The organism is Methylobacterium sp. J-092 (assembly GCF_022829325.1).
Classification (GTDB): Bacteria; Pseudomonadota; Alphaproteobacteria; order Rhizobiales; family Beijerinckiaceae; genus Methylobacterium.
The window spans coordinates 1-54,476 of sequence record NZ_JAKSXU010000144.1 but is presented as its reverse complement, the minus strand read 5'-3'; the positions used below and the strand labels follow the sequence as shown (position 1 = coordinate 54,476).

The 54,476-nt window shown below is 72.1% G+C and carries 56 protein-coding genes and 2 pseudogenes (1 of these 58 running past the window's edge); 19 read left to right on the top strand and 39 right to left on the bottom strand.

Features of this window, described 5'->3' with window-relative positions:
* Positions 1–392, top strand: the final stretch of a protein-coding gene (locus MKK60_RS18210; RefSeq protein WP_147728393.1) for a two-component system sensor histidine kinase NtrB. The gene continues 712 nt to the left of window position 1, outside the view; the window shows 392 of its 1,104 coding nt (coding positions 713–1,104); the start codon falls outside the window, past its left edge; the stop codon is at positions 390–392.
* Between the two features lie 5 nt (positions 393–397).
* Positions 398–1,861, top strand: a complete 1,464-nt coding sequence (gene ntrC, locus MKK60_RS18205) for a nitrogen regulation protein NR(I) (protein WP_147728390.1) — start codon at positions 398–400, stop codon at positions 1,859–1,861.
* A gap of 26 nt (positions 1,862–1,887) precedes the next feature.
* Here the strand turns inward: ntrC and MKK60_RS18200 are convergent, their stop codons facing one another.
* Positions 1,888–2,682 (bottom strand): flagellar hook basal-body protein, encoded by a 795-nt coding sequence (locus MKK60_RS18200; protein WP_243987988.1) that lies wholly within the window; start codon positions 2,680–2,682, stop codon positions 1,888–1,890.
* 266 nt (positions 2,683–2,948) lie between these two features.
* Between MKK60_RS18200 and MKK60_RS18195 the strand changes: the two are divergent.
* The 4 genes and pseudogenes from MKK60_RS18195 to MKK60_RS18180 all read left to right on the top strand — a co-directional run.
* Positions 2,949–3,410 (top strand): annotated as a pseudogene (locus MKK60_RS18195) (alpha-hydroxy acid oxidase); the annotation flags it as partial.
* 210 nt (positions 3,411–3,620) lie between these two features.
* Complete coding sequence (locus MKK60_RS18190; protein ID WP_409567420.1) at positions 3,621–5,378, top strand: ArnT family glycosyltransferase; 1,758 nt, start codon at positions 3,621–3,623, stop codon at positions 5,376–5,378.
* On the top strand, positions 5,375–6,106 hold the full coding sequence (locus MKK60_RS18185) for a glycosyltransferase family 2 protein (protein ID WP_243987986.1): 732 nt from the start codon (positions 5,375–5,377) through the stop codon (positions 6,104–6,106). Before MKK60_RS18190 ends, MKK60_RS18185 begins: the two co-directional genes overlap by 4 nt.
* Positions 6,107–6,111: 5 nt before the next feature.
* Complete coding sequence (locus tag MKK60_RS18180) at positions 6,112–6,447, top strand: lipid-A-disaccharide synthase N-terminal domain-containing protein (protein WP_147727719.1); 336 nt, start codon at positions 6,112–6,114, stop codon at positions 6,445–6,447.
* An 85-nt stretch (positions 6,448–6,532) separates the two neighbouring features.
* Here the strand turns inward: MKK60_RS18180 and MKK60_RS28495 are convergent, their stop codons facing one another.
* The gene (locus MKK60_RS28495) at positions 6,533–6,667 is read right to left on the bottom strand and encodes a hypothetical protein (RefSeq protein ID WP_279604143.1); all 135 of its coding nucleotides are present in this window, start codon (positions 6,665–6,667) and stop codon (positions 6,533–6,535) included.
* A gap of 222 nt (positions 6,668–6,889) precedes the next feature.
* Between MKK60_RS28495 and MKK60_RS18175 the strand changes: the two genes are divergently transcribed.
* Positions 6,890–7,504 carry a pyridoxamine 5'-phosphate oxidase family protein gene (locus MKK60_RS18175; RefSeq protein ID WP_147727720.1) on the top strand — a complete coding sequence of 205 codons (615 nt, stop codon included), beginning with the start codon at positions 6,890–6,892 and terminating at the stop codon, positions 7,502–7,504.
* 7 nt (positions 7,505–7,511) lie between these two features.
* Here the strand turns inward: MKK60_RS18175 and metC are convergent, their stop codons facing one another.
* Together metC and MKK60_RS18165 are read right to left on the bottom strand one after the other, a co-directional pair.
* Positions 7,512–8,699, bottom strand: coding sequence for a cystathionine beta-lyase (gene metC / locus MKK60_RS18170; RefSeq protein WP_147727721.1), 1,188 nt, complete (start codon positions 8,697–8,699; stop codon positions 7,512–7,514).
* A gap of 86 nt (positions 8,700–8,785) precedes the next feature.
* Positions 8,786–8,959 (bottom strand): Rmf/CrpP family protein, encoded by a 174-nt coding sequence (locus tag MKK60_RS18165; RefSeq protein ID WP_243987984.1) that lies wholly within the window; start codon positions 8,957–8,959, stop codon positions 8,786–8,788.
* Positions 8,960–9,044: 85 nt separating this feature from the next.
* Here MKK60_RS18165 and MKK60_RS18160 point away from each other — a divergent pair, with 85 nt between their 5' ends.
* From MKK60_RS18160 to MKK60_RS18140, 5 genes are all read left to right on the top strand, one after another.
* On the top strand, positions 9,045–9,317 hold the full coding sequence (locus MKK60_RS18160; protein WP_147843756.1) for a hypothetical protein: 273 nt from the start codon (positions 9,045–9,047) through the stop codon (positions 9,315–9,317).
* A 121-nt stretch (positions 9,318–9,438) separates the two neighbouring features.
* Entirely contained in the window at positions 9,439–10,344 is a 906-nt protein-coding gene (gene rarD, locus MKK60_RS18155; protein WP_243988121.1) for an EamA family transporter RarD, read from the top strand.
* A 50-nt stretch (positions 10,345–10,394) separates the two neighbouring features.
* Positions 10,395–12,761 (top strand): PAS domain-containing hybrid sensor histidine kinase/response regulator, encoded by a 2,367-nt coding sequence (locus MKK60_RS18150; protein WP_243987982.1) that lies wholly within the window; start codon positions 10,395–10,397, stop codon positions 12,759–12,761.
* Between the two features lie 93 nt (positions 12,762–12,854).
* A complete protein-coding gene (locus MKK60_RS18145) occupies positions 12,855–13,061 on the top strand; it encodes a hypothetical protein (RefSeq protein WP_147727724.1) in 207 nt (68 codons plus the stop codon).
* 13 nt (positions 13,062–13,074) lie between these two features.
* On the top strand, positions 13,075–13,353 hold the full coding sequence (locus MKK60_RS18140; RefSeq protein WP_243934846.1) for a hypothetical protein: 279 nt from the start codon (positions 13,075–13,077) through the stop codon (positions 13,351–13,353).
* Between the two features lie 10 nt (positions 13,354–13,363).
* Here MKK60_RS18140 and MKK60_RS18135 read toward each other — a convergent pair whose 3' ends face one another.
* Positions 13,364–14,365 carry a P1 family peptidase gene (locus MKK60_RS18135; protein WP_243988120.1) on the bottom strand — a complete coding sequence of 334 codons (1,002 nt, stop codon included), beginning with the start codon at positions 14,363–14,365 and terminating at the stop codon, positions 13,364–13,366.
* Between the two features lie 75 nt (positions 14,366–14,440).
* Between MKK60_RS18135 and MKK60_RS18130 the strand changes: the two genes are divergently transcribed.
* Together MKK60_RS18130 and MKK60_RS18125 are read left to right on the top strand one after the other, a co-directional pair.
* Positions 14,441–14,902: a GNAT family N-acetyltransferase gene (locus MKK60_RS18130; protein ID WP_147729652.1), complete on the top strand. Its 462-nt coding sequence runs from the start codon at positions 14,441–14,443 to the stop codon at positions 14,900–14,902.
* Positions 14,903–15,021: 119 nt separating this feature from the next.
* Entirely contained in the window at positions 15,022–16,581 is a 1,560-nt protein-coding gene (locus MKK60_RS18125) for an ATP-binding protein (RefSeq protein WP_243987974.1), read from the top strand.
* Positions 16,582–16,612: 31 nt separating this feature from the next.
* Here MKK60_RS18125 and cysC read toward each other — a convergent pair whose 3' ends face one another.
* From cysC to MKK60_RS18100, 6 genes are all read right to left on the bottom strand, one after another.
* Positions 16,613–17,221: an adenylyl-sulfate kinase gene (cysC, locus tag MKK60_RS18120; protein WP_243987971.1), complete on the bottom strand. Its 609-nt coding sequence runs from the start codon at positions 17,219–17,221 to the stop codon at positions 16,613–16,615.
* 98 nt (positions 17,222–17,319) lie between these two features.
* Positions 17,320–17,745, bottom strand: coding sequence for an acyl-CoA thioesterase (locus MKK60_RS18115; protein WP_243934840.1), 426 nt, complete (start codon positions 17,743–17,745; stop codon positions 17,320–17,322).
* An 85-nt stretch (positions 17,746–17,830) separates the two neighbouring features.
* Positions 17,831–17,959, bottom strand: coding sequence for a hypothetical protein (locus tag MKK60_RS28490; protein ID WP_279604141.1), 129 nt, complete (start codon positions 17,957–17,959; stop codon positions 17,831–17,833).
* A 161-nt stretch (positions 17,960–18,120) separates the two neighbouring features.
* Positions 18,121–18,402: a hypothetical protein gene (locus tag MKK60_RS18110; protein ID WP_147729335.1), complete on the bottom strand. Its 282-nt coding sequence runs from the start codon at positions 18,400–18,402 to the stop codon at positions 18,121–18,123.
* A gap of 116 nt (positions 18,403–18,518) precedes the next feature.
* Positions 18,519–18,704, bottom strand: a complete 186-nt coding sequence (locus MKK60_RS18105) for a YegP family protein (protein ID WP_243987969.1) — start codon at positions 18,702–18,704, stop codon at positions 18,519–18,521.
* 155 nt (positions 18,705–18,859) lie between these two features.
* Positions 18,860–20,392, bottom strand: coding sequence for a DEAD/DEAH box helicase (locus MKK60_RS18100; RefSeq protein WP_243934838.1), 1,533 nt, complete (start codon positions 20,390–20,392; stop codon positions 18,860–18,862).
* A gap of 448 nt (positions 20,393–20,840) precedes the next feature.
* Here MKK60_RS18100 and MKK60_RS18095 point away from each other — a divergent pair, with 448 nt between their 5' ends.
* The 3 genes from MKK60_RS18095 (at position 20,841) to MKK60_RS18085 (ending at position 24,763) form a co-directional block, all read left to right on the top strand.
* Positions 20,841–22,274 (top strand): lipopolysaccharide biosynthesis protein, encoded by a 1,434-nt coding sequence (locus MKK60_RS18095; RefSeq protein ID WP_243987967.1) that lies wholly within the window; start codon positions 20,841–20,843, stop codon positions 22,272–22,274.
* 20 nt (positions 22,275–22,294) lie between these two features.
* Complete coding sequence (locus MKK60_RS18090) at positions 22,295–23,413, top strand: GNAT family N-acetyltransferase (RefSeq protein WP_243987965.1); 1,119 nt, start codon at positions 22,295–22,297, stop codon at positions 23,411–23,413.
* Positions 23,414–23,578: 165 nt separating this feature from the next.
* Complete coding sequence (locus tag MKK60_RS18085; protein WP_243987957.1) at positions 23,579–24,763, top strand: acyl-CoA dehydrogenase family protein; 1,185 nt, start codon at positions 23,579–23,581, stop codon at positions 24,761–24,763.
* A 380-nt stretch (positions 24,764–25,143) separates the two neighbouring features.
* On the opposite strand, the gene MKK60_RS18080 is transcribed toward MKK60_RS18085, so the two are convergent.
* The 25 genes from MKK60_RS18080 to MKK60_RS17960 form a co-directional block, all read right to left on the bottom strand.
* Entirely contained in the window at positions 25,144–25,776 is a 633-nt protein-coding gene (locus MKK60_RS18080; protein WP_147728798.1) for a DUF2939 domain-containing protein, read from the bottom strand.
* A 28-nt stretch (positions 25,777–25,804) separates the two neighbouring features.
* Positions 25,805–26,356 (bottom strand): RNA pyrophosphohydrolase, encoded by a 552-nt coding sequence (locus MKK60_RS18075; protein WP_243937550.1) that lies wholly within the window; start codon positions 26,354–26,356, stop codon positions 25,805–25,807.
* Positions 26,357–26,442: 86 nt separating this feature from the next.
* The gene (locus MKK60_RS18070; protein WP_243987954.1) at positions 26,443–27,690 is read right to left on the bottom strand and encodes a divergent polysaccharide deacetylase family protein; all 1,248 of its coding nucleotides are present in this window, start codon (positions 27,688–27,690) and stop codon (positions 26,443–26,445) included.
* Positions 27,691–27,989: 299 nt separating this feature from the next.
* Positions 27,990–29,312 (bottom strand): S41 family peptidase, encoded by a 1,323-nt coding sequence (locus MKK60_RS18065; protein WP_147729525.1) that lies wholly within the window; start codon positions 29,310–29,312, stop codon positions 27,990–27,992.
* On the bottom strand, positions 29,312–30,658 hold the full coding sequence (locus MKK60_RS18060; protein WP_243987952.1) for a murein hydrolase activator EnvC family protein: 1,347 nt from the start codon (positions 30,656–30,658) through the stop codon (positions 29,312–29,314). Before MKK60_RS18060 ends, MKK60_RS18065 begins: the two co-directional genes overlap by 1 nt.
* A 67-nt stretch (positions 30,659–30,725) precedes the next feature.
* Entirely contained in the window at positions 30,726–31,223 is a 498-nt protein-coding gene (gene rlmH / locus MKK60_RS18055) for a 23S rRNA (pseudouridine(1915)-N(3))-methyltransferase RlmH (RefSeq protein ID WP_243987949.1), read from the bottom strand.
* Between the two features lie 11 nt (positions 31,224–31,234).
* A complete protein-coding gene (gene rsfS / locus MKK60_RS18050; RefSeq protein WP_313898961.1) occupies positions 31,235–31,555 on the bottom strand; it encodes a ribosome silencing factor in 321 nt (106 codons plus the stop codon).
* A 158-nt stretch (positions 31,556–31,713) separates the two neighbouring features.
* Positions 31,714–32,331 (bottom strand): nicotinate-nucleotide adenylyltransferase, encoded by a 618-nt coding sequence (locus tag MKK60_RS18045; protein WP_279604140.1) that lies wholly within the window; start codon positions 32,329–32,331, stop codon positions 31,714–31,716.
* A 33-nt stretch (positions 32,332–32,364) separates the two neighbouring features.
* The gene (locus MKK60_RS18040; RefSeq protein ID WP_147726613.1) at positions 32,365–33,663 is read right to left on the bottom strand and encodes a glutamate-5-semialdehyde dehydrogenase; all 1,299 of its coding nucleotides are present in this window, start codon (positions 33,661–33,663) and stop codon (positions 32,365–32,367) included.
* Positions 33,664–33,813: 150 nt separating this feature from the next.
* Entirely contained in the window at positions 33,814–34,929 is a 1,116-nt protein-coding gene (gene proB / locus MKK60_RS18035) for a glutamate 5-kinase (RefSeq protein ID WP_243987947.1), read from the bottom strand.
* Positions 34,926–35,330: a type II toxin-antitoxin system VapC family toxin gene (locus tag MKK60_RS18030; protein ID WP_243987940.1), complete on the bottom strand. Its 405-nt coding sequence runs from the start codon at positions 35,328–35,330 to the stop codon at positions 34,926–34,928. The genes proB and MKK60_RS18030 overlap by 4 nt, the downstream gene beginning before the upstream one ends.
* Positions 35,327–35,599, bottom strand: coding sequence for a type II toxin-antitoxin system VapB family antitoxin (locus MKK60_RS18025; RefSeq protein ID WP_147842123.1), 273 nt, complete (start codon positions 35,597–35,599; stop codon positions 35,327–35,329). Before MKK60_RS18025 ends, MKK60_RS18030 begins: the two co-directional genes overlap by 4 nt.
* Positions 35,600–35,659: 60 nt before the next feature.
* Positions 35,660–36,688, bottom strand: a complete 1,029-nt coding sequence (gene obgE, locus MKK60_RS18020; protein ID WP_243988118.1) for a GTPase ObgE — start codon at positions 36,686–36,688, stop codon at positions 35,660–35,662.
* Between the two features lie 207 nt (positions 36,689–36,895).
* Complete coding sequence (locus MKK60_RS18015) at positions 36,896–37,495, bottom strand: GNAT family N-acetyltransferase (RefSeq protein ID WP_243987938.1); 600 nt, start codon at positions 37,493–37,495, stop codon at positions 36,896–36,898.
* 198 nt (positions 37,496–37,693) lie between these two features.
* The gene (gene rpmA, locus MKK60_RS18010) at positions 37,694–37,960 is read right to left on the bottom strand and encodes a 50S ribosomal protein L27 (RefSeq protein ID WP_147726605.1); all 267 of its coding nucleotides are present in this window, start codon (positions 37,958–37,960) and stop codon (positions 37,694–37,696) included.
* 62 nt (positions 37,961–38,022) lie between these two features.
* The gene (gene rplU / locus MKK60_RS18005) at positions 38,023–38,349 is read right to left on the bottom strand and encodes a 50S ribosomal protein L21 (protein ID WP_147726603.1); all 327 of its coding nucleotides are present in this window, start codon (positions 38,347–38,349) and stop codon (positions 38,023–38,025) included.
* Positions 38,350–38,623: 274 nt separating this feature from the next.
* Positions 38,624–39,586, bottom strand: a complete 963-nt coding sequence (locus tag MKK60_RS18000; RefSeq protein WP_147842125.1) for a type II secretion system F family protein — start codon at positions 39,584–39,586, stop codon at positions 38,624–38,626.
* A gap of 109 nt (positions 39,587–39,695) precedes the next feature.
* Entirely contained in the window at positions 39,696–40,673 is a 978-nt protein-coding gene (locus MKK60_RS17995) for a type II secretion system F family protein (RefSeq protein WP_243934821.1), read from the bottom strand.
* The gene (locus MKK60_RS17990) at positions 40,670–42,112 is read right to left on the bottom strand and encodes a CpaF family protein (protein ID WP_147726600.1); all 1,443 of its coding nucleotides are present in this window, start codon (positions 42,110–42,112) and stop codon (positions 40,670–40,672) included. The genes MKK60_RS17995 and MKK60_RS17990 overlap by 4 nt, the downstream gene beginning before the upstream one ends.
* 126 nt (positions 42,113–42,238) lie before the next feature.
* Positions 42,239–43,483, bottom strand: coding sequence for a CpaE family protein (locus tag MKK60_RS17985; RefSeq protein ID WP_147726599.1), 1,245 nt, complete (start codon positions 43,481–43,483; stop codon positions 42,239–42,241).
* Between the two features lie 105 nt (positions 43,484–43,588).
* Positions 43,589–44,335 (bottom strand): CpaD family pilus assembly protein, encoded by a 747-nt coding sequence (locus MKK60_RS17980; RefSeq protein ID WP_405042795.1) that lies wholly within the window; start codon positions 44,333–44,335, stop codon positions 43,589–43,591.
* Between the two features lie 77 nt (positions 44,336–44,412).
* Complete coding sequence (locus tag MKK60_RS17975; RefSeq protein WP_409567419.1) at positions 44,413–45,951, bottom strand: type II and III secretion system protein family protein; 1,539 nt, start codon at positions 45,949–45,951, stop codon at positions 44,413–44,415.
* Positions 45,952–45,989: 38 nt separating this feature from the next.
* On the bottom strand, positions 45,990–46,781 hold the full coding sequence (cpaB, locus tag MKK60_RS17970; RefSeq protein ID WP_147727594.1) for a Flp pilus assembly protein CpaB: 792 nt from the start codon (positions 46,779–46,781) through the stop codon (positions 45,990–45,992).
* A gap of 230 nt (positions 46,782–47,011) precedes the next feature.
* Positions 47,012–47,533: a prepilin peptidase gene (locus tag MKK60_RS17965; protein WP_405042796.1), complete on the bottom strand. Its 522-nt coding sequence runs from the start codon at positions 47,531–47,533 to the stop codon at positions 47,012–47,014.
* Between the two features lie 373 nt (positions 47,534–47,906).
* The gene (locus MKK60_RS17960; RefSeq protein WP_147727592.1) at positions 47,907–48,074 is read right to left on the bottom strand and encodes a Flp family type IVb pilin; all 168 of its coding nucleotides are present in this window, start codon (positions 48,072–48,074) and stop codon (positions 47,907–47,909) included.
* Positions 48,075–48,396: 322 nt separating this feature from the next.
* Here MKK60_RS17960 and MKK60_RS17955 point away from each other — a divergent pair, with 322 nt between their 5' ends.
* The gene (locus MKK60_RS17955; protein ID WP_147727591.1) at positions 48,397–48,912 is read left to right on the top strand and encodes a pilus assembly protein N-terminal domain-containing protein; all 516 of its coding nucleotides are present in this window, start codon (positions 48,397–48,399) and stop codon (positions 48,910–48,912) included.
* 27 nt (positions 48,913–48,939) lie between these two features.
* Here MKK60_RS17955 and MKK60_RS17950 read toward each other — a convergent pair whose 3' ends face one another.
* The 3 genes from MKK60_RS17950 to MKK60_RS17940 form a co-directional block, all read right to left on the bottom strand.
* Positions 48,940–50,064: an aminotransferase class V-fold PLP-dependent enzyme gene (locus tag MKK60_RS17950; protein ID WP_243987934.1), complete on the bottom strand. Its 1,125-nt coding sequence runs from the start codon at positions 50,062–50,064 to the stop codon at positions 48,940–48,942.
* A gap of 26 nt (positions 50,065–50,090) precedes the next feature.
* Positions 50,091–51,188: an S-methyl-5-thioribose-1-phosphate isomerase gene (mtnA, locus tag MKK60_RS17945; RefSeq protein WP_243987933.1), complete on the bottom strand. Its 1,098-nt coding sequence runs from the start codon at positions 51,186–51,188 to the stop codon at positions 50,091–50,093.
* 67 nt (positions 51,189–51,255) lie between these two features.
* A complete protein-coding gene (locus tag MKK60_RS17940; RefSeq protein WP_243987931.1) occupies positions 51,256–52,359 on the bottom strand; it encodes a helix-turn-helix transcriptional regulator in 1,104 nt (367 codons plus the stop codon).
* 176 nt (positions 52,360–52,535) lie between these two features.
* On the opposite strand from MKK60_RS17940, the pseudogene MKK60_RS17935 reads away from it, so the two are divergent.
* Positions 52,536–54,191 (top strand): annotated as a pseudogene (locus MKK60_RS17935) (DNA translocase FtsK 4TM domain-containing protein); the annotation flags it as partial.
* Positions 54,192–54,476: the final 285 nt, after the last annotated feature.

The window sequence follows — 54,476 nt, the reverse complement described above, 5'->3', positions numbered from 1 at the left end:
TCGTGCAGGTGATCCTGAACCTGGTGAAGAACGCGGCGGAAGCGATCGGCGCCGACGCGGTCGACGGCGAGATCACCCTGTCGACCGCGTTCCGCACCGGCCTGCGGCTTCAGGTCCCGGGCTCGCGCGAGCGCGTCAGCCTGCCGATCGAGGTGGCGGTGCGCGACAACGGCCCGGGCATCTCGGCCGAGCTGCTGCCGGATCTGTTCGACCCGTTCGTGACGACGAAGGCGCAAGGCTCCGGCCTCGGTCTTGCATTGGTCGCGAAGATCGTCGGCGATCATGGCGGCATCGTCGAGTGCGATCCCGCGCCCCGCCGCACCGCCTTCCGAATCCTCCTGCCCATGTCGAGCGCCCGCGACGGGCGCGAAGCGGTCGCGGAGCCCGAGTAAGAGTCATGCCCAACGGCCACATCATCGTCGCGGACGACGACGCCGCCATCCGCACCGTCCTGAACCAGGCGCTGTCGCGGGCCGGCTACGAGGTCCGCTCCACCGGCAACTGCGCGACCCTGTGGCGGTGGGTGGCGCAAGGGGAGGGCGACCTCGTCATCACCGACGTGGTGATGCCCGACGAGAACGTGTTCGACCTGCTGCCGCGCATCAAGCGGGTGCGGCCGGAGCTGCCGGTCATCGTCATGAGCGCGCAGAACACCTTCATGACCGCGATCCGCGCCTCCGAGCGCGGCGCCTACGAGTACCTGCCCAAGCCCTTCGACCTGAAGGAGCTGATCGCCATCGTCGGCCGGGCGCTGTCGCGCCCGCGCGGCACGGCCGCCGCCGCCGCGCCGCCCGACAACGAGGACATCCCGCTGGTCGGGCGCTCGCCGGCGATGCAGGAGATCTACCGGGCGCTCGCCCGGCTGATGCCGACCGACCTGACCGTGATGATCACCGGCGAGTCCGGCACCGGCAAGGAGCTGGTGGCCCGCGCGCTCCACGATTACGGCCGCCGGCGCACCGGCCCGTTCGTGCCCGTCAACATGGCCGCGATCCCGCGCGACCTGATCGAATCGGAGCTGTTCGGCCACGAGAAGGGCGCCTTCACCGGGGCGCTGCAGCGCTCGGCCGGCCGCTTCGAGCAGGCGGAGGGCGGCACGCTGTTCCTCGACGAGATCGGCGACATGCCGATGGAGGCGCAGACCCGGCTGCTGCGCGTGCTGCAGCAGGGCGAGTACACCACCGTCGGCGGCCGGGTGCCGATCAAGACCAACGTCCGCATCATCGCGGCGACCAACAAGGATCTGCGGATCTCGATCCAGCAGGGCATCTTCCGCGAAGACCTGTTCTTCCGCCTGAACGTCGTGCCGCTGCGACTGCCGGCCCTGCGCGAGCGGTCCGAGGACGTGCCCGACCTCGTCCGCCACTTCTTCATCCAGGTCGAGCGCGAGGGCCTCACGCGGAAGATGCTCGACGGCGAGGCGATGGAGCGCTTGAAGCGCTACCGCTGGCCCGGCAACGTCCGCGAGCTGGAAAACCTCGTCCGGCGGCTCGCCGCCCTCTACCCGCAGGAGACCATCACCGGCCCGGTGATCGAGGCGGAGCTCGACACGCTGCCGCTCAGCCCCCCGGCCTCGGCCGGGAACGGCACCGCGCGCAAGGCCGGCGCCGACAACGAGACCTTGTCCGGCGCGGTCGAGCGCCACCTCTCGGACTACTTCTCCGGATACCGCGACACGCTGCCCCCGCCCGGCCTGTATCACCGGATCCTGCGCGAGATCGAAGGCCCGCTGATCGGCGCGGCGCTCGCCGCCACCCGCGGCAACCAGATCCGCGCGGCGGAGCTTCTGGGCGTCAACCGCAACACCCTGCGCAAGAAGGTGCGCGACCTCGACCTGCAGGTGTTCCGAACGGCGCGCTAGGCGGACGGGTAGCGGCGCGCGCCGCGTCAGACGTACATCGCGATGGCCGATTGCAGCATCTCGTTGACGGTGCTGATCACCTTCGTGTTGGAGGAATAGGCCTGCTGCGTCTCGATCATCTTGGAGAACTGGTCCGAGATGCTCGCATTCGATTGCTCGACCGAGCCGCCGGTCACGGTCGCGCCGTTCAGGCCGAAGCTCGGCGCACCGGTGCTCGCGGTCGCGACGAAGGCGCCGCCGTCGAGCGAGGCGAGCGTGTCCCGCGCACCGAACTGGGCCAGGGCCAGGGTGCCGAGCGCCTGGGTGCTGCCGTCCGACAGGGTGCCGGTGAGGGCGCCGGCGGGCGAGACCGACAGGCTGGAGAGCGCGCTCGTGGCGGTGGCCGGCACCTGGACCGGCGCGCCCGTCGAGGCCCCGGCGAACAGGTAGTACCCGGCCCCGTTGACGAGGTACCCGCTGGCATCGGGCGCGAAGTCGCCGCGCCGGGTGTAGGCCAGCGCAGAGCCGAAGCTCGGCGCCGACGCGGTCCCGAGATTCTGCCGGACCACGAAGTAGCCGTCGCCGCCGATCGCGAGGTTCGTCGCGATGCCGGTCGACGCCACCGTGCCCTGGAGCCCCAGGTTCGACCGCGTGCTGATCGCGACGCCGCCGGCGGGCTGCGTCCCGGCCTCGGTCTGCGCCAGCATGTCGGCGAAGCTCGTATCCGTGCTCTTGAAGCCGGCCGTGGTGCTGTTGGCGATGTTCCCCGAGATGTTGTTCAGCGCGAAGGATTGGGCCGAGGTCCCGGTGATGGCGTTCGAGAGCGCATCCATCAGGCTCATCGCGGATCTCCATCAAGAACGGCCCGGTGCAACCGGGCCCGACCAGAACGTCGGCCGACCATTCCCCGACCACCCTGATTTGAGGATTTCATCGTTAATACGCGGTGTGTAACGATTTATGTCTTGAGCTGGCATGATCTCGCCCTGGAAGCGAAGCTCGACATCTTGGAAACATTTGGAAACGACTGAACTAGCGGCGCTCGGACACCCGCACCTGCACCGACTGCCATACGCCCGGCTTCAAGAACGAGGTCAGCCGCAAGCCGATGTTCGACGGGATCGACGTCGACCGGGTGACCAACCTCTACGGCACCGGCATGACCTGGGACTACGTGCGGCGCCTGCGCGGCCTCGTGAAGGGCAAGCTCGTGCTCCAGGGCATCGTCACGAGGGAGGACGCGAAGAGCGCGCTCGACCACGGCGTCGATGCGCTGATCATGTCGAACCACGGCGGCCGGGCCGAGGCGAGCCTGCAAGCCACGATCGGCGTGCTGCCGGAGATCGAGACGGCGGTGAACGGCCGCGTGCCCGTGCTGATCGACGGCGGCTTCCGCCGCGGCACCGACGTGCTCAAGGCCCTGGCGCTCGGCGCCACCGCCGTGTGCATCGGCCGCCCCTCCGTCTGGGGGCTGGCCGCCTTCGGCGAGCCCGGGGTCGCCGCCGTGCTCGCCATCATGCAGCGCGAGTTCGAGACGATCATGCGCCAGATCGGCGCCACCACGACCGCCGGGATCGGCGCCGCGGCGTCGACCGGGCCTGACACGCGCCGCGCGGCCGGCCCCGTCCCTCGGGCGGCGGGGCCGGCATTTGACAATCCCGGCCGCATCATCGACACCGCCGGCCGTCTGGGCATCGACCGAACGACGAGGCCGGTTGCCGGTTCCGGAGCCGCGCATGACCGCCTTCTCGGCCCCCTCCTTCCGTTCCGCACCGCGCTCATGATCCCCAGCCAAGCCGCGCGGCGACCCGTCCCGGCCACGCGGCCCGTCCCGGCCACCGGGCCCGGCTTCGCGTTCGGCGACTTCCTCCTGAACACCGTGTCGGCGAGCCACGCGCGGGCCTGCGCCTGGCTGGTGGCGCTCTGCCTCGTCTGCTTCCTGCCCGGCCAGATCTCGCTCCAGCCGATGGACCGGGACGAGCCGCGATTCGCCCAGGCCTCGAAGCAGATGCTCGAGACCGGCGACGGCGTCGACATCCGCTTCCAGGGCGAGGCCCGGCACAAGAAGCCGGTGGGCATCTACTGGGCCCAGGCCGCGGCGGTGGCGGCCGGCGAGGCGCTCGGGGTGCCCCAGGCGCGAACCGAGATCGCGCTCTACCGCATCCCCTCGCTCGTCGGCGCGACCGCCGCCGTGCTGCTGGCCTACTGGGCGGCGCTCGCCTTCCTGCCGCGGCGCGGCGCCTTCCTCGCGGCCGCCCTGTTCGGCGCCTGCCTGATGCTCGCGGCGGAGGCGCATCTCGCCAAGACCGACGCGCTGCTGACCGCGTGCGCGATCGCGTCGCTCGGCGCGCTCGCCCGCGCCTGGCTCGGGCGATCCGGCCCCGGCCCCTCGACCGCGGGGCGGCTTGCGTTTTGGCTCGGCCTGGCGATCGGCATCCTGGTGAAGGGGCCGATGGTGCCGCTCTTCGTCGGCCTGCCGATGCTGGCCCTGTCGTGGAAGGCGCGCTCCGGCCGCTGGATCCTGGCGCTGCGGCCGTGGTCCGGCCTCGCGATCGTCGTCGCGGTCGTCGCCCCGTGGTTCCTGGCGATCGCCTGGCGCAGCGGCAGCGCCTTCTTCACCGAGGCGGTCGGCCACGACATGCTGGCCAAGGTCGGCAGCGCCAAGGAGAAGCACTGGGCGCCGCCCGGCACCTACGCGCTGGTGTTCTTCGCGACCTTCTGGCCCGGTGCCGCCTTCGCGGCTCTGGCGATCCCGTTCGCGTGGCGCCGTCGCCGGGACGATGCGGTCGCGTTCCTGGTCGCGTCGATCGTGCCGGCGTGGCTGATGTTCGAGGCCGTGCCGACCAAACTGCCGCACTACGTCCTGCCGCTGATGCCGATGGTGGCGATCCTCACCGTGCTGGCGCTCCGGGCCGGCGCCCTCGATCCGACGCGGCGCGGCGCGCGGGCGATGGCGCTGCTGGTGCCGGCGATCCCGATCGGGCTGACGATCGGCCTCGCCGTGGTCGCGTGGCGCCTGGACCGGGTGCTGCCCGTGCTGTCGCTGCCGCTGCTCGGGGCCGCCTGCGCGCTCGCGCTGGCCGCCTGGATGGCCTATGCGCGGAACGGCGCCGAGCGGGCGATGGTGTTCGCGATCCTCTCCGCCTGCGTGCTCTCGCCCGCGGTGCTCGGGCTGGCGCAGACCGAGATCCCGGCGCTGAAGGTCTCGAACCGGCTCGCCGCGATCCGCGACGCGCTGCCGTGCCGGCCGCAGGTCGCGAGCCTCGGCTACCGCGAGCCGAGCCTGGTGTTCCTGATCGGCACCGACCTCGCCACCCCGAACACCGGCGCCGACGCGCTGGCCTTCCTCCATGCGGGCGGCTGCCGCCTCGTCTTCGTCGAGCAGCGCTCGGCCGCCGACTTCGCCGATGCCTGGCCCGTCGGCGGCGTCGGCCCGAAGGCGGTGGGGCAGGTGTCGGGCTTCAACATCAACGCCGGCCGCCGGGTCGACCTCACCGCCTACGCGGTGACGCCCACGGCTCAGACGGTGACCCCATGAACGCGACGTCTCCCCGTCTCAGCATCGTGGTGCCGGTGAAGAACGAGGCCGGCAACATCGCGGGGCTCGTCGCCGAGATCGAAGCCGCCTGCGGGGCGCTGGTGCCCTTCGAGGTGATCTACGTCGACGACGGCTCCACCGATGCGACGCCGGCCGCGCTCGACGCCGCGCGTCAGGGCCGGCCCTGGCTGCGGGTGCTGCGCCACGCCCGCAGCGGCGGGCAGTCGGCGGCGGTGCGCAGCGGGGTCGCGGCGGCCGCCGGCCCGATCGTCGCGACGCTCGACGGCGACGGCCAGAACGACCCGGCCTTCATCCCCGTCCTGGTGGCGGCGCTGGAGCAGGCGGGCGAGGGGACGGGCCTCGCCCAGGGGCAGCGCAAGGGCCGCAAGGACGGGCGCTTCAAGATGATCCAGTCCCGCATCGCCAACGGCGTGCGCGGGCGGATCCTCAACGATTCCACCCGCGACACCGGCTGCGGCCTCAAGGTCTTCCGCCGCGCGGTCTACCTGCGCCTGCCGTACTTCGACGCCCTCCATCGCTTCATGCCGGCGCTCGTGGTGCGCGAGGGCTTCGCGATCGTGCACCGCGACGTGGTCGACCGCCCGCGCTTCACCGGCGTCTCGAACTACGGGCTGTTCGACCGCCTCTGGGTCGGCCTGCTCGACTTGGCCGGCGTGTGGTGGCTGATCCGCCGCAAGCGTCCGACGCCCGCCGTCACCGAGGTCTGATTCCGATGCTGATCCAGTTGGCGCGAGACCTGCCGGACTACTTCTACGACGTGTTCGTGACGCGGTTCGACTTCTGGCTGGTCTTCGGCATCGTCGCGCAGCTGGTCTTCGGCTCGCGCTTCATCCTGCAATGGATTGCCAGCGAGCGGGCGGGACGGAGCGTGATCCCGCTGTCGTTCTGGTTCCTGTCGATCGCCGGCGGAATCATGACCCTGGTCTACGGCTTCGTGCGCCGCGAGCCGGTGATCATCATCGGCCAGGGCCTCTCGACCGGGATCTACCTGCGCAACCTCGCCCTGATCTTCCGCAACCGGCGCGGAACCGAAACCAAGGCGGGCTGAACCGGCATTCCCGCGCCCGAGCCGACCGGCCCGAGGCCGGTGCCGGACCGAGCCCTGGCGCGTCGCAGCCGGGTCCGCTCGGGGATCAGCGCAGCAGCGAAGACGGCCGCGGCAGCTTCCAAAGGTCGTCGTGGGACTCGGAGAACCGGGCGAGATGCCGATCGGCGTAGAGGCAGAGGAAACCGAGGGCGCAGGGCAGCCCGAACAGCAGAACCATCATCCACGGCATAGCGTCGACGTCTCATCTGAGAGCGGAAGCCGCGCGGCTCTCGTCGACGCGGTGCACAATGGGTAATGCATGTTAGGAACGCGTCAAGGCATCCTAGGACACGACGCCTAGTTTTGGCACCACAGCGTTAAGCGCGCGACACCGCGATGCCGCGCTTGATCCCCCGTCGCGCCCGTGCTCGTCTCGCCCCACCCACGCGCCGTTCGGAGCCCGATGCCACAGGACGATGCCCGCCACCCGCTCCCGCCGTTCCACGACGACCTCGACGCGGCCTTCGCCGAAGCGTGGCGGCTGCTGGCGGACGGGGTCGCGCAGGGACGGAGCGCGTTCCACGCCCCGAGCTTCGCGACGCTGGACCAGGCGGGCCGCCCGCGCAGCCGCACGGTGGTGCTGCGGGAGGCCGATGCCGCGACCGGCACCCTGCGCTTCCACTGCGACCGCCGCTCGGACAAGGCGGCCGAGGTCGCGGCCAACCCGGCCTGTGCGCTCCACGCCTACGACCGCGCGGCGAAGATCCAGATCCGGATCGAGGGCAGCGCGGGTCTCCACGTCGACGATGCCGTGGCGGACGCGGCCTGGGACGGCTCGCGGGCGATGAGCCGGGTCTGCTACGGCATCGCGCCCGCGCCCGGCACCGCGCTCGATGCCGGCGGCGGCTACGCGGTGCCCGACGAGGCGGCGGCGCTGACCGTCGGCCGCCCGAACTTCGCCGCCGTCCTCGTCCGCGCCGACGCCCTCGACTTCCTCTACCTCGACCGCCGCGGCCATCGCCGCGCCGGCTGGCGCCGCGACGGGGAAGGGTGGCGGGGCGAATGGCGGGTGCCGTGAGGGCGCCTCAGGCCGCCGCCCGCAACCGCGCGAACCCGGCGTCGAGATCGGCCTTCAGGTCCGCGACGTCCTCGAGCCCGATGTGGAAGCGCAGGGCGGGACCGCCGGGGGCCCACTGCGTCGCCGTGCGGTAGGGCCTGCAGTCGAAGGGAATGACGAGGCTTTCGAAGCCGCCCCAGGAGAAGCCCATCCCGAACAGCTCCAGGCCGTCGAGCATCGCGGCGAGGGCGGTCTCCGAGACGGGCTCGAGGACCACGCCGAACAGGCCCGATGCGCCGGAGAAGTCGCGCTTCCAGATCGCGTGGCCGGGATCCTCGGGCAGGCCGGGATGGAGGACGCGCAGCACCTCCGGCCGCTCCTGCAGCCAGCGCGCCATCTCGAGGCCGGCGCGGCCGTGCTCGCGCAGCCGCAGGTTCATGGTGCGCAGGCCGCGGAGCGCCAGGAACAGGTCCTCGGGGCCGGCGCAGGGGGCGATCTGGTCGAAGGTCCGCCGCACCGCCGGGAAATGCGCGGCGTTGGCCGAGGTCAGGCCGAGGAGCAGGTCGGATCCGCCGCTGAGGTACTTGGTCCCGGCCTCGACGGCGATGTCGACGCCGCGCGCGTGCGGCGGGAACAGCAGCGGCGTCGCCCAGGTGTTGTCCATGATCACGGTGCCGCCGCGGGCGTGGACCGCGTCGGCGATCGCCGGCACGTCCTGCATCTCGAAGCTCTGCGAGCCCGGCGCCTCGACCAGCACGGCCTTGGTGTTGTCGCGCATCAGCCCGGCGATGCCGGCGCCGACCAGCGGGTCGTAATAGGTCGTCTCGACGCCGAAGCGGGCGAGCAGCCCGTCGCAGAAGATCCGGGTCGGGCGATAGGCGGAATCGGTGACGAGCAGGTGGTCGCCGGCCGAGACCGAGGCCATCAGCGCGACGGTGAGCGCGCACAGGCCCGAGGGCGTCGCCACCGTGCCGGCAGCGCCCGCCACCTCGCTCCAGGCATCGGTCAGCGCGTCCATCGTCGGCGTGCCGCTGGTGCCGTAATTGTAGCGGCCGCGCCGGTGCACGATGTCGTCGTAGGTCGGGTACAGCACGGTGGAGCCGCGATAGATCGGCGTGTTGACAAACCCGTGCTGCGCCGACGGATCGCGCCCCGCATGGACGAGGCGCGTCGCGACCCCGAACGATTCGGCGGTCTTGGACGAAGGCTTGGACATGGGCGCTTTGGCTCTCGGGCTGCGATCGGACGACGAAGCCCGGCAACCCGGCGGAGGTCAAGCGTGCGCCCGGGCCGCCCTTTCGGTCAGCCGGCGTCCGTGACGGTGGCCTCCTCGTAGGCCTGCAGCCAGGCGGTGCGCTCCTCCGAGCCCTCCGTGTAGGGGCAATCGTCGATCGGCTTGCCGTAGAGGCGGGCGTTGCGGCCCTGGATGAACGGGCTGTCGCTGGCGGTGGCCTGGGCGTTCGCTTCGGGTTTCATGGGATCTCCCTGTGAGGTGTCCCTTCGTTAACGGCCTTGGGCCATCCTCGGCTCCGTCGTCGTTCGCGTTGCCGGAACCCGTCGCTTGCGTATCCTGCGTCTCCTCTCCGCCGGCGTCTCGGCCGGCGCCTCGATCCTCGTGATCGGGTTCGTCTGCGCCGACCGGCTGGCCCACACGGTGCCGAGCCCGGTCGCCCGCATCGTCCTGCCCGAACCTTCGGCGACCGGATCGATCCCGGCGCCGGAGAAGTCGGTCGCGGCCGTGAAGCCGGCGCCGGCGAAGATCCCGAACGGGTTCGACACCGAGCGCCTAAACGCGCTGATGCGCGGCGACCCGATCCTGCCGACGAAGCGCTGACGGCGCGGGCGGGGCGGATGCCTGCTCTGCGCCGCCGGACCTGACCGAAGCGGCCGGCGCGGGCTAGATCGCCAGGACTTCTCCGCGCCGGATGCCGGCGGACGCGATCGGGACGGACACCGTGGGCCTCGTCTACGCGCTCGGCGCCTATCTGAGCTGGGGCCTCGTCGTCCCGGTGCATTTCCGGCTGCTCTCGGGCTTCTCCCCGAGCCACATCCTGGCGGTGCGCATCCTGTGGTCGTGCCTGTTCGCGGTCGCGCTGGTGCTGCTGTGGCGCAACCGGGTGCGCACCCCGTTCCCGTTGCGGCCCCGGCACGCGCTGCTCTTCGTCTCGGCCGGGCTGATCGGCGTGAACTGGCTGCTGTACCTGCAGGCGGTGAACAGCGGCCACCTGCTCGATGCGAGCCTCGGCTACTACATCAACCCGCTGGTCAGCGTGGCGCTCGGCGCCGTGGTCCTGCGCGAGCGCCTGCGCCCGCTGCAGCGGGTCGCCGTCGGCATCGCCGCGGCCGGGGTCGCCATCGCCGTGGTGCTGGCCGGCACGTTGCCGCTGGTGGCGCTCGAGCTCGCGATGAGCTTCGCCCTCTACGGCCTGGTGCGGAAGGTGGTCGGGGTCGACCCGGCGGTCGGGTTCCTCGCCGAGACGCTGATCCTGACGCCGGCGGCCTTCGTCTGGGTGCTGCTGTCGCCCGAGCCGGCCCTGCCGCCCGATCCGCGGAACTTCGCCCTGCTGGCGCTGACGGGGGTGACGACGGCCCTGCCGCTGATCTGGTTCGCGGCGGCCGCAGACCGCCTGCGCCTCGCGACGCTCGGCCTGATGCAGTACATCGCCCCGACCTGCCTGCTGGCCTTGAGCGTCCTCGCCTACGGCGAGCACGTGGCGCCGCACGCGATCCCGATGTTCGGGCTGATCTGGCTGGCGCTGGCGCTCTACGCCTTCGACCTTCTCCGCGCCGGCCGGGCGGCGCGAGCGCATGGCGTGCCGGGCGAAACCGCCGCGCCGAACCCGGGCGCGATGCGTGTATAAGGCCGCTTCGTGCCCGGCATCCGCCGCGGGAAGCCAGTCCGAGTGTTGCGATGAGTGATCCCAGCGAGCCTGCCACGGTCACGCAGGCCGACTACGAGAACCTCGCCGAGGCGCTGCCGCAGCTCGCCTGGATCGCCACCGCGACCGGCGACATCATCTGGTACAACCGCCGCTGGTACGACTACACCGGCACGACCCTCGCGACGATGCGCGGCTGGGGCTGGCGCGACGTCCACCATCCCGACCACGTCGAGGCGGTGACGGAGCGCTTCAAGGCGGCGATCGCCGGCGGCGATGCCTGGGAGGACACCTTCCCGCTGCGGGGCAAGGACGGCACCTTCCGTTGGTTCCTGTCGCAGGCGATGCCGCATCGGGACGCGGCGGGCCGGATCCTGCGCTGGTACGGCACCAACACCGACATCACCCACAAGCAGGAAGCCGAGGACCGGCTGCTGCAATCCGAGGAGCGGTTCCGGGCGCTCGTCGACGCCTCCACGGCCGTGATCTGGAACACCGACGCCGCCGGCGCCCTGCTGCCGCCGCAGCCGCGCTGGAGCGCCTATACCGGCCAGTCCGAGGAGGCCTTCCAGGGCTGGGGCTGGATCGACGCGGTCCATCCCGACGACCGGGCGCATGCCGCCGAGGTCTGGGCCGGCTGCATCGAGGCGCGCACGCCCTACGCCGTCGACTACCGCCTGCGCCGGCACGACGGGCAGTGGCGCGACATGGAGGTGCGCGGCGTGCCGGTGCTCGCCGCCGACGGCTCCTTGCGCGAATGGGTCGGCTCCAACACCGACATCACCGACCGGAAGGAGGCCGAGGCCGAGGTCGAGCGGGCGCGGCAGGCCGCGGAGGCCGCCAACCTCGCCAAGAGCCAGTTCATCGCCAACATGAGCCACGAGCTGCGCACGCCGCTCTCGGCGGTGATCGGCTACTCGGAGATGCTCGGGGAGGAGCTCGAGGATATCGGGCAGGCCGCCCTGCTGCCCGACCTGCGCAAGATCGAGGCGGCGGCCCGCCACCTGCTCTCGCTCATCAACGACGTGCTCGACATTTCCAAGATCGAGGCCGGGCGCATGACCGCCTCGGCCGAGCACTTCACCGTCGCCGACCTGATCTCGGACGTCTCCGACGCCACCGGCTCGCTCGTCGAGAAGAAGGGCAACCGCTTCGTCCTCGACCTCGCCGACGACCTCGGCGCGATGCACCAGGACCAGACCAAAATCCGCCAGTGCCTGCTCAACCTGATCGGCAACGCGGCCAAGTTCACCGAGAACGGCACGATCACCCTGAAGGTCGAGCGCCAGCGCGAGGCCGGCGCCGACTGGTTCGGCTTCTCGGTGGCCGATACCGGGATCGGGCTCACCGAGGAGCAGATCGGCCGGCTGTTCGAGCGCTTCGCCCAGGCCGACGAATCGACCACGCGGCAGTTCGGCGGCACCGGCCTCGGCCTCGCCATCACCCGCGCCTTCTGCCGCACCATGGGCGGCGACATCGGCGTGACCAGCGTGCCCGGGCAGGGCTCGACCTTCACCCTGCGGCTGCCGGCGATCCTGGCGGTCGAGGACGAGGGGCAGGTCGCGGCCGAGCTCGCCGTGCCCGCGCCGGTGCACGCGCACGAGGAGCACGACGCGGTGCTGCTCGTCGACGACGACCCGGCCGCGCGCGAGCTGCTGCAGCGCTTCCTCGAACGCGAGGGCTTCCGCGTCCGCACCGCCAACGACGGCCGGGCCGGGCTGACGCTGGCGCGGGCCTTGAAGCCGCGCGCGATCCTGCTCGACGTCGAGATGCCGCGCATGGACGGCTGGGCGGTGCTGCACGCCGTGCGCAACGACCCGGAGCTCGCCGGCATCCCGGTGATCATGACCTCGGTGGTGGCCGAGCAGGGCCTCGGCCAGGCGCTCGGCGCCACCGACTACTTCGTCAAGCCGATCGACTGGGACCGGCTCAAGGGCCTGATGGACCGCTACCGGCCGGAGGGCGTCGAGGCCCGCGTCCTCGTCGTCGACGACGACGCCGATGCCCGCGAGCGCCTGCGCCGGACGCTCGCGCGCGACGGCTGGAGCGTCGACGAGGCCGAGAACGGCCGGGCGGCGCTGGAGCATTTCAAGGCGCAGCGCCCGAACCTGATCCTGCTCGACCTGATGATGCCGGAGATGGACGGGTTCGGGTTCCTGCGCGCGCTGCGGGCGCGGCCCGACGGCGACGTGCCGGTGGTGGTGCTGACCGCCAAGGAGATCACCGACGCCGAGCGCAGGAGCCTCCAGGCCCAGGCGGACCGGGTGATCGAGAAGGGGTCCTTGAGCCTCGCCGAGATCGGCCGGCAGTTGCGCGTGCTCTACGCGCGCGAGGTCTCCGCGCCGGTGCCGAAGAGCATGCAGGGGCTCCTCGACGCGCTCGCCGCGCGGGAGCGCTAGCGCGCGGATCGGCGCACCGGCGGAACCTTCCGCCGGCCCGTCCCTTTGCAATCCCGCCACGCGCCCGTCGCGGCGGGGCCTTGGAGCGCGCCCATGAATCCCATCGTCGTCGTCGCCCTGATCTGCGCCTCGTCGGTCCAGGTCCAGGATTGCAGCCGGGACAACGCCCTCGACGTGGTGACGGGCCCGGCCCACACCCTGCAGGAATGCCTGATCCAGGGCCCGGTCCTGGCCGCCAATGCCGGCCTCGGCAACGGCAAGGACAGCTACGTGAAGACCCGCTGCGAGCCGCGCCGCTGAGGATCCCGCCCCGATGAGCGACGACGTCGATCCCGAGCGTGCGGTGATGATCCGGCTGCGGGCCCGCCTCGCGGTGGTCGAGCGTGCGGCCTGGTTCGGGATGGTCCACGCGATGCGGACCCGCCCGGCCGAGGTCGAAGCCTACATCGCCGCCGAGCGCGACAAGTGCGCGACCGGGTTCGCCGGTCCGAAATGGGCGCGCGACCTCACCGATGCCGAGCGCGCGATGCTCGGAGCGGAGGTGGATGCCGGCCTCGCGCAGTTGCTGCAGGACGCCCGCGACGAGGCCTAAGCCCGCCGCCCTACGCGCCCGATCCGAACCGGTCGCGCCAAGCCGGCGGAAGGCCGTGCGTTCCGGGCAAGGACGCCGCCGCGTACACCCCGATCGCGACGGCACGGGCCAGCACCTGGGCCGCCATGTCGCCGAGGCGCGCCAGGTCGCCGATCGGGTCCGCCGGCGCCACCGCCCCCGTCGCGACGGAGAACACCACGTCGCCGTCGAGGGGCGTGTGCACCGGCTGGATCGCCCGCGCGAGGCCGACCTGCGCCGCCACCGCGAGGCGCCGGCACTGCGCCTTGGTCAGCGCCGCGTCGGTGGCGACCACCGCCAGCGTCGTCGCGGCGCCGGGCAGGCCGCGGACGGGAAAGGCGAGGGCGTCGTCCGGCATCGCGCCGGGCCAGCCGAGGCCGCCGAACTCCGCCGCCCGCTCGAACGGCGCCGCCCAGAAATGCGGGCCGTCGCCGACCGTCACCCGGCCGAAGGCGTTGACCGCCGCGAGCGCGCCGACCCGGAAGCCGGTGCCCGGAACGTCGGCCGAGGCCGAGCCGATCCCGCCCTTGAGGTTGGCCGTGCGCGCGCCGGTGCCGGCCCCGACCGAGCCGAGCGCCACGTCCTCCGAGGCCATTTGGGCCGCCAGGAACCCGAGCTCGCGATAGGGCGGATAGCGCCCCCACGCCTTGTCGCCGCCGTTGAGCAGGTCGAACAGGATCGCGCCGGGCACGATCGGCACCCGCATCCCGCCGACGGGAAAGCCGCGCCCGTTCTCGGCGAGCCACGCCACGACCCCCGCGGCGGCGTCCAGCCCGAAGGCCGAGCCGCCCGACAGCACCAGCGCGTCGATGCCCTCGACGGTGCGCTCGGGGTCGAGCAAATCGGTCTCGCGGGTGCCCGGCCCGCCGCCGCGGACGTCCACCGCCGCCGTGACCGGCCGGTCGAACACCAGCGCGGTGACGCCGCTGGCGACCCGTGCGTCCGCGGCGTGGCCGACCCGGATGCCGGCGATGTCGGTGATGGCGTTCCGCATGGATGGCAGCATGCCACGATCGCGCGCGGGCCGCACGGCTTGAGCGGCGATGCGGGCGGGTGCAGGATCGCGACGATGCCCCAGGACGTCGTCATCCGCCCCGTCGCCCGCGCCGACCACGCGCAGTGGCTCCCGCTCTGGGAGGGCTACAACCTGTTCTACGAGCGCGTCGGCCCGGCGGCGATCCCGCCCGCGGTGACGCAGGCGAACTGGGAGCGGTTCTTCGACGCCTACGAGCCGATGCACGCGCTGGTGGCCGAACGCGACGGCCGGCTGATCGGCCTGACGCACTACCTCTACCACCGCACCACCACGGCCACCGCGCCGTTCTGCTACCTGCAGGATCTGTTCACGACGGCCGACGCCCGCGGGCGGGGCGTCGGCCGCGCGCTGATCGAGGCCGTCTACGTTGCGGCGCGCCGCGCCGGATCGCCCCGGGTCTACTGGCAGACGCACGAGACCAACGCGACGGCGATGCGGCTCTACGATCAGGTCGGCGACCGCTCGGGCTTCGTGGTCTACCGCAAGCCGCTCTGAGCCCGTCGTCCACCGCGACCCCGCGCCTGTGGACGCGCGGCGCGCCGGACGCATCGCGAAGGGTGCTCGCGTGTTAACGGGAGGCTCGGGATTTCCCGCGGCGTGCAACCGGAGCGACGATGGCGTTCGGCATCGAGATGGGGCTCGTGCTCGACGGGCAGGGCATCGGCCAGCCGGCCCGCCTCGACCTGGAGGAGCTGCTCGCGACGCGCCTGCTCGTCCAGGGCAATTCCGGCTCGGGCAAGTCGCACCTGCTGCGCCGCCTGCTGGAGCAGAGCGCCGGCCACGTGCAGCAGGTGGTGATCGACCCCGAGGGCGACTTCGTCACTCTCGCCGAGGCGCACGGCCACCTCGTGGTGGACGGAAGCCACGGGGAGGGCGACCTGCAGGCGATCGCCGCGCGGGTGCGCGGGCACCGCGTCTCGGTGGTGCTCGACCTCGAGAGCCTCGACATGGAGGCGCAGATGCGCGCCGCCGCCGCCTTCCTCGGCGGGCTGTTCGAGGCCGAGCGGGCGCATTGGTATCCCTGCCTCGTCGTGGTCGACGAGGCGCAGATCTTCGCGCCGGCCGCCGCCGGCGACGTCTCCGACGAGGCCCGCAAGATCGCGCTCGGTGCGATGACCAACCTGATGTGCCGCGGGCGCAAGCGGGGCTTGGCCGGCATCATCGCGACGCAGCGGCTGGCCAAGCTCGCCAAGAACGTCGCGGCCGAGGCCACCAACTTCCTGATGGGGCGCACCTTCCTCGATATCGACATGGCGCGGGCCGCCGACCTGCTCGGCCTCGACCGGCGCGGCGCGGAGCGCTTCCGCGACCTGGCGCGGGGCGAGTTCGTGGCGCTCGGGCCGGCGCTGAGCCGCCGTCCGCTCGCCCTCCGCATCGGTCCGGTCACCACCTCGTCGCGCGCGGCCTCGCCGACCTTGATCCCGCTGCCGCAGGCGGCGGACGCGGACCTGCGCGCCCAGATCCTGGCGCCGGCCGAAGCCGGCTTCGCCTACCCGACGCGGGCGTCGCGGGCGCCGGCGACGCCGCGCGTCAGCCCCGCCGACCTGATGCGGGAGCTCGCCGCCCACCGTCCGGAGCCGGCCGCCGCCCCGCCCGTGCTCGACGAGGCCGAGAACCGGGCCGGCTGCGAGGCGATCCTGCGCGGGCTGGTCGCCGAGCCCGAGGCCGGGCGCCAATCCGTCGCCGTGGTCTACCAGGACTTCCTGGTCCGCTGCCGGATGCGCGGCCTCGACGGCGAGCGCGTCGGGCTCCAGGCCTTCCGCCGGTCCCTGAGCGTGGCACGGGCCGGGATCGATGCGGCGCCCGCCGCGACCGACGGGGACGAACGCTGGACGCAGGCGCAGGGGGCCGCCGCCGGGATGCCGGAGGAGGTCCAGGGCCTGTTCCTGCTGCTGGCGCGGGCGGCGCTCGCGGGCGAGCCCTGTCCCGGCGATGCGGCGCTGGCCCGGGCCATCGGCAGCCGCTCGCCCGGCCGCGCCCGGCGCCTGCTCGGCTACATGGAAAGCCGCAACGCCATCGTCTGCCGCGTGGACTTCTCGAAGAACCGCATCATCGCCCTGCCGGCGCTCGGCTGCGAGACCGCACCGGGCGACCCGAAGGCGGACGTCGCCGAGCCGGCGGCGGCGGACGCCCCCGATCCCGGGGCTAGCTGGGGGCTGTTCGCGGCGGAGTGAGGGTTTTGCCGCGAACGCGAGACGCTTGGGGTCAGCCTGCGCTGAGCCGCATCAGCTCCGCGATCAGGGTCCTCGACGACTCCGCGACGCTCAGCCCGTCGGTGACCAAGGTCATGTCGGGGTCGAGCGGCGCCTCGTAGGGCGCCGAGATCCCCGTGAAGTTCGGGATCGTGCCGGCCCGCGCCCTGTCGTACAGACCCTTCGGGTCGCGCGCCTCGCACACCGCCAGTGAGGTGTCGATGAAGACCTCCAGGAACGGGATGTCGCCCGCGATCTGCCGCGCCGTCGCGCGCTCGGCGCGGAACGGCGAGATCAGCGACACGATCACCACCAGTCCCGCCTCCGCCATCAGGCGCGCGGTCTCGGCCGCCCGCCGGATGTTCTCGGCGCGATCGGTCGCGGTGAACCCGAGGTCCCGGTTGAGGCCGTGGCGCAGGTTGTCGCCGTCGAGCACCATGGCGTGCCGCCCCGCCTCGGTGAGCGAGCGGTCGACGGCGTTGGCGATGCTCGACTTGCCCGCCCCCGACAGCCCGGTGAACCAGGCGATGGCCGGGCGCTGGCTCAGGCTGCGCCAGCGCGTCTCGCGGGGCTGAAGGGTCTGCCAGGTCAGGTTGTCGGCGCGGTGCGACGGGTCGGGCAACGGCACAATCCTCGGGCCAGCTCTCGCATCCCCCCGCCCCCTCGGGGATCCGCTCGCGCGATGCCTAGCCGGAACCGCGTCGGAACGGAACCCGTCGATCACGCTCGCGTGAACGACGGCTCCGCGACCGGGGCGGCCTTGGGGATCGCCCTCGGCCGACCCTCGTCGTCGATCGCGACGAAGGTGAAGGTCGCCGACGTCACCTTCTCGCGCACCTGCGTCCGGAAGCGCCGCGCCCAGGCCTCGACCTCGATCTTCATCGAGGTGCGCCCGACATGCCCGATCCGGGTGTAGACGCAGAGCACGTCGCCGATGCGCACCGGGCGGATGAAGGTCATGGCGTCCAGGGCCACGGTGACCACGCGGCCCTCGGCCCGGTCGACCCCGGCGATGCCGCCGGCCTGGTCCATCTGCGACAGCACCCAGCCGCCGAAGATGTCGCCGTTGGCGTTGGTGTCGGCCGGCATCGCGATGGTGCGCACTGTCAGATCGCCCTGCGGTTCCTCGGCGCTGTCCCGGTCCATGCGGTCCTGTTCCTTGGCGCGAAGCGCACCGACGCGCTCGGGGCGCGGCGCCGATTATGCGCGAACGCCGCGATGTCGAAAGGGGTCAGGGCATCAGGCCGGCGAGTTTCAGGCAGGCCGCCAGGAAGACGGCGGCGGCGCAGACCAGGCATTCGAGCGGGATCGATTGCCAGAGGTCGCGCGCGACCACCTCGCGCGTCGCGATATCGTCCATGGGGCGTTCCTCCCGGGCGGACCGATCTGATGCCGGCCGTCCCGAACGCGAGACCCTACACCGGATCGCGCGCGAACGCAGCCCGCTTGCCCAAGTCATAAAAAAACCCGACGGCCCCAAGGGCCGCCGGGTTCAGACTTCGACGCAGGCTCGCCGTGCGATCAGTAGAAGAACCGACGACGCGGGCCGTAGAAGCGGCGGCCGTAATACGGACGACGGTAGAACGGACGCGGGCCGTAGAAGCGGCGGCCGTAATACGGGCGGCGGTAGAACGGACGCGGCCCGAACCGGCGGCGGTAGAAGTACTGGGCCTTCTCGGCGACCGCGGGGGCGGCTTCCGTCTGAAGGGCAAGGCCGGGGCCGACCGGAGCGGCGGACGCGCCCTGCGGGGCGGCGGCCGCGAAGCCCAGGACGAGCAGGGCGGCCAGCAGGAATTTCCTCATCGCGGATCTCAACTCTTTCGTGGATGGGAGACGTACGAGCGGGGCTTGAGCCCGAGCCGTCGAAACGCACGAACCGCGAAAAGCGTTTCGTCGCGAAAGCCGACTTTCGGTTGTGATCAGGCGATCTGCGTCGTCATGTCGACGACCTTCGCGGTCTCGCTCTGACGGACCAGCGCGATGCCGTGCTCGCAATCCTCGCGGCGAACGTAGCCCTCGCCCGAATCGGCGACGACGTTGCCGTTCTGCGCCCGCAGGCGCCAGCGCCAATGGCCCAGCGCATCGCGGTAGATCTCGAATCGCATCGGGGCTGCTCCTGTCTCGATGCCGTCGAGATGGGGCGCGGGACGACCGCCGGCAATGCTCCCGCGCAGGCGGCAGGACACCGGATACGAAAAAGCAGAAGGCCGCCCCGGGTATCCGGGGCGGCCTTCTCGATCAGGTCAGGAAGCGAGCTGGCTCAGGAGCGCGGGCTGCGGTCGAGCCAGCCGATGGCACGGCCCTCGCCGCCGCCGTTGCCGCCGCCGCCGCTGCGCGGACGGTTGTTGGCGGGCTGGCGCGGACGATCGCCGGCGGCGCGCTCGGGGCGCGGGCCGTTGCTCGGGCGCTCGCCCTGCGGGCGGGCGTTGCGGGTGTCGGGCTGGCGGGCGCCGTCGGGACGACCCGGGCCGCGGCCGGCCTCGGCGGTGCGGTTGCCGCCGCCGAACGGGCGGCCCTGGCCGGGACGACCGCCGGGCGCCTGGCCCGGCCGGCCACCGGGACGCTGGCCCGGACGGCCGCCGCCGGGGCGCTGGCCGCGGGTGTCGGGACGGCGCTCCTCGGCCTGGGCGATCTCGGCCGCCTCCTGGCGCGAAGGCGGGGTGAAGCCCTCGGGGAAGGGGGCGACGGGGATGCGCTGGCGGGTGATGCGCTCGATGTCGCGCAGGTACGCCTTCTCCTCGTCGTTGCAGAACGAGATCGCGAGCCCGTCCGCGCCGGCGCGCGCGGTGCGGCCGATGCGATGGACGTAGCTCTCGGGCACGTTCGGCAGGTCGAAGTTGACGACGTGGCTCACCGCCTCGACGTCGATGCCGCGCGCGGCGATGTCGGTCGCCACCAGCACGCGGCACTGCCCGTCCTTGAAGGCGGCCAGCGCGCGCTCGCGCTGCGGCTGGGACTTGTTGCCGTGGATGGCGGAGGCCGCGGTGCCGACCTTCTCGAGGCCGCGCACGACGCGGTCGGCGCCGTGCTTGGTCCGGGTGAAGACCAGCACGCGCTCGATCTTCGGATCGCGCAGGATGTGGGCGAGCAGCGCCTGCTTGGCGCCGGTATGGGCGAAGATCACCTGCTGCTCGACGCGCTCGGCGGTGGTGGCCACCGGCGTGACGGCGACCTGGACCGGATCGCGCAGGTACTGGTCGGCGAGGCCAGCGATGTTCTTCGGCATGGTCGCCGAGAAGAACAGGCTCTGGCGCTTGGCCGGCAGCATCTTCACGATGCGCTTGAGCGCATGGATGAAGCCGAGGTCGAGCATCTGGTCGGCCTCGTCGAGGACGAGGATCTCGACGCCTTCCAGCGTCAGCGAGCGGCGGTCGACGAGGTCGATCAGCCGGCCCGGGGTGGCGACGAGGATGTCGACGCCCGGCGCCAGCGCCCGCTCCTGGCGGCCGATGGTGACGCCGCCGAACACGACGGTGTTGGTCAGCGGCAGGTGCCGGCCGTAATCGGAGAAGCTCTCGGCGATCTGGTTGGCGAGCTCGCGGGTCGGCGAGAGCACCAGCACCCGGCAGCCGCGACGCGGCGCATGGCGCTTCTCGAGGCTCAGGCGGTGCAGGATCGGCAGGGCGAAGGCGGCGGTCTTGCCGGTGCCGGTCTGGGCGATGCCGCAGAGGTCGCGGCCTTCCATCGCCGGGCGGATCGCCTGCGACTGGATCGGGGTGGGAGTGTGGTAGCCGGCCTCTTCGAGCGCCTTCAGCACGGGCTGGGCGAGGCCGAAATCGGTGAACTGGGTCAAGGTGTTACTTCTCAGGCAGCCGGATCGCGAGCGCGGGCCCGGCTCGTATCGAGCGGCGCCGCCAAGTACGGAGAGAGGTGCGATCCGTAGAGCAGGAGGCTGCCCGCGTGATGGGGCGGCCCGGGTGCATGCACGTTATGAAGAGAGGGGCCGGACATTCGGAGAGGCGCGATCCGCGCCGTCCCTCGTATCCGTCACGCAGCCCTCTCAAGCGGACCCGTCTGTCGGCCGCTGACGCTGCCCTCGGGCTATGCGCCTTCGCGGTTGCGAAGTCAACGGCCGGTCAACCGTCGCCGCATTGCGGGATGGACGCGGCGCCACGGCCGGTGCAGCGTCCGCCGATGCCGTCCCGTTCCCCCGCCCACCCGCTCGCCCGAGCCATCCCGCACCGGAGCGGATCGGTCCCGTTCCGGAGGCACCGGGCCGTCCGGCCGCCCGGCGGTCGCGGATGATCGCCCACCACACCGCGATCTACGTCGGCTCCCGCGGCTTCGCCGCAGCGATCAACCTCGGTTCGGTCGCGGTGTTCACGCGTCTCGCGCCGCCGGAGAGCTACGGCACCTACCTCTACATCCTGTCCTGGTCGCTGGTGCTCTACGGAGCCACCTGCCAATGGCCGAAATTCGCGTTCTTCGCCCTGTACGACGAGGCGAGCGAGGGCGCGCAGGTCGGCACGGTCCTGCGCATCCTGCTGTGCACGCTGGCGCTGGCGGCGATCGGAAGCGCGCTCGCGGTGGCGCTCCACGTCGTGTCGCCGCGGATCGCGGCGGCGATCGTCGCGCTCGCCTTCGGCACGACCCTGTTCGAGGGCGCCACCGAGATCGCGCGCACACGGCTGCAGGCCGTCGCGGTGGCGATGTCGGTCGTCCTGCGCGGAATCCTGATCCTCGGCCTCGGCAGCGCGGTGCTGATGGTGTCGGGCGACGCCGTCCATCTCGCGCTGGCCGTGGCGACCGCCTACGCGCTGTCGTCGATCCCGGCCGCCGCGACGGTGGTCCCGCTGATGCCGGGCCGCGGCAGCCGGGCGGAGGCGCTGCGCCTCATCGCCTACGGCTGGCCGCTGGTGCTGTCCTTCGGCATCGCGGCTCTGGCCCAGGTGGTCGACCGGCTGATCATCGTGAAGACCGTCGGGCCGGAGCATCTCGGCGCCTACGGCGCGATCGCCGACTTCCTGAAGCAGAGCTTCGTCGTGTTCGGCGAGGCGCTGGCCCTCTCGCTGATCTCGATCGCCAAGCGCGAGGCGCGCGCCGGGGGGATGCCGGCGGCGACCGCGGTGCTGTGCGACGCCGCCCGCGCGATGGCGCTGGTCGCGGCCTTCGGCGCCGCGTTCTACCTCAACTTCGACGGGGTCGTCGTCTCGGTCCTGCTCGGGCCGGACTATCGCGACCAGGCGCGGGCGCTGGCCCCGGTGCTGATCCTGGCCAGCGTGCTGATGATGTTCCGCGCCTACTATTTCGGGCAGATCATCTACTTCACGCAGTCGAGCCGCCTCGAGGCCGTGGCCTCGACGGCGACCCTGGTGACGGTGAGCGTGCTCTCGCTGGCGCTGATCCCGCATCTCGGCGTCGCCGGCGCGGCGATCGCCTTCGCGGCGGGTCAGGCCGCGGCCTGCCTCGTGTTCATCCTCGGGGCGAACCGGCACGGGTCCGGCCTGCCGGCGATGCCGCTTCCGCTGGCCGACATCGCCGGCATCGCGGCGATCGCCGTGGCGACCGGCCTCGTCCCGGCGGCCCTCGCCTGGCTCCCGGGCGGGGAGGGCGCCCCGGCGCAGATCCTGCGCTTCGCCGTGCTGGCCCTCGGCTTCCTCGCCGCCGCGTGGCGCTACGACGTGGTCGGCATCGCCGGCGTGGTGCGGCGGCGCCTGCATCGGGTCGCCGGATGAGGGCGGGTGCGACGGCCAGGATGCCGGGCGGGCTGTACGCCGCCCTGCGCCCGCTCGATCCGGCAGCGCCCGGCGTCGCGGCCTGGCGCGCGCTCGGCGCGAAGGCCTGCGTCGCCAACCCGTTCTACGAGGCCGACTACGCGCTGCCGGCGGCCGGGGCCTTCGGCGACGGCGTTCGGCTCCTGATCGTCGCCGACCGCCCGCCGGACGAGCCCGGCGCGCGATGGCTCGCCCTGTGGCCGTTCCGGATCTCGCGCATCCGCTGGGGCCTGCCGCTGCCGGTCCTGATCGGCTGGACGCACGGCTTCTGCCCCTTGGGCGTGCCGCTGCTCGACGCCGCCGAGCCCGACCGCGCCCTCGCCGGGCTGCTCGATGCGCCCAGGGCGCTCGGGCTGCCGCCGCGGCTGCTGCTGCTCAACGCGCCGGCGGATGGCCGCTTCGCGGATCTGCTGGCGGCGCGGACGGGGCGGCGCGATGCCGCCTACTGGGCGCATGCCCGCGGCTCCCTCGACCTCGCCGGCCTGACGCCGGAGGCGCGCACGGGCTATCTCGGCCACGTCAGCGGCAGGAGCCGGCGCAAGCTGCGGCTCGCGCGCGAGCGCCTGGAGGCCGGCGGTGCGGTGGTGCTCGAGACGATCGCCGATCCGGCCGCGCTGATCGACGCGCTCGACGACTACGTCGCCCTCGAGACCGCCGGCTGGAAGGGCCGGGCCGGGACCGCCCTCGGCCAGCGCCCGGCCGAGGCCGCGTTCCTGCGCGGGATGGTCGCCGGGTTCGGCGCCCAGGGCCGGATCCGGATCCTGCGCCTGCGCCGCGATCGCCGCACGCTCGCCGCCGCGATCCTTCCGCGAAGCGGTCACGAGGATTTCGTCCTGAAGATCTCCTACGACGAGGCGGAGGCCGCCGCCGCGCCGGGCGTCCAGCTCGTCCATCGCCTCACCGAGGCCGCGCTGCGGGACGGCGCGATCGCGCGGATCGATTCCTGCGCCGCCCCGGACTACCGCCTCGCCGAGATGTTCTGGACCGGGCGCCGGGCGATCGCGCACCGGTTGGTCGAGGCCTCGCCCGATCCGCTCTTCCCGCTCGCGGCCGCGCTGGAGCGTGCCCGCGAGCGCTATGCCAAGTGGCGGGCCCGTTAGAGCGTTGCGGCGGCGGCGCATTGCCTCCAGGGTCACGCGGTCCAGTTTGCCACGGCAAGAGACTCGAAGCTCGACCGGGAGGATCCGATTTCCAACGCCCCTGCCGCCCGCGCCGCCGATCCGTCCGAGAAGCCGGATCGCCACGCCCCGAAGCCGCCCGAGCTGATGTCGCCCTGGCGCACGGATGCGCGCGTCGCGCTCCAGGCCGAGGCCCGCGCCTTCGCCCGCGACGTGGTGATGCCGCTCGCCGACGCGCTCGACCCGCAGAAGGCCGAGATGCCGCGCTCGCTCATCGCCGCGATGGCCGAGAAGGGCTGGTTCGGCCTGACGATCCCGGCCGAGCATGGCGGCATGGGGCTCGGGGTGTTCGAGTACTGCCTCGTCTCGGAGGAACTCGCGCGGGCGTGGCTCTCGGTCGGCAGCATCCTGGCGCGGGGGCAGGGGCTCGGCACGCAGGTGCTCGACGACGCCCGCCGCGCCGACCTGCTGGCGCGGTCGGCGCGGGGCGAATGGATCGGCGGCATCGCCCTCTCCGAGCCGGGAGCCGGCTCGGACCTCGCCGGCGTGCAGACGCGGGCGGTGCGCGAGGGCGACCATTGGGTGCTGACCGGGACCAAGCGCTGGGCGGGCTTCGCGCGCGCGGCCGACTTCATCGAGGTTCTGGCCCGGACCCGCGATCCGGAGCCCGGCGAATCGCGCTCGGCCGGGCTCGAGCCGTTCCTGGTGGTCAAGCCGCCGGGCGAGTTCCCCGAGGGCATGACCGGGCACGTCATCGACAAGATCGGCTATCACGGCTTCCTGACGTTCCAGCTCGAGCTCGACGGGGTGCGCGTCCCCGAGAGCGACCGCCTCACCGGCCTCTACGGCGACGGCGGCGCGGACGCGGATTCCGGCGGCTTCGCCTCGGTGCAGCGCGGCCTCAACATCGCCCGCGTCCACACCGCGGCCCGCGCCGTCGGCGTCGCGCGCGCGGCGGTGGAGGACTCCCAGGCCTACCTTCAGGAGCGCGTGCAGTTCGGCCACCCGATCGGCGACTTCCAGGCGCTGCGCTTCGCGCTCGCCGACATGGCGGCCGAGGTGGCGCAGGCGCGCGCCTTCTGGTGCCAGGTCGCCCATCTCCTCGACCAGGGCGAGGCGGCCGAGAGCGAGTCCGCCATGGTGAAGCTGCTGGCCACCGAGATGGCGGTGCGCGTCACCAACCAGGCAATGCAGCTCCACGGCGGCAACGGCTACACCACCGAGCGGCGGGTCGAGCGCTACTGGCGCGACGCGCGGCTGACGACGATCTTCGAGGGCACCAGCGAGATCCAGCGCCGCATCATCAGCGACCGGATGCTGCCGAAAGCCTGACGCCCGCACGGCGACCGCCCGTCCCCGCACGCGTGTGCGAGGCGCGACGGTCGGCGAGGCGGCCTGCCGGACGCGCGCTTGCGGCGGGCGGACGCCCTTTTGTGCGCGGGGTCGACAACATCGAACTCGCCGACGCCGACGGCTCCGTCGGCGTCCGGGCCTCCAGGGGTGCGTTCCGGGGCCCTGTCGAGGATCGGCCACGAGACGTTTCGCAACGATGCGGTGGTGCAGGGCCCCCAGCGCGGTGCCGGCCATCGCGGACCGCGATCGATCGGGCGCGCCTGTCATGAATGCCGGCTCGGGACATTCTCGCCCCTGCAATCGTTTGCGGGACGACGCTCGCGCGTGACCTGAAACCCGCCGCGCGCTGCCGCTCACCCTCAGGGTTGGGCTGCCGGTGCCCGCTCGCCGGCGCGGGCCCGGGCCAGGGTCCGGCCGAGGCGCTGGGCCATCTGGTCGCGCAGGGCCTCGGCGACCTCGATGTCGACGAGCCGCCAGGTCCAGCCGCGCAGGCGCAGGCGCACCCGCAGCTGCTGCGCCCGCGGCGCGTCCGGCGGGATCGCGATCACGGCGGTGCGGAAGCCGCGCATCTCCGAGGCGATCCAGAACGGAAACACCCGCCCGATGCGATCCAGCCTGAGCCCGGACGGCTTCACCCCGTCGGGACGCGGGATGTCGAGGCTCTGCGGCCAGCCGTCGTCGAGCAGGTCGAGCACGGTCTCGGGCGTCACCATCGATTCCGCGAGCGCCAGCGCCACGCCGACCGCCGCCTCGTTGAGGCGCTGGCGATCCTTGGCATCGAGGGTCGGATCGTTGTCCGACGCCGAGCGCAGGGCGGCGGTGGTCTGCCGGACCAGCGACAGCCGCAGCGTGCGAAAGTTGGCATGCTGCTGGACGAACGCGACGTCGTGCGCCCTCACCGCCCGCGCGAAGTCGTAGAGCGTCCAGAGCGGCGTCAGGGTGAAGGCGAACCAGCCGAGCACCGCGACGAGGGGAAACACCCACCAGCGCATCGCCCAGCCTATCGCCCGGCCGCCGCGCTCACGCGCCGACCGACCACGCGTGCAGCGGCGCGAAGGCCGCGACGACGCCCTCGTAGACCGGCCGCTTGAACGGCACGATCAGCCCCGGCAGCTCCGCGAACGGCACCCAGCGCCACGCGTCGAACTCGGCCTTGTGGGCACCGCCGCCGGGACGCTCGACGTCGATCGCGTCGTCGTCCCCGAGGAACCCGAAGGCGAACCAGCGCTGCGTCTGACCGCGGTAGCGGCCGCGCCAGGCCTGCTTTCGCACATCGGGCGGCAAATCGTAGGACAGCCAATCCGGCGCCTCGGCGAGCAGCCGGACCGAGGCCGCGCCGACGTTGGTCTCCTCGTGAAGCTCGCGCAGGGCTGCGGCCTGCGGCGCCTCGCCGTCGTCGATCCCGCCCTGCGGCATCTGCCAGGCGAGGTCGCCCGCGACGTGCTCGGGGCCGGCCTCCGGCTTGCGGCGACCGACGAAGACGAGCCCGGCGCGGTTGATCAGGGTGACCCCGACGCAGGGGCGATAGGGCAGGCTCTCGCCCGGATCGCGGGATTCGGTGTCGCTCTTCATCGGCCGCGACCATAGGGAGGGCCAACCGGCGCGGCAACGTCGGGAAACACGATATCGGCAGCGCCCGATCGCGGCAGCCGCCGGGCTCAGTCCGCCTTCGTCACCCGCACCGCCTTCGCGCCGCGGAGCGCCACGCTCGCCGGCACGAGGCGGATGCCGCGGCCCTCGAGCTCGCGGCTCCAGCGCGCGATCCGCTCGATCGTCATCGGCTGGGCGCTGCCCGAAGCGAGGGCGAATCCGTTGGCGCGGGCCTGCGCTTCGAGCCGGGCGAGCTCGCGATCGATCGCCTCCGGGCGCGGCACCGCGTCGAGGACGATCTCGGCGCGGGCCGCCGGCACCTTGGTCTTGCCGAGCAGGTCCGCGGGCACGCCGCGCGCGTTGGTGCCGTCGTCGAGGAAGCCGAGCCCGCGGGTGGCGATGTCGCGCAGGACCGGCTCGAACGCGACCGCGTCGGCCATGAACTTGGCTCCCATGAAGTTCGTGACGCCGACATAGCCCGAGAACCGGCTCATCACCCAGGCGAGGCGGTCGGCGTTCTCGGATCCCTTGGCGGCGGTGAGCAGGCCCTGCGGGCCGGGATCGCTGTCGGGGTAGTCGAACGGCTCCATCGGCGCTTGGAGCAGGATCTCGTGGCCGAAGGCGCGGGCCCGCGCCGCGCTGCGCTCGGCATCGGCGCCGTAGGGGGAGAAGGCGAGGCTGACGGCGGGCGGCAGCTTGACGATCGCGCTCGCGGTGGCGGCCTGGCCGACGCCGAGGCCGGTGAGCAGGATCGCGATGCGCGGCCCGCTGCCGGGCTCCTCGGAGCGTGCGTAGACGTCGAGCGGGCGGATGCGGCCGTCGCCGAGCTTGGGCAGGACGCCGTGGCGGCCACGCTCGGTCAGGCGCGGGTCGGGGGCGGGCGCGAGCTTGGGCGCGTCGGCCTGGGGCACGCGGATCACCACCGCCTCGGCCGGCGCGGCCGACCCGCCGGCCCGCACCACGGTGACGCCGGAGGCCGACTCGACCTCGACGGCGCTGCTCTGGAGCTTCGATGCCGGCGCCGGCTCGTTCGCGGCGGCGGCCTCCGGCGACGGGGGACGCCCGGCGGCGGGCATCGTCTCGCGGACAGCGATGGCGACCTGGACCCGCGGCTCGCCCGCCTTCGGGTCGCCGAGCAGGAGCACGAGGCCGAGCACCGCCACGCCGAGGCCGCCGAGACCGGCCGCGACGGCGCGTGGAGACCGGCCGAGGGTCGCGAGGCGCGCGCGCAGGCGTGCCAGCGCGGCCTTCGGGCCGGGGGCGGGGACGTCGACCCCGAGGGGACGCGTCAGGATATCGTCGGACGAGTCGGTCACTGGCCCTCGGAACTGGCGGGGCCGCCGGAGAATCGCCGGTCGCGGCAAGGCAGCCCCGCCGTCATTGCCGGCCGCCATGGTTAATTTTTCGTAAGAGCGGCCTTCGGTCCTAGAGCCTGTTCCGTGATCACCGGATCACGGAACAAGCTCGCTCTCGTTGTGTGGTCGCGCTCTCGTCACGCGAGCCGGCATCCGCCGCGCTCGAAACGGCTCGCAACGCGCGCACGGGCGCCATGCGAAGAACCCCGCCCGGCACGCGCCGGACGGGGTTCTCGCCGTGTCGTCGATCCCGGACGGGATCAGTTCGGCATCGTCGGCTTCTGGGCGTTCGCGGCGCCCTTCTGGATGCCGTGCAGGAAGTCGACGGCGGCGGTGAGCTGCTTGTCCTTGGCGGGATCCGGCGGGACGTAGGCCGACGAGCCGCCGCGCTCCTCGACGTCCTTCTGCTTGAGGTGGCCCTTCAGGCCGGCCTCGCCCTTGGTCTCGTCCTTGCCCTTGAGCTCGTCCGGGACCTCCTGCAGCACCTCGACGTCGGGCTCGATGCCCTTGGCCTGGATCGAGCGGCCGGACGGCGTGTAGTAGCGCGCCGTGGTGAGGCGCAGCGCGCCCGAGCCGCCGAGCGGGATGATCGACTGCACCGAGCCCTTGCCGAACGAGCGCGTGCCGAGGATGGTCGCGCGCTTGTGATCCTGCAGGGCGCCGGCGACGATCTCGGAGGCCGAGGCCGCGCCGCCGTTGACGAGCACCACCACCGGCTTGCCCTTGGTGATGTCGCCGGCCTTGGCCGAGAAGCGCTGGGTCTCGTCCGGGTTGCGGCCGCGGGTCGAGACGATCTCGCCGCGGTCGAGGAACGCGTCGGAGACCATCACCGCCTGGTCGAGCAGGCCGCCCGGGTTGTTGCGCAGGTCGATCACGTAGCCCTTGATCTTGTCCTGCCCGATGTCGGTCGAGAGCTTGTCCACGGCAGCCTTGAGGCCGTCGTAGGTCTGCTCGTTGAACTGCGTCAGGCGGATGTAGCCGATGTCGGCCCCCTCGACGCGCGAGCGCACGGGCTTGATCTTGATCACGTCGCGGTTGAGCGTGACCTCGATCGGGTCCTTGGCCTCCTTGCGGGTGATCTTGAGCTTCACCGGCGAGTTCACCGGGCCGCGCATCTTGTCGACCGCCTGGTTCAGGGTCAGGCCCTGGACCTGGTCGTCGTCGATCTGGGTGATGATGTCGTTCGAGAGCAGCCCCGCCTTCGAGGCCGGGGTGTCGTCGATCGGGGTCACGACCTTGATCAGGCCGTCCTCCATCGTGACCTCGATGCCGAGCCCGCCGAACTCGCCGCGGGTCGTGGTCTGCATGTCGCGGAACGCCTTGGCGTCCATGTAGCTCGAATGCGGGTCGAGCGAGGTCAGCATGCCGTTGACGGCCGCCTCGATCATCTTCGCCTCGTCGGGCTTCTCGACGTAATCGGTGCGGACCTTCTCGAACACGTCGCCGAACAGGCTGAGCTGGCGGTAGGTCTCGGCGGAGGCCGCCACGGCGCGCGGACCCGACAGGAAGTCGGTCTGCGTCGCGACCATCGACGTGCCTGCTCCCAGGAACGCGCCGAGCATGATGAGGGACGTCTTGCGCATTATCCGCGAACCTTCTCGCTGGGGCTTTTCGCCCACCAAGGCTCCGGATCGATGGAGCCGCCGTCCTTCTTGAATTCCACGTACAGGATCGGATCGCTGCCGTCGCCGCTCATCACCGGCTGGACCGCACTTCCCTCGCCCATGTTACCGACCGGCTCGCCCGCGAGCACGAATTGGCCGACCTCGACCGAGATCTGGTCCATCCCAGCCAGCAGAAGATAGTAGCCATCGCCGGCGTTGATGATCAAGAGTCGTCCGTACGACCGGAACGGCCCGGCGAACTGCACCCAGCCGTCGGCGGGAGAGGACACCACGGCCTTCGCGCGGGTGGCGAGCGAAATGCCGCGCGTCATCCCGCCGTTGCCGTCGGGCTGGTTGAAGCCGCGCAGCAGGCGGCCGCTGACCGGGCGCGGCACGTCCCCCCGGGCGTCGACGAACTTCACCTTCGGGGCGAGCTTAGCGGGGTCGCGGATGCCGGCTGCGGCGAAACGCTCCTGCGTCGCCTTCGCCTCGCGCTGCTCGGCCGCCTTGGCCTCGTCGGCGGAGCGCTTGGCGGTGGCGACCTCGCCCTCGATGCGGTCGAGGAGGTCCTTCAGGCTCCGGGCCTCCTTGGCGAGGTCGGCGGCACGGGTCCGCTCGGCGGCGAGCCCGGTCTCGACCTCCGCCTGCCGGGTCCTCCGCGCGGCGACGAGGGCCGCGAGGCGCTGCTGCTCGCGCGCCCAGCCGGCGATGTCGTTCTGCAGGCCCTGCCGGTCGGCGGCGATGAGGCCGCGCAGGCGCACGAGCTCGGCGAGGTCGGCGGCCAGCGTGTCCACCTCGCCGCGCATCTCGGGCACGATCGCCCCGAGCAGCATCGAGGTGCGGATCACCGCCAGAACGTCTTCCGGGTTGACCAGCACCGCCGGCGGCGGGCGCCGGCCCATGCGCTGGAGCGCCGCCAGGATCTCGGCGATCACCCCGCGGCGGGCCTCGAGCGAGCGGCGGATGGCGGCCTCGCTGCCCGACAGCGTCTTGAGGCGCTCCTCCAGGCGGCTCATCCGGTCCTCGGTGGCCTGGGACTGCCGGCCGGCATCGAGGAGCGCCGCGTCGAGCTTGGCCCGGTCGCCGCCGATGCTGGCGATCTCGGACTCGAACTGCGCCTTGGCGCCCACGCTCGCGGCGAGCGCATCCTGCACCCGCTTGAGGTTGTCCGCGCGGCGGTCGCGCTCGTCGATGGCGCGCTGGATGCGCTCGGCCTCGGTGACGGGCGCCGCCGCGTCCTGGGCCCGCGGACGGGCCGCGGGCAGGGCGGCGAGGGCTGCGGCGAGGACGCCCGTGGCGACCAGCCTCGTGAGGACCAGCGTCATGGCGTGCGTTTGCCGGCTCCGTTCATCAGCGCAGGTCTCATCCAGCATTGCGGCGCACGCGAGGCATTCACCCGTCGGGATCGCCGCGATGATACGGGTGGCCCGCCAGGATCGTGAGGGCGCGGTAGAGCTGCTCGAGCGCCAGCACGCGCACGATGCCGTGAGGCAGCGTCGCGGCACCGAAGGACAGGGTGAGGTCGGCCCGGGCCCGGACGGTGGCATCGAGCCCGTCGGCCCCGCCGATGGCGACCACCAGGGCCGGGCGCCCGGCATCGCGCCAGTCGCGGATGCGCTCGGCGACGCGCTCGCTCGGCAGGTCGGCGCGGCCGCGCTCGTCGTAGGCGACGAGGACGCCGCCGGCCGGCACCTGGGCGAGCAGCCCGGACGCCTCCTCGGCGCAGCGGTCGGGGGCGCGCCGCGCACGGCTCTCGACCATCTCGGCGATGTCGCAGGCGGGGAAGCCGAGGCCGCGACCGAGCTGGGCCGCACGCTCGCGGTAGCGCGCGGTCAGGTCCCGCTCGGGCCCGTTCTTGAGGCGCCCGATCGCGGCGACGAGGAGGCGCAACGGGTCGGCGTTCAGTCGGCGGAGACGCCCGAGGGGCGGTCGGAGCCCCACATCTTCTCGAGGTTGTAGAAGCCGCGCACCTCGGGCCTGAAGATGTGGACGAGGATGTCGCCGGCATCGATCAGCACCCAGTCGCAGGCCGGCATGCCCTCGACGCGGGCGGTGCCGAAGGACTTGGCCTTCATCTCCTGCGTGATGTGGTCGGCGATCGAGCCGACGTGACGCTGCGACCGTCCGGAGGCGATGATCATCGTGTCGGCGATCGAGGTCTTGCCGGCGAGATCGATGGCGATCGTCTCCTCGGCCTTCATCTCGTCGAGGCACCCGAGCACGAGCGTCCTCAGGTCTTCGACCCTGGCCAGGGCGGCGGTCTCGGAACCCTGGGTTCCCGTGTGGAGCGACTCGGACAGCGTCCTGATTCCTCGGATATCGGCAGTGGCGACGCGCGCCTGCGTTGAACCGACGACTTTGGCCGGTTCCGGGCGGTAATTCAAGGTTCCCCGGTGCCGCTCCGCGCATCGCGGATCTGCGTCGAGGAGAGATGCGAGCGCGGGCCGTGCAGGAACACCCAGGCCGGGGGCGCCATGCCCGGCAGGGCGGAGGCGTCCGATTCCGGGATGCGGGCGGCGGAGAACCGTCGGGCGGCCCGCGCGCCCGGCGCGCTGAGGGTGTGGCCGGGGCGGTCGATCACCGCGACCGGCATCAGGCCCATGATCTCGGCCGAGCCCTTCCAGCGATGGAAGCTCGCCAGCGAATCGGCCCCCATGATCCAGACGAAGCGGATGCCCGGCCGCCGCCGCACCAGCCAGTGCAGGGTGTCGCGGGTGAAGCGGGCGCCGATCGCCGCCTCGAACCCGGTCACCGCGATCCGCGGATCGCCCTTCGCCACCGCGGCGGCCTGCGCGCAGCGCTCGAAGAGCGGCGCGATCGGCCGCCCGCGCTTCAGCGGGTTTCCGGGCGTGACCAGCCACCACACCCGGTCGAGGCGCAGGCGGCGCAGCGCCATGGTGCCGACATGCAGGTGGCCGGCATGCGCCGGGTTGAACGAGCCACCGTACAGGCCGATCCGCATCCCCGGCGACGCGGGCGGCAGCGCGCCCTCACGCAACGGCGCGGATCACGGCAGGCGAGACCGCGCCGCTCACGGGCGCGTCTGGCCGCTGCCGTGGACCCGGTACTTGAAGGTGGTGAGCTGCTCCACGCCGACCGGGCCGCGGGCATGCATGCGGCCGGTGGCGATGCCGATCTCGGCGCCGAAGCCGAACTCGCCGCCATCGGCGAACTGGGTCGAGGCGTTGTGCACCACGATCGCGGAATCGACCTCGGCGAGGAAGCGGACGGCCTCGTCGCCGTCCTCGGTGACGATCGCGTCGGTGTGGTGCGAGCCGTAGGTCTCGATGTGCTCGATCGCCGCCTCGAGCCCGTCGACGACGCGGACCGAGATGATCGCGTCGAGGTACTCGGTGCGCCAGTCGGCCTCGGTCGCCGCCGTGACGCGACCGTCCACCGCCTGCACGTCGGCGTCGCCGCGCACCGCGCAGCCGGCGTCGAGCAGGGCGGCGACGAGGGGGGCGAGATGGGTGCCGGCGCAGGCGCGGTCGACCAGCAGCGTCTCGGTGGCGCCGCAGATGCCGGTGCGCCGCATCTTGCTGTTGAGCAGGATGGTCCGGGCCATGCCGAGGTCGGCGGCGGCCGCGACGTAGACGTGGCAGATGCCGTCGAGGTGGGCGAAGACCGGGACCCGCGCCTCGGCGTGGACGCGCTCGACCAGGCCGCGCCCGCCGCGGGGCACGATCACGTCGATGCAGCCGTCGAGGCCGGCGAGCATCGCGCCGACCGCGGCGCGGTCCTTCGTCGGCACGATCTGGATTGCGTCCGCGGGCAGGCCGGTGGCCTCGAGCCCGGCGCGCATCGCCTCGGCGATGGCCATGGCGCTGCGGTGGCTGTCCGAGCCGGCGCGCAGGATCGCCGCGTTGCCGGCCTTGAGGCAGAGCGCGCCGGCATCGGCGGTGACGTTCGGGCGGCTCTCGAAGATCACGCCGACGACGCCGAGCGGCACGGCGATGCGCTCGATCAGCAGGCCGTTCGGGCGCTCGAAGGCCGCGACCTGGCGCCCGACGGGGTCGGCCAGCGCGCCGATCTTCTCGACCGCGTCGGCGATCGCCGCGAGGCGGCCCTCGTCGAGGGTCAGCCGGTCGATCAGCGCCTGGCTCTGCCCGGCGGCCTTCGCGGCGGCGACATCGCGGGCGTTCTCGCGCAGGATGACGGCGCGGTCGGCGCGCAGGCGCTCGGCGATGGCCCGCAACGCCACGTCCTTGGTCTCGGCCGAGGCCAGCGCCAGCTTGCGGCCGGCGGCGCGGGCGCGCCGGCCGATGCCGTTCATCTGCTCGGCGAGGTCGTCGGCCGACGCGAAGCCGGATCGCATGTTCAGGACTGGCACGGGCATCATCCCAGGTCGGCGGCCTTCCCCGAGCCGCCTACGAAGCTGCGACTTATCTGCATCCTCGGGCAGCACGAAACAAGCGCCGCGGCAAAGATCGGAACGTTTCGAAAGCGCTCGTATCCAGTCATGGACGCGGCGCGACCGGTTCTAGAACATCGCCAAGTCGTCGCGATGCACCATCCAGGCGCGTCCCGGATAGGTGAGGAGGTCAGCGATCTGCGTGCTCGGGCGCCCCTGGATCAGCGCCGCCTCCGTGCTGTCGTAGCCGACGAGGCCGCGGCCCAGCACCCGCCCGGCGCGGTCGCGGATCAGCACCGCGTCGCCCCGGCCGAAGCTGCCCTCGACGCCGCAGACGCCGACCGGCAGCAGGCTCGCCCCACCGTCGAGCGCGCGCGCCGCGCCGTCGTCGATCACCAGGGTGCCGCGCGGCTCGAGCGACCCGGCGATCCAGGTTTTCCGCGCTGCGGTGGGCGTGGAACCGGACAGGAACCAGGTGCAGCGGCCGCCCGCGACGACGGCGCGAAGCGGGTTCTTCTCGCGGCCGTCGGCGATGATCATGTGGGTCCCGCCCGACACCGCGATCTTGGCGGCCTCGACCTTGGTCCGCATGCCGCCCCGCGACAGCTCCGAGGCGGGACCGCCGGCCATCGCCTCGATCTCGGGCGTGATCCGCTCGACCACGGCCAGGTGGCGCGCGTCCGGGTCGGCGCTCGGGGGGGCGGTGTAGAGGCCGTCGATGTCGGAGAACAACACCAGCACGTCGGCCCCAATCATCGTGGCGACGCGGGCCGCGAGCCGGTCGTTGTCGCCGTAGCGGATCTCGGAGGTCGCCACCGTGTCGTTCTCGTTGACCACCGGAACCGCGCGCATCTCCAAGAGCTTGAGCACGGTCGCTCGCGCGTTGAGGTAGCGGCGGCGCTCCTCGGTGTCCTGCGGCGTCACCAGGATCTGCCCGGCGACGATGCCGTGGTGGCCCAGCGCCTCGGCCCAGTGCCGCGCCAGCGCGATCTGCCCGACCGAGGCCGCGCCCTGGCTCTCCTCTAGCCGCAGGCCCCCCGGCGCGAAGCCGAGCACGGTGCGCCCGAGCGCGATGCTGCCCGAGGACACCACCAGCACGTCGACCCCGCGGGCATGCAGGTCGGCGATGTCCTCGGCGAGCGCCGCGAGCCAGGCGTGCCGCAGCCGGCCGCGGGCGCGGTCCACCAGCAGGGCCGAGCCGACCTTGATGACGACGCGGCGGAATTGATCGAGGGAGGGGGTCATGACGCCGGGACGTAAGCTGGGACGAGGTCGGTTTGGACGAAGTCGTCACCCTTGAACAGGAGGGGCGCATCGTGGGCTTTGGAGACGGCATAGGATTGGCAGTCGCCGAAGTTCAACCGCGCCGGATGCCCTTGTCCCTTCCCGAAGCGCTGGAAGGCATCGGATGCCATGCGGTACATCTGGAGCGTGAAGGCGACCGGCTGCACCGTGGTCCGCAGGATCAGGACCTCCAAAAAATCCTCGGCAAAACCCGGCATCAGCGAGCCCAGCACGATCCTGGCCTCGAGCAACGTCGGGGTTCCGATGATCGCCCGATTCTTGGCGACCAGCGTGTCGAAACGCTCGCCTTCAGGCTCTTCCATCGCAATCGCGACGATCGCCGAGGTGTCGAGCGCGATCATACCGGCAGGCCGTACTCGTCGTAGAGATAGTCATGATCGGTGGGGACGTTCGCGATGCGATGTGCCCGCGCCTCACGGACCAGCGCTCGGATCACGTCCCGTTCGGCACGTTGCGTCGGTGTCAGGTCATCGTTGACCGTCGCGACGCGGCGGTCGAGCTCTCGCAACGCCGTGACCACCGCCTCGTCGACCGTGGTGCCGGCGCGCTCCGCGAGTTCATGGGCAAGAGCGAAGGCTTCGTCGTTCATGACGATCAGCGCTTCCGTCATCGAAACCTCCACAGGTTCAACAACCTCGGGCGATGCTAACCGACCCGATCACCCCCGTCATCACGGCTGCCAGGCCGCCTCGGGCACCCGCTCGGCCTCGGCGGCGGCATCCATCTCGCCCTGGAGCGCACGCAGCGCCTCCGGCACGCCCTGGCCCGAGGCCGAGGACAGGACGAGCGGCTTGCGCTTGGCGGCGCGCTTCAAGCGGGCAACCTGCTCCTTCAGGGTGTCGGCGTCGATCGTGTCGGCCTTGGAGAGCGCCACGATCTCAGGCTTGCCGGCGAGGTCCTCGCCGTAGGCCTCCAGCTCGTGCCGGACCATCTTGTAGGCCTTGCCGGCATGCTCGCAGGTGGCGTCGACGAGGTGCAGCAGCACCCGGCAGCGCTCGACATGGGCCAGGAACCGGTCGCCGAGGCCGACGCCCTCGTGTGCGCCCTCGATCAGCCCGGGGATGTCGGCGAGCACGAACTCGCGGGCATCCGAGCGCACGACGCCGAGCCCCGGATGCAGGGTGGTGAAGGGATAGTCGGCGATCTTCGGCTTGGCCGAGGTCACGGTGGCCAGGAAGGTCGACTTGCCGGCGTTCGGCAGCCCGACGAGGCCGGCATCCGCGATGAGCTTGAGGCGCAGCCAGATCCACTGCTCGGTGCCTTCCAGACCCGGATTGGCGTGCTTCGGGGCGCGGTTGGTCGAGGTGGTGAAGTAGGCGTTGCCGAAGCCGCCGTTGCCGCCCTTGGCGAGCCGGACCCGCTGGCCGACCTGGGTCATGTCGGCGATCAGGTGCTCGCCGTCGACCGCCAGGATCTGGGTTCCGGCCGGCACCTTCAGCACCACGTCGGCGCCGTTGGCGCCGTGGCGGTTCGAGCCCATGCCGTGCTCGCCCTTCCGCGCCTTGAAGTGCTGCTGGTAGCGATAGTCGATCAGCGTGTTCAGGCCCTCGACGCACTCGACCCAGACGTCGCCGCCGCGCCCGCCGTCGCCGCCGTTGGGGCCGCCGAACTCGATGAACTTCTCGCGCCGGAACGCGACGCATCCCGCGCCCCCGTCGCCGGAACGGACATAGACTTTGGCTTCGTCGAGGAATTTCACGGTGTCGCTCGTCTTCATGTCGGGGCGCGGGCCACCGGCCCGCCCCGTCTCGTTCACGCCGCGGCGATGCGGCCCCGTCCATCGGCGTCGCGCACGCTGCGCAGCTCCGCCGCGAACCCCGTCGCTTCGGCCTTGGGCCGAGACGGCGAGGGATCGATTCCGATCGATCCGTCCGGCGACGTCAAGGGCGCCGGGCCGATCGCTTCGTCAGGCTGCCCGGTCGCAGCCGGAGACCCCGAACCGGGCCGACCACGCGGCGCGGTCGAGCCGGAAGCGATCGGATGTCAGGTCGCAGCCGCGGACGGGGACATAATCCGTCGCCGTTCCCGTGCGGACGAAGCCGACCTTCTCCAGCACCCGGCGCGACGCCGGGTTCTCCACCCGCGCATCCGCCGACAGCACCGAGCCGCCGGCATAGGCGAAGTAGGCGTGCACCATCGCCTCGGCGGCCTCGGTGGCGAGGCCGCGGCCCCAGAAGGGCCGGCCGAGCCAGTAGCCGAGGCGGGCCCCCTCCGTCGCCGCGTCGGCGCGGATGCCGACGAACCCGACGAGGCCGTCCGGGTCGGACCGGAGCGAGACCGCCATCGCCAGGCCCTCGCCGGCGGCGTTGCAGCGCCGCGCCTCGAGCACGAAGGTCTCGGTCTCCATCCGGTCGATCGGGTGGCGGATCCGCGCCGTCATCTCGGCAACCGACCGATCGCCCGCGCGCCGCACGATCGCGTCCACGTCCTTGGCGCGCGGCCAGCGCAGCCACAGGCTGCGGGTCTCGATCCGGAAGACGTCGTCGCGGGTCAGATCGGGGAACATCGTTCGGGCTCCTCCGCCGCGATCCTCCGTAGCGGAGGACCGTTGCGCTGAGACGACGAAAGGGAGGATGGCGCCCCATCCTCCCCCGCGTCTTCCGTTCGACCCCCCGGCCTCGTGGCCAGGATGCGAGAAACAGATCCGCCGGTTCGGTGTGGGACACCGGCGGGGCCTGCTTCGCCTGTTCGAGGCGCCCGCCGTCTACTCTGCCGCTTGCGCGAGCGGCACCACCGCCACGAAGGCGCGGCCGCGCTTGGTCTGGAACTCCACGCGACCCTCGGTCAGCGCGAACAGGGTGTGATCCTTGCCCATGCCGACATTGGTGCCGGGGTGCCACTTGGTGCCGCGCTGGCGCACGATGATGTTGCCCGGAATCACGGCTTCCGAGCCGAACTTCTTCACGCCGAGGCGCTGGCCGGCCGAGTCGCGGCCGTTGCGGGACGAGCCGCCTGCTTTTTTGTGTGCCATGGTTCAGTCTTTCGAATGACGTGGGATCGGAACGTGCGGATCGCGTGGGGGCGGGGTCGCCCTTACGCGCTCTTCGAACCGGCCGAGAGGCCGGTGATGCGCACGACCGTGTGGTGCTGGCGGTGGCCGCGCTTGCGCCGCGAGTTCTGCCGGCGGCGCTTCTTGAAGGCGATGACCTTCTTGTCGCGACCGTGGGAGACGATCTCGCCGGTGACGCTGAAGCCCGACAGGAGCGGCGCGCCGACCTGGGTCGCGTCGCCGTCGGTGAACAGCAGGACCTCGCCGAAGGTCACGGCGGAGCCTTCGTCGCCTTCGAGGCTGGCGATCGTGATGGTGTCGTTCTCGGCAACGCGATATTGCTTGCCGCCCGTCTTGATGACTGCGAACATCGTCTCTCTCGTGGTTCGAACGGCCTCCGGGACGCGCCCTGGACCGACTTCTTATGCATTCGTCGCGATCCGCCCGAAGGGCCGCCGCAACGCGAAACGCACGGCCTTCTGCGAGGAAGCCGCGCGTTGTGCCCGGTGGATAGGGGATCGGCACGCGATCTGTCAAGGATTTGCGGGGGCGAATGCTTGCCCGCATCGGCCTCGAAGAGCGCGCGCCGCGAGCGCTTCCGAGCCGAGGTGGCCGACGCCGGGCGGGAGCGGCGCCCCTCGGGCGTCAGCGCATCGCCTGGATGATCGCCGGGCTGATGATCACCACGAACAGCACCGGCAGGAAGAACAGGATCATCGGCACGGTCAGCTTCGGCGGCAGCGAGGCCGCTTTCTTCTCGGCCTCGTTCATGCGCTGGTCGCGGCTCTCCTGCGCGAGCACGCGCAGCGCCTGGCCGATCGGGGTGCCGTAGCGCTCGGCCTGGATCAGCGCCGTGACGACGGCCTTCACCGGCTCGAGGCCGACGCGCATCGCGAGGTTCTCGTAGGCCTGGCGGCGATCGGGCAGGAACGACATCTCGGCGGTCATCAGGGCGAGTTCCTCCGCCAGCACCACCGAGGTGGCGGCGATCTCGGTGCTGACCTTCCGGAAGGCGTGCTCGATCGCCATGCCCGATTCGACGCAGATCAGCGTCAGGTCGAGGGCATCGGGCCAGGCGAGCTTGATCTCGGCCTTGCGCTTGTTCGACTTGTTGACGAGGTAAAGTTCCGGCGCTTTGATGCCTCCGTAGGCGCAGGCGATGACGATGCCGAGGCGCATCAGGTAGGGCTGGTCCAGGGCCTCCAGCACGAACAGGTAGAACAGCGAGCCCAGCGTCGCCGAGATCGGCATGACCAGGCGGAAGAACAGGAACGTGGTCTCGGATTGCTGGCCGCGATAGCCGGCCATCAGGAGCTTGCGCTTGGCCGTGTCGGTGCCGAGCCAGCGGCGCAGGTCGAACCGCTCGACGACCTGCTTCATGTAGGCCTTGGGCTCGATCCGCAGCGTCGCCTTGGTGTTGAGGCGCTCGCGTTCCCGCCGCCGGATGATCTCGCGCTCGTCGCTGACGAGCTTCATCCGCTTGCCGAGGTTGTCGCTCTCGAGGAACGGCTGCGCCACGGCGAAGGCCGTCGCCGCCACGGCGACCGCGGTCAACGCGATGCCCATGGTGCGCGGGTCGAAGACCTTATCGGCGATGAGGTCGATCATGGCGATGGGCTTCCGCGAAAGGGCCGTCGGGCTTCGGGTGACGACCGGACGTGATCGAGCCCGGCGCGGCGCGATCCGGGCTGCCGGACGGCGCGGGCCGCAGGCGGGCTCAGATGTCGAACGCGATCATCTTCTTGATGGTGAGGATGCCGATGCTCATCCAGATCGCCGAGCCCAGCAGCGCGAGCTTGCCGAAATTGGTGGTCCAGAGGATCGAGATGTAATCCGGGCTGGTGAAATAGGTGATGCCCGCGACGAAGAACGGAAGCGCGGCGATGATGCCGGCGGAGGACTTGGCCTCCATGCTCATCGCCTGGACCTTGCCGGCCATCTTGCGACGCTCGCGCAGCACCCGCGACAGGTTGGAGAGCGCCTCGGAGAGGTTGCCGCCCGATTGCTGCTGGATGTTGATCACGATCGCGAAGAAGTTCACCTCCTGCACCGGGACCCGCTCGTAGAGGCGCGAGACCGCCTCGCCGAGCGACAGGCCCAACGCCTGGGTCTCGATGACGACCCGGAACTCCGAGCGCACCGGCTCCTCGGCCTCGCGGGAAACCATGCGGAAGCAGTCGCTGACGGGGATGCCGGTTCGGATGCCGCGCACCACCACGTCGACGGCGTTGGGCAGCTCCTTCGTGAAGTTCGCGATGCGGCGCTTGCGCAGGTGGCGCAGCAGCAGCATCGGCACGCCGAGGCCGCCGACGAAGGTCCCCCCCAGCCCGGCGATCGGGCTCGCGGTGATCATGAGCACGAGCAGGCCGACCACCACCGCGAGGCCGGCGGAGATCATCCAGTAGGTCCGCTCCGACCACGCCAGGCCGGCCCGCGCGATCTTGAGCTCGAGGGTCACCTTGGCGGCGCCCTTGGCCTTGGCCTCGATCTCGCCGAGCGTCTTCGCGACCTGCTCGCGCCGGTTCACGGTGACGCCGCGGATCGCGTTGCCGGCGGCCGAGGCGCTGATCGTCCTGAGGCGCTGCGTCGCCCGCCGCTCGCCCATCAGCAGCGGCATCAGGAAGACGTAGCCGAGGGCGAGCGTGGTCACGAAGACCAGCCCGACGGCGAGCGGGACGTTCGCGGCGGCGTTCACAGCGCACCCGACGCCTCGGCGGCGGCGTCGAGCGCCTCGCCGAGTTGCCGCTCCAGCCCGTAGTAGCGCGCCCGCTCCCAGAATTTCGGCCGGCCGACGCCGGTGGAGCGATGGCGCCCGATCAGCTTGCCGTTGGCATCCTCGCCGACGATGTCGAACAGGAAGACGTCCTGGGTGGTGATGACGTCGCCCTCCATCCCGAGCACCTCGGTGATGTGGGTGATGCGGCGCGAGCCGTCGCGCAGGCGGGTGGCCTGCACCACGACGTCGATCGAGCCGCAGATCATCTCGCGCAGCGTCTTGGAGGGCAGGGTGAAGCCGCCCATCGAGATCATCGACTCGATGCGCGACAGGCACTCGCGCGGGGAGTTGGCGTGCAGCGTTCCCATCGAGCCGTCGTGGCCGGTGTTCATCGCCTGCAGCAGGTCGAACGCCTCCGGCCCGCGCACCTCGCCGACGATGATCCGCTCCGGCCGCATGCGCAGGCAGTTCTTGACGAGGTCGCGCATGGTGACCTGGCCCTGGCCCTCCATGTTGGGCGGGCGCGTCTCCAGGCGCACCACGTGCGGCTGCTGAAGCTGCAGCTCCGCCGCGTCCTCGCAGGTGATGACGCGCTCGTCGTGCTCGATGAAGGCGGTGAGGCAGTTCAGCAGGGTGGTCTTGCCCGAGCCGGTGCCGCCGGAGATGACGATGTTGCAGCGCGACCGGCCGATGATCTTCAGGATCTCCGCCCCCTCCGGCGAGATCGCGCCGAAGCGCACGAGCTGGTCGAGGGTGAGCTTGTCCTTCTTGAACTTTCGGATGGTCAGGGCCGGGCCGTCGATGGCCAGCGGCGGCGCGATGACGTTGACGCGGGAGCCGTCCGGAAGGCGCGCGTCGCAGATCGGCGAGGCGTCGTCGACCCGGCGCCCGACCTGGCTGACGATGCGCTGGCAGATGTTCATCAGCTGCTGGTTGTCGCGGAAGCGCACGTTGGTGAGCTGGATCTTGCCGTTCACCTCGATGAAGGCGCGGTTGGCGCCGTTGATCATGATGTCGGCGATGTCGTCGCGGGCGAGCAGCGGCTCCAGCGGGCCGTAGCCGAGCACGTCGTTGCAGATGTCGTCGAGCAGCTCCTCCTGCTCGGCGATCGACAGCACGATGTTCTTGAGGCCGATGATCTCCGAGACGATGTCGCGGATTTCCTCGCGCGCCGCATCGGGCTCGAGGCGCGAGAGCTGCGCGAGGTCGATCGCCTCGATCAGCGCGCCGAAGATCATGCTCTTGGTGCGGTAGTAATCCTCCGAGCGCGGGTTGTCCTGCGCCACCACGGCGGGCGACGCGTCCATGCGCTTGCCGGCCACGTTCTCCTGCACCAGCACCGGCGCGGTCGCGCGCAGGGCGGCCGGCGGCGGTGCTGCAGCCGGCGCCGCCGCGGTACCCTGCCTCCTACCGAACATGGGACGAATCCTCGGATCGCGTCGGAAAGGACGGGCGCGCAGACGTCCGCGCGCATCTGGCTGCGAGCCGCGCGTGGGCCGCATCGCCCGCCGGGGAGGGCACGGCGGCCCGCGAGAGCATCGGCATCAGGACGCCTTCCGGCGCGCGAGCTTCGCGAGGAGCGGCTCGAGCAGGTTGGGGCGGGCGCGCTTCGCCTCCGGCCGTCCCAGCATCGCCGCGGCGAGGTCGGCGAAGATCTCGGCGGCCTTCGAGCCGGCCTGCACCTCCGCGATCATCTGGCCGTTGTTGGCAGCGGTGCCGAACAGCGCCGGGTCGAACGGGATGCTGGCGACGAGCGGCGATTCCAGCGCCTTGGTGAAATCCGCCGCGCCGATCTCGGGACGCTTGGGCACCCCGACGCCGTTCAGGATCACCCGGGGCCGCGCATCGTTGGGCCGGCCCTGCTGCAACGCGCCGAGCAGGTTCTTGGCGTTGCGCAGGCTGGCGAGATCGGGGCCGGCGACGATCAGGATCTCGTCGGCCCCGGTCAGCACCCGCTTCGACCAGGCGCACCACTGGTGCGGCACGTCGAGGACGATGCAGGGCACGGCCGCACGCAGGTGGTCGATCAGCGCGTCGAAGGCCGGCTCGGACAGGTCGATGGTGCGGTCGAGGCTCGCCGGCGCCGAGAGCAGGCTGAGCTGGTCGCTGCACTTCGAGAGCAAGCGCTCGACCAGCGCCGAATCGAGGCGCTCGGGCGCGAACACCGCCTCGGCGACGCCCTGGGGCGGATCCTGGTTGAAGTTGAGCGAAGCGGTGCCGAAGGCGATGTCGAGGTCGGCGATCACCGTCTGCGCGCCCTGGCCGCGGGCGATCGACCAGGCGAGGTTGTGGGCGACCGTCGAGGCGCCGATGCCGCCCTTGACGCCGTAGACCGCGATGGTCCGCCCGACCGGCTTGACCCCGGGGGCGGCGAACAGGTCCGAGAGCGAGGCGATCAGCGTCAGCGGCTCGACCGGCGCCATCAGGTAGTCGCTGACGCCGCGCTGGATGAACTGGCGATACAGCGTTACGTCGTTGACGTGCCCGATGACGAGGACCCGGGTGCCGGCGTCGCAGACCTCGGCGAGGGCGTCGAGGCATTCCATCGGCCGGGATTTCGGACCCTGCGTCTCGATGATGATGACGTTGGGGGTCGGCGCATGGCGGTAGGCTTCGACCGCGGCCGCGCCGCCCCCCATCTGGACCTTGAGATGGGCCTTCTGCATGCGCCGGTCCGTCCCGGCGCTCTCGATCATCGCAGCGGTCTCCGCGACCTCGCAGAACGCCTGGATCGTGATCCGGGGCACCGGGGCGATCATCCGCTCAGATGTCTCGGGGTGGTCCGCCATGACGAGGCCTTCGGGTTCGGGAGCTTGAGTCTGGGGTCTAGGTCTTAAGTCTTAACGTTTGGGTCTCTGGGTCGGCGGAGCCGGGGCGTGGCGCCGCGCGGCGGCTCACTCGCTGACCGAGGACTTCACGCTCGTCTTGCCATCCTGGCGCCAGGCGGTTGACGGATCCTTGCCCTCGCGAAGCTGGCCGATGTCCTTGACCCGGCGGATCGTGTCGATGCGGCCCTCGGGACGCCCGCGCACCAGGTCGACCGGGTCGGCGACCTGGGCGGCGATCGTCGCCTGGGTGGAGCAGCCGAGGTTCCACGACGGCTGATTGCGGAAGTTCGCGATCGGGCTGCTCTCGCCGAGGTCCTGGGGCCACAGCCCGCACTTGTCGGCGACGCGCGCCTCCATGCGGTGGAAGCTGAGGCGGATCGGGCTGGCGAGGCCGGGATCGGCGACCGGGTAGCCGGAGACCACGATCTCGCGGGCCGGCACGCCGCCCTCGGCGCCGAGCCGGCGGATGGCGGCGGCGGTGCGCTCGACGCCGGCGCCGACGGAAGGGGCCACCCCGCGCGGCAGGTCGATCACGAGGCTGCCGCGGCCGTAGCGGCGATATTCCAGCAGGAACGCGTCGATGTCGGCGGCCTGCCGCGGGTCGAGGTGCCCGACCCCGGTGACGAACACGTCGAGGACGCGGCTGCCGTCGGCGAGCACGATCGGATGGCGGGCGCGATAGTCGGCGGGCGCGATCGAGCCGGTGACGGCACGGTCGGAATGGCAGGCGCCGAGCGAGCCGCCGACGGAGGCGGCGAGCATGGCGAGGGCCAGGGTGCGTCGGGCGGGGGAGGGCAGGCCGGGCAACGTCATCGGTTCGGTCCTGGGGCGGGGGCGACGCCGGGGCGGAGGAGGGAAGTCGCGCGGGGCGGGGCACCGCGGGGCGAGGATCAGTCGGTGATGAAGCCGACGCGGCCGCGATAGCCGCGCCCGAGCGGAGCGGTGCCGGCGGTGCCGTAGACCCGGTTGATCTGCCCGAGCAGGATCGCCTGGCCGTCGGTGGCGTCGACGAAGGCGTCGTCGGGGCGCGTCACCTGCCGGGGCTCCATCGCCTTGGCGATGTAGGGGGTGACCATGATCATCAGCTCGGTCTCCTGCCGCTGGTAGTCGCGCGAGCGGAACAGGGCGCCGAGGATCGGCAGGTTGACGAGGCCGGGCAGGCCGTTGATCGCCGCCTTGCTCTTCTGCTGGATCAGGCCCGCGGTCATCATCGTGGCGCCCGAGGCGAGCTCGACCGTCGTCTCGGACTTGCGCACCGTCAGGCCCGGAACGGCCGAGGTCGTGTTGCCGCTGACGAACGAGTAGGAGTTCTGCGGGTCGATCTCGCTCACCGACGTGCCGACGCGCACGGAGATGCGGTTCTCGGCCATCACCACCGGCGTGAAGTTGAGGGTGACGCCGTAGGGCTTGAAGGAGATGCCGACGACGCAGGTCGGCTGGGTCCCCGCGACGAGGCTCGGCGTGCAGCTCTGGCTCGACGGGACCGGCAGCTCGCCGCCGGCGGTGAAGTTCGCCGACTCGCCCGAGATCGCGGTGAGCGTCGGCTCGGCGAGCACGCGCGAGACGCCGGCCTGCTCGAACGCACGCAGCGTCGCCGTGATGCTCGCGCCGCCGGTGCCGTTGATCGTGCCCGAGAGCAGGTTCCCGGCCGGGAACTGGCCGCCCGAGAGCGAGAGCGGCGTCACGTTGGCGAGGTTGAGCCCCGACCAGCTGCCGCTGAGGTTGATCCCGAACTGCTTGAGGACGGTGCGCGCGACCTCGACCACGGTGACGCGCAGCATCACCTGGTCCTTGTTGCGGATCGTCAGGTTGTTGATCACCGCGCCGCGGGCTCCGGCGCCGCCGCCGCCGGCGGCGCCGCCGGACACGCCGACGAAGGCGTTGGCGATGTCGATGGCCTGCTGCGCCTCGGACGAGGAGCCGACCGAGCCGGACAGCAGGATCGAATCGCCGGTGACGCGCACGTCGAAGCGGCCGCCGGGAATGCTCTGGCCCAGGAGCTGGCGCAGCGCCCCGAGCTTGAGGTCGCGCGCCACCGTCACGTCGAGCGCCGCGATCTGGCGGCCTTCCGCGTCGAGGATGAAGATCGAGGTCGCGCCGTCGGCCATGCCGATGACGAAGACCTTGCGGGTCGAGCGCACCACCGCGTTGGCCACCGCCGGGTTGGCCACGAACACCTCCTTGGCGTCGCGCGGCAGGTCGACGATCACGGAGCGGCCCGCGGTCAGCTCGATCTTGCGGGTCGTGCTCGCCTCGGCCTGCCCGACGGACAGGACCGGGGCGGGCCCGAGCACCGCGCGCTCCTGCGCCGCCGCCGGAGCGGTTCCGAAGGCCGTCAGCAGGGCGAGCAGGCCGGCGAGCGGGCTCGCCAGAGGATGGGTGAGGGGGCTCGCGGGATGGCGGGCGAGCGTCGGTCCGGAATCCGTCATCGGCTGCACCTCGTCGTGCGGTTCGGGCATCGGGGGGCTCACCGGGTCTGCTGCCGGCTGACGCCGAAGCGCATCACCGTCAGGGCCGCCTCCTGAGGCGCGGCCTCGGCTTCCGGCGGGCGGCCGGAATCGGCGAGGCTGCGCAGGGCGAGGGAGAGGGAGCCGACCTTCTGGGCCAGCGTGATCTTCTCGGCCTGGCCGGGGGTCAGGGCGAGGGTCGCGGTCTCGCCGGTGACGACGTTGGTGCCGTTCTTCTCCTGGATCAGCTGGCCGACCGCGAGCACGCGCACGTCGGTGAGGATGGTTTGGGAGACCTGCACGTCGCTGCCGGTCGCCTTGGAATTGTCCTCGTCGCGGAAGGTGCGAATCACGTCCACCCGGTCGTTGGGCAGGATGAAGCCGCCGGCCGAGTTGGTGCCGCGGCTGTCGGTGACGATCGCGACGGCGCGCATCCCGGAGGGCAGGATCGCGGCCATGAAGCCGCTGTCGGGCCGCACGAGCTTCTGCGGGCGGATCGGCTCGCCGGCCAGGAAGGCCGAGCGGATCGTGGCGCCGGCCGTCTCCTCCAGCGCCTTCGGCACGTCCTTGCGGGTGATGTAGCCGGGGGTCAGCGCGTCGTCGGGCCATTTCTGCCAGCGCAGGTCGGCGACCTGGAGCACCTGACCCATGGGCAGCTCGGCGGCCGCGACCAGCACCTCGGTCGTCGGCGGCGCGGGCGCCTCGACCCTGACGACGGGCGGGGGCGGCGGATCGCCGCCGCTCATCAGGAAAGCCGCTCCACCGCCCGCGACGAGGGCGATGGCGAGGACGGCAAGACGCGCTGGTTTCATCGTCGGGCCAAAGCATGGAACGGCAGGGTCGCCGCCCGTTGACCGACGTTAGGGCCGAATTCCTCAAATTAGGGTTAAGAAGGCATGACCATCGCGTTTCGTCCGATGTCCGAGGACGGTCTGACCGGACGGCACGGTGAATGACGCGGTTCCGGCCGCCTAACGCGGTCGTCCGCCCGTGGCGCCAATCTTCATCGTCAGTCGGTGCCGCTGGCAGCTCGGTTCGGGGCTCAGCCGCCGAGGGCGCGGGTCCAGACCAGGGTCTCGGGCAGGATCACCAGCGCGGAGGCCGCGAGCGCGATGCCGTAGGGAATGCCGGTCTTGGCGTCGTGCAGGTGCAGCGCGAAGGGCAGGCGGGCGACGACGGAGGGCAGGGGATGGCTGCGCGCCAGGAGGATCGCCAGCGTCAGCGCCCCACCGAGGATCGAGGCGACGAGCAGGTAGTCGAGAAGCTGGTCGAACCCGATCCAAAGCGCGGTCGAAGCCGCGAGCTTGGCGTCGCCGCCGCCGATCTTGCCCAGCGAGAACAGGGTGAAGGTGACGGCGAGCACCAGCGCGCCGGCCGCGAGATGCATCCCGATCTCGGGAAGGCTGAACAGGCCGGTGGCGGCGACCACGCAGAAGCCGGCGATGAGGGCCAGCGAGATCCGGTTCGGGATCAACATCGTGAGAAGGTCGCTCGCCGCGGCGTAGGCCATGAAGAACGGGAAGACGATCAGGAGGCCGAAGCTCGCCAGACCGGTGCTAGCCATCACGCTTGCCATGACCGTTGCCATCATCCTTGCGATCGCGGTCGATTCGACCGTCGATGGGGTGTCCAAGTCGCGAGTGTCGGGCGCGGGCGTGAAGAAAGCGCAAATTCCGACCGAGGTCGCGCCCGGACGCACGGGCCCGAGATCGCGGACGACGCGAAGCCGATCCCGCAGGGGCGGGATCGGCTTTGGCCCGCGGCGGGGCAGGGCATGCGCGCCCGCGAGGGACGCACCACACCCCGACTTCACGGCCCGTGTCCACAGTGACGGTCCGTCGGCCCGAGCCCCGATCCCCTGGCCGCCTCCCGTGGGAGGGCCGGGAGACCGGGACGTTGCCGCCGACTGCGCCGTTTCCGATGGACGCGAAGCCGAACTACTGGACGAGCTGGTTCGAGACGCTCGTGAAGGTATTCTTCAGCTTGGAGCCCAGGGTCGACAGCGTGCCAATGATGACCACGGCGACGAGGGCGGCGATCATGCCGTATTCGATCGCGGTGGCGCCGGACTCGTCCGAAGCGAAGTTCTTGAACATGGTCTTCATGGCTGCAATCCTTGGTCGAAACACTTGCGAGGTAACCGTCGAAGATCTGTTGTTTCGATCGGCGGCAGATGGAGGATGCCGAACCCGCCTTGCCATTCGGTTAAGTCGGTCCGCGAAAGCGCTAAATCGAGGCACGACCACCCGCATGGTGAAGAAAGCGTCAAGTCTTCGGCGCTCTGCCACGGCGCCGGCTTAGCGGTTCCTTCACCAATAAGGTGTTGCCTGGAGGCGAACGGAATGCGCGCCTCGGCGCGTCGCACCGCTCTGCAGGCACCACGCCCGCGCGACGCGCCTCCAGCGTATTGATGAGTCTCAGCAGCCGATGCGCCTCACCCAGCCCCACCGCCCGTCCCGTGCCCGCTCGGCCAAGCGCCTGCCGGGCGTCGCCCTCGCCGTCGCGCTCGCCTTCGCGACGGCCCCCGCGCTGCGGGCGGAAACCCTGCCCGTCGTCACGGTGATGGTCGACAACGCCAAGGTCATGCGCCTGCCCGAGCGCACGCAGACGGTGATCGTCGGCAACCCGATCATCGCCGACGTCACGCTGCAGAAGAACGGCGTGCTGGTGCTGACCGGCAAGAGCTTCGGCGCAACCAACCTGATCGCCCTCGACGCCGCCGGCGCGATGCTGGCCGAGACAACGATCCGGGTGGAAGCCTCGCAGGCTTCGGTGATCACCATCCAGCGCGGCGCCGAGGAGCGGAACTCGTATTCCTGCACGCCGTACTGCCAGCCTTCGGTGCAGCTCGGCGATTCGACCAAGTATTTCGGCGACGTCAGCGGCCAGGCCGAGACCCGCCGCAACCTCGCCACCGCCGGGTCGACGGGCCCCGGGCGCTGACATTCCCGCCCGACCGCGGGCCGATTTCTAGCCGCGACCGGGCATCACCGCCTCCAGCGCCGCCAGGATGCGGGACAGGTCGGCCTCGTCGACAAAGACGTGCGGGCTGATCCGCAGGCGGCCGAGCCGGGCGCTGACGAATACGTTCCGCCTTCGCAACTGCGCGACGAGATCCTCGGCGTCGGCACCCGGCACCGTGACGCCCAGGATGTGCGGGCTGCGCAGCGCGCGCAGCGGCACCGCGAGGCCGAGGGCCTGCACGCCTTCGGCGAGGCGGTCGGTCAAGTCCCGGAGCCGGCCTTCGATCGCCGGCACGCCCCAGCCCGCCACGAGTTCCAGGCCCGTGGCCGCCATCGGCAGGCCGACCGGATCGTGGCATTCGCCGCGGTCGTAGCGGCGTGCGCCCATGACCGGCGGGCGGTTCCCGGCATGCTCGGCGAGGGGCCGTCCCTCCTGCCGATGCGGTGCCGCGTAGAGGAAGGCGAGGCTGTAGGGGCCGAGCACCCACTTGTAGGTCGGGAAGGCCAGGAAATCGGGCTTCAGCCGAGCCACGTCGATCGGCATCGCGCCGACCGCCTGGGTCGCGTCCACCACCAGGGCGGCGCCGGCCGCGCGGACGGCCGGAGCGAGACGGTCGAGGTCGATGATTGTCCCGTCCGCCCAGTGCAGCGGCGTGACGGTCGCGACCGCGAGCGGCGGCGCACCGGGGCGGGCGATCGCTTCGAGGAGCGCCGCCGTCCAGTCGCCGGCGTCCGGGCGCGGCACCGCCTCGACCACCATGCCGGCCTCCGCGGCGAGGCGGTCGAAGGCCAGGCAGAGCGACGGAAACTCCTCGGCGACGCGCAGGATGCGCCCGCCCGGCACCGGTGCGATCGCCCGCGCCGCGATCGCGATGGCGTCGGCGACCGAGCCGACGACGGCGACGGCGTCCGCCGGAGCGCCGATCAGGGCCGCCGCCGCGCAGCGCGCCCGCTCGGTCCAGGGCGGCACCTCGGAGCGTGGATGGGCCCAGGGCAGGCTCTTCACCCGCATGCCGGCCTCGCCCGCCTCGCGCACGCTGCGCGGAAGCGGCGTCCAGGCGGCGGCATCGAGGTAGGCGACCTCCGCCGGCATCTCGAACAGGTGCCGCTGGCAGGCGAGGGGCGAAGCCATGGGCGCGCTCGTCGACGGGTCGCCGCTCAGGCGGCGCGGCGGCGCTCGGGATAGAGGCCGAGCAGGCCCTCGGCGTCGGCCCGCGCGATGCCGCGCTCGGTGATCAGGCCGGTGACGAGGCGGCCGGGGGTGACGTCGAAGGCCGGGTTGGCGACCGGGCTGCCCGGCGAGACCACCTGGATCGTGGCGAAGCCGCCATCCTCGAGCCGCCCGGTGAGATGGGTGACCTCGCGTGCGTCGCGCTCCTCGATCGGGATCTCGGCAACGCCGTCCTGCAGGGTCCAGTCGATCGTCGAGAACGGGAGCGCCACGTAGAACGGGATGCCGTTGTCGTGGGCGGCGAGGGCCTTCAGGTAGGTGCCGATCTTGTTGCAGACGTCGCCCGACGCGGTGGTGCGGTCCGAGCCGACGATGCAGAGATCGACCTGCCCGTGCTGCATCAGGTGGCCGCCGGCGTTGTCGGCGACGACGGTGTGCGGCACCCCGTGGCCGTTGAGCTCGAACGCGGTCAGCGCCGCGCCCTGGTTGCGGGGCCGGGTCTCGTCGACGATCACGTGGACCGGCACGCCGGCCTCGTGCGCGACGTAGATCGGCGCCAGCGCCGTGCCCCAGTCGACGGTGGCGAGCCAGCCGGCGTTGCAATGGGTCAGGACGTTGACCGTCCGGCCGGTCCGCCGCGCGATCTCGGCGATCAGGCCGACGCCGTGGTTGCCGATGGCGCGGCAGCTCGCCACGTCCTCCTCGGCGATGCGGCTGGCCTCGGCGAAGGCGCGGGCGAATCGCTCGGGCGCCTGGACCTGGCGCAGGTTCCCCGCGACCCGGTCGAGCGCCCAGCGCAGGTTGATCGCCGTCGGGCGGGTCGCGGCCAGCGCCGCCACCGCGTGGTCGAGGCCGGCATTCGAAGCATCCTCGCGCATCGCGAAGGCCAGGCCGTAGGCGGCGGTCACGCCGATCAGCGGCGCGCCGCGCACCACCATGGTGCGGATCGCGCGCGCGGCGTCGTCGAGGCTCGCCAGCCGCTGCAGCTCGAAGGCGAAGGGCAGGCGGGTCTGGTCGATCACCTGGACGCTGACGCCGTCCGCGTCGGGGAAGATAGTCCTGTAGGGGCGGCCGTCGATCTTCATGATGACGGTCTGCCATATCGAAACGCGTTTTGCACCACCGCGCGCGCGTTCCGCGGGATCCCGAAGGTCAGGTCGGGTCGCGCCCGATCGCCGCGCCGGTGAGCATCGCGACGAGGTCGGCCTGGCGGGCGGTGCCGGTCTTGGCGAAGATCGCCTTCAGCTGCGTGCGAATGGTCGCCGACGAGACGCCGTGCACGTCGGCCAGCGTGCCGACCGTGTGCCCGTTCGTCAGCCCGCGGGCGACGCGCGCCTCGGCGGGGGTGAGGTCGAACAATCCCTGCATCAGCTCCGCCGGAAGGGCCCGGCCCTGCCGGAGATCCGCCACGACGAGGATCGTCGCCGCGGCGGCGAACACGTCGCGGGCGGCCCCGCGCACCGGCACGAGGTGGGCGATCATCGCACCCCGATCGGCCCGCGCCGCGATCGGGATGGAGGCGACGGTGTTCGGGTCGCCCCCCTGCACCGGCGCCGCGAGCGCGCGCACGAGGAGGCCGTCCGCGCGCGAGTCCGTCAGGTGGACGCGATCGGACCGATCCTGGGCGACGGAGGGCACGAGGCCGGCGAACAGGCCGTTGGCGGCGATCACCCGGTTCCCCGGTGACAGGACCGCGGCCGGCAGGCCGAGCAGGTCGAGGGCCGAGACGACGCTGCGGGCCTGCGCCAGCCCGAGGCGGGCGGCGATCAGCCCGGCGCGGGCGAGGTGCGCGCGCAGGGGATCGAGGGCGCGCACGGTCTCCGGCGTGAACGGCCCCGCCGCGAACGCCCGTTCCCAGGAGAAGATCACGGCATCCTCCCCCACCGTCGGGATGGCGACGCCGGTGCACCAGCCGAGGCCGCGGGCCCGCAGGAACCCGTACATCGGGTCCGCGTCCATCTCCGCATGGGTGAACAGGTCGAGGTCGTGGACGAAGCCGGAATGGCCGAGCGCCAGCGCGCGGCCCGGGCGCGGGTTCACCGCCATCAGGCCGGTGGCGATCGCCTCCGGCAGGTGCGTCAGGAGGGCGCCGGTGGCGCGCCACCGGGGGCCGTGCCGCCCCTCGGCGAGGATGATGGCCCCGACGGACCCCGTCGCGGCGGCGATCCGGTCGAGCACCTCCGGCCAGATCTCGGGCACGACGGCGGCTTCGTAGATCAGGTCGACCAGGGCGTCGAACTCGGCGGGGGCAAGCATCGTCGGTCTTCCCAGGCGGCCCGGAGGTCCGGCCGGGGGGAAAGGGAAGCGTTTCCGATCCGGGCCGTCCTCGCAAGGGCAAAGCCCGGGACGTGAAGGATTTTTCAACCTTAAATGCGCGTTAACGTAAGGCGCCTAGCCTCCGGGGCAGAGTCTCCTTTCGCGTCCGGTCCCGCATGCGCTCGCTTCGCCGCTCCGCGTCGCCCTACGATACCTTCGTCGACACGCTGCGCCCGTTCCTGGCGCGGCGGCTGACGGAACTCGGTGGGCTCGTCCTGTTCACGGGCGCGATCGCGCTGACGGTCGCCCTCGCGACGTGGTCGATCGACGACCCGAGCCTCAACCACGCCACCGACCACGTCGCGCACAACGTGCTCGGCCAGCCCGGGGCGGTGGTCTCGGATCTCGCCATGCAGATCCTCGGGCTCGGTGCGCTCGCCTTCGTGCTGCCGCCGGCGCTGTGGGGCGTCCGGCTGATGCGCGAGCGCGACCTGCCGAACGGCGGCATGCGCATCGCCCTGTGGATCATCGGCTTCTGCGCCGCGAGCGCGGTGGCCAGCGCCCTGCCGCCGACCGCCCGCTGGCCGCTGCCGACCGGGCTCGGCGGGGTCGCCGGCGACGCGCTGATGTCGGCCGCGCGCACCATCGTCGGCGCGATCTCGCAGGCCGGCGCGGCCCTCGTCGGCTTCGTCTACGCCGGCGTCGCGATCCTCAGCCTGACGGCCGCGTGCCGGGTCGCCCCCGGCCTCGACGAGGCGGAGGACGACGTGGCCCCCGCGATGGCGCGGGCCGACCGCCCGCGCCGCACCCATCCGGACGCGGCGCAGGATCGTCGATACGACGACCGCGACGAATCCGACGAGCCGGGTCTCGGGATCGTCGGGTTCGGCACCGTGCTCCAGGCGGCGATGCGCGGTCGCGCGGCCCTGGCCGAACGCTGGGAGATGTGGCGGGCGCAACGCGCCGGCCTCGGCGCGCTCAGCTATGCCGGCGCCTCGCCGGCCCTGGCCGCCCGCCGCGCCTTCTCCGACGAGGACCTGCCCTGGGCGAGCCAGCTCCCCAACGGCGGCCGCGCGGCCGAGCCGCGCCGCGAGCCGGTGTTCGAGCCGCGCGCCGACCAGGCCACGGCTCCGGCCGCGCCCCACGCCGCGCCTGCGCCGCAGGGCCGGCGCCCGCTGCCCGTCGTCCACGACGACGAGGATTTTGAGGGCGAGGATTTCAGGGGCGAAGATTTCAGGGGCGAGGACGAGCCGACCCCCGTGCCGGCGGAGGCCGCGGCCTCCCGCGTCTCCGCACCGGTGGCGCCGGTGGCGCCCGCGCGCCGCCCGGCGCCGGCCAGCGGCCGGGACGATTACCGCCATCCCGCGCTCGACCTCCTGGCCGAGCCGCGCGGCCCGTCGCAGGCGAGCCTGGTCTCGGCCGACGCGCTGGAGCAGAACGCGACGCTGCTGGAAGCCACGCTCGGCGATTTCGGCGTGCGCGGCGACATCCTCGCGGTGCGCCCCGGCCCGGTCGTGACCCTCTACGAGCTCGAGCCGGCGCCCGGCACCAAGTCCTCCCGCGTCATCTCGCTCGCCGACGACATCGCCCGCTCGATGTCGGCGGTCTCGGCCCGCGTCGCGGTCGTGCCCGGCCGCAACGCCATCGGCATCGAGCTGCCGAACGCGCGGCGCGAGACCGTGTACCTGCGCGAGCTTCTGGCCTCGGCCGACTTCGTCGAGACCAAGCACAAGCTCGCGCTGTGCTTGGGGAAAAACATCGGCGGCGAGCCGATCATCGCCGATCTCGCCCGCATGCCGCACCTGCTGGTGGCCGGCACCACCGGCTCGGGCTCGGGGAGGGTCAGACCGGGGCCGTGGGGCAACGCGAGGAGGGACCAGCGACGGCCGCATTCGCCGAGCGTGGCTTCCAGCAGCGTCGGGTTGTGCTCCAGCGCGTCGGCCGAGACCAGGCTCGCCTGCGACGGGCCGCGCGGCTCGGCCAGGAGGTCGGGCGCGGGATGGCGGTAATCGTCCCGGCCGCTGGCAGGCGCCGGGCGGCGCGCGGGCGCCACCGGCGCCACCGGTGCGGAGACGCGGGAGGCCGCGGCCTCCGCCGGCACGGGGGTCGGCTCGTCC

What these genes read in the sequence shown, in the direction of transcription:
- MKK60_RS18150 (WP_243987982.1), top strand. Translation starts at nt 10,395, where the DNA reads ATGAGTGATCCCAGCGAGCCTGCCACGGTCACGCAGGCCGACTACGAG.
- MKK60_RS18165 (WP_243987984.1), bottom strand. Translation starts at nt 8,959, where the DNA reads ATGAAACCCGAAGCGAACGCCCAGGCCACCGCCAGCGACAGCCCGTTC.
- mtnA (WP_243987933.1), bottom strand. Translation starts at nt 51,188, where the DNA reads ATGAAGATCGACGGCCGCCCCTACAGGACTATCTTCCCCGACGCGGAC.
- rpmA (WP_147726605.1), bottom strand. Translation starts at nt 37,960, where the DNA reads ATGGCACACAAAAAAGCAGGCGGCTCGTCCCGCAACGGCCGCGACTCG.
- MKK60_RS18185 (WP_243987986.1), top strand. Translation starts at nt 5,375, where the DNA reads ATGAACGCGACGTCTCCCCGTCTCAGCATCGTGGTGCCGGTGAAGAAC.
- MKK60_RS17955 (WP_147727591.1), top strand. Translation starts at nt 48,397, where the DNA reads ATGCGCCTCACCCAGCCCCACCGCCCGTCCCGTGCCCGCTCGGCCAAG.
- MKK60_RS17975 (WP_409567419.1), bottom strand. Translation starts at nt 45,951, where the DNA reads ATGACGGATTCCGGACCGACGCTCGCCCGCCATCCCGCGAGCCCCCTC.
- MKK60_RS18015 (WP_243987938.1), bottom strand. Translation starts at nt 37,495, where the DNA reads ATGTTCCCCGATCTGACCCGCGACGACGTCTTCCGGATCGAGACCCGC.
- MKK60_RS17980 (WP_405042795.1), bottom strand. Translation starts at nt 44,335, where the DNA reads ATGACGTTGCCCGGCCTGCCCTCCCCCGCCCGACGCACCCTGGCCCTC.
- cpaB (WP_147727594.1), bottom strand. Translation starts at nt 46,781, where the DNA reads ATGAAACCAGCGCGTCTTGCCGTCCTCGCCATCGCCCTCGTCGCGGGC.
- MKK60_RS18180 (WP_147727719.1), top strand. Translation starts at nt 6,112, where the DNA reads ATGCTGATCCAGTTGGCGCGAGACCTGCCGGACTACTTCTACGACGTG.
- MKK60_RS28495 (WP_279604143.1), bottom strand. Translation starts at nt 6,667, where the DNA reads ATGATGGTTCTGCTGTTCGGGCTGCCCTGCGCCCTCGGTTTCCTCTGC.
- MKK60_RS18060 (WP_243987952.1), bottom strand. Translation starts at nt 30,658, where the DNA reads ATGACGCTGGTCCTCACGAGGCTGGTCGCCACGGGCGTCCTCGCCGCA.
- MKK60_RS18080 (WP_147728798.1), bottom strand. Translation starts at nt 25,776, where the DNA reads ATGCGCTGGTGGGTGTTTCCCCTCGTCGCGGTGCTCGGCTGGTTCGCC.
- MKK60_RS17940 (WP_243987931.1), bottom strand. Translation starts at nt 52,359, where the DNA reads ATGCTTGCCCCCGCCGAGTTCGACGCCCTGGTCGACCTGATCTACGAA.
- MKK60_RS18030 (WP_243987940.1), bottom strand. Translation starts at nt 35,330, where the DNA reads ATGATCGCGCTCGACACCTCGGCGATCGTCGCGATTGCGATGGAAGAG.
- rplU (WP_147726603.1), bottom strand. Translation starts at nt 38,349, where the DNA reads ATGTTCGCAGTCATCAAGACGGGCGGCAAGCAATATCGCGTTGCCGAG.
- MKK60_RS18090 (WP_243987965.1), top strand. Translation starts at nt 22,295, where the DNA reads ATGCCGGGCGGGCTGTACGCCGCCCTGCGCCCGCTCGATCCGGCAGCG.
- proB (WP_243987947.1), bottom strand. Translation starts at nt 34,929, where the DNA reads ATGACCCCCTCCCTCGATCAATTCCGCCGCGTCGTCATCAAGGTCGGC.
- MKK60_RS18200 (WP_243987988.1), bottom strand. Translation starts at nt 2,682, where the DNA reads ATGAGCCTGATGGATGCGCTCTCGAACGCCATCACCGGGACCTCGGCC.
- MKK60_RS17960 (WP_147727592.1), bottom strand. Translation starts at nt 48,074, where the DNA reads ATGAAGACCATGTTCAAGAACTTCGCTTCGGACGAGTCCGGCGCCACC.
- MKK60_RS18075 (WP_243937550.1), bottom strand. Translation starts at nt 26,356, where the DNA reads ATGAAGAGCGACACCGAATCCCGCGATCCGGGCGAGAGCCTGCCCTAT.
- MKK60_RS18000 (WP_147842125.1), bottom strand. Translation starts at nt 39,586, where the DNA reads ATGATCGACCTCATCGCCGATAAGGTCTTCGACCCGCGCACCATGGGC.
- MKK60_RS18130 (WP_147729652.1), top strand. Translation starts at nt 14,441, where the DNA reads ATGCCCCAGGACGTCGTCATCCGCCCCGTCGCCCGCGCCGACCACGCG.
- MKK60_RS18145 (WP_147727724.1), top strand. Translation starts at nt 12,855, where the DNA reads ATGAATCCCATCGTCGTCGTCGCCCTGATCTGCGCCTCGTCGGTCCAG.
- MKK60_RS18025 (WP_147842123.1), bottom strand. Translation starts at nt 35,599, where the DNA reads ATGACGGAAGCGCTGATCGTCATGAACGACGAAGCCTTCGCTCTTGCC.
- MKK60_RS17990 (WP_147726600.1), bottom strand. Translation starts at nt 42,112, where the DNA reads ATGTTCGGTAGGAGGCAGGGTACCGCGGCGGCGCCGGCTGCAGCACCG.
- MKK60_RS18140 (WP_243934846.1), top strand. Translation starts at nt 13,075, where the DNA reads ATGAGCGACGACGTCGATCCCGAGCGTGCGGTGATGATCCGGCTGCGG.
- ntrC (WP_147728390.1), top strand. Translation starts at nt 398, where the DNA reads ATGCCCAACGGCCACATCATCGTCGCGGACGACGACGCCGCCATCCGC.
- MKK60_RS18085 (WP_243987957.1), top strand. Translation starts at nt 23,579, where the DNA reads ATGTCGCCCTGGCGCACGGATGCGCGCGTCGCGCTCCAGGCCGAGGCC.
- MKK60_RS18175 (WP_147727720.1), top strand. Translation starts at nt 6,890, where the DNA reads ATGCCACAGGACGATGCCCGCCACCCGCTCCCGCCGTTCCACGACGAC.
- MKK60_RS18190 (WP_409567420.1), top strand. Translation starts at nt 3,621, where the DNA reads ATGATCCCCAGCCAAGCCGCGCGGCGACCCGTCCCGGCCACGCGGCCC.
- MKK60_RS18095 (WP_243987967.1), top strand. Translation starts at nt 20,841, where the DNA reads ATGATCGCCCACCACACCGCGATCTACGTCGGCTCCCGCGGCTTCGCC.
- MKK60_RS18115 (WP_243934840.1), bottom strand. Translation starts at nt 17,745, where the DNA reads ATGGACCGGGACAGCGCCGAGGAACCGCAGGGCGATCTGACAGTGCGC.
- MKK60_RS18065 (WP_147729525.1), bottom strand. Translation starts at nt 29,312, where the DNA reads ATGCGCAAGACGTCCCTCATCATGCTCGGCGCGTTCCTGGGAGCAGGC.
- MKK60_RS17965 (WP_405042796.1), bottom strand. Translation starts at nt 47,533, where the DNA reads ATGGCTAGCACCGGTCTGGCGAGCTTCGGCCTCCTGATCGTCTTCCCG.
- MKK60_RS18125 (WP_243987974.1), top strand. Translation starts at nt 15,022, where the DNA reads ATGGCGTTCGGCATCGAGATGGGGCTCGTGCTCGACGGGCAGGGCATC.
- MKK60_RS17950 (WP_243987934.1), bottom strand. Translation starts at nt 50,064, where the DNA reads ATGGCTTCGCCCCTCGCCTGCCAGCGGCACCTGTTCGAGATGCCGGCG.
- MKK60_RS17985 (WP_147726599.1), bottom strand. Translation starts at nt 43,483, where the DNA reads ATGGCGGACCACCCCGAGACATCTGAGCGGATGATCGCCCCGGTGCCC.
- MKK60_RS18105 (WP_243987969.1), bottom strand. Translation starts at nt 18,704, where the DNA reads ATGCGATTCGAGATCTACCGCGATGCGCTGGGCCATTGGCGCTGGCGC.
- MKK60_RS18110 (WP_147729335.1), bottom strand. Translation starts at nt 18,402, where the DNA reads ATGAGGAAATTCCTGCTGGCCGCCCTGCTCGTCCTGGGCTTCGCGGCC.
- MKK60_RS28490 (WP_279604141.1), bottom strand. Translation starts at nt 17,959, where the DNA reads ATGGACGATATCGCGACGCGCGAGGTGGTCGCGCGCGACCTCTGGCAA.
- metC (WP_147727721.1), bottom strand. Translation starts at nt 8,699, where the DNA reads ATGTCCAAGCCTTCGTCCAAGACCGCCGAATCGTTCGGGGTCGCGACG.
- MKK60_RS18135 (WP_243988120.1), bottom strand. Translation starts at nt 14,365, where the DNA reads ATGCGGAACGCCATCACCGACATCGCCGGCATCCGGGTCGGCCACGCC.